Source organism: Sinorhizobium sp. GQ132 (assembly GCF_059758575.1).
Genome location: NZ_JCAXDX010000001.1, coordinates 454,809 through 511,276, shown reverse-complemented (window position 1 = coordinate 511,276; position 56,468 = coordinate 454,809). Strand labels below are relative to the sequence as shown.

The following is a 56,468-nucleotide window of genomic DNA, read 5'->3' as shown; positions in this document are numbered from 1 at the left end:
TCATCCGTTCCGCCCTGCGTCTCGGGCTGATGATCGCCGGGGCGGCGATGATCGTCTGGGTCGCCGTCACCTTTTCCCTGAGGCCGCTCTATCGGCTTGGCGATGCGATCGCCGAGCGCAGCCCCGACGATCTGCATCCGATCCGCGAGCAGGTGCCGAACGAAGTCCAGGGGCTCGTCGATACCGTGAACTCTTTCATGGTCCGCCTGCAATCGGCCCTCGATGCGCTGCGGCACTTCACAGGCAATGCCAGCCATCAGCTCAGAACCCCGCTTGCTATCATCCGCACGCAGCTTGCGCTTGCGCAGCGGGCGACGACGATCGAGGAAACCCGGGCGGCGGCGATGAAGGCGGACGAGGCCGTCGCCAATGCCGAACGCATTCTCGCGCAGCTGCTGCTGATGGCCAAGATCGATGCCGCGGGCCGAGACGAGGCGCGAGGATTGGAGCGGGTCGAACTCGTCGGGCTTGCCCGCGCCGTCACGGGGGACCACGTACCGGCGGCGGGCGAAGCCGGCATCGATCTCGGCTTTGCCGGCGAGGGCGAGCACTGGATCCGCGCCGAGCCCCTGCTTGTCGGCGAACTCCTGAAGAACCTGATCGGCAATGCGTTGCTTTATGCCGGCCGCGGGGCGGAGGTGACCGTGCGCGTCGGGAGCAGGGACCACGCGGTCCTGCTGGAAGTAGAGGACAATGGCCCGGGCATTCCGGCGGAGCTGCGCGAGGCGGCGCTCAAGCGTTTCCGGCGCGGCGGCGAGGAAGCCCCCGGTACCGGACTGGGCCTCCCGATCGTCGAGGAAATCGTCGGGCTTTACGGGGGGACCATGCGGCTGGACGAGGGTGACGCCGGTCGAGGGTTGAAGGTGGTGGCGGCGTTTCCGGCGGGGTGAGGCTGATTAGAGGCGGCCGCGAACGCGCCAACGGACACCCCCACTGCCCGGCAGGGCGGAGGGGGTGTCCGTTGTATAAACGCCAAAGAAAAGACCCGCCCGAGGAAAGCCTCAGGCAGGCCGTGTCTTGATTAGCTCCGACGTCCGGTCAGAACGGCGAATCGGGGAAATAGAAGTCCTTGGCGTTTTCCTTCGTCACCAGCGTCGCGTCGATCGTGTAGGTGCCGCGAACCGGGACCTGGCCGTAGAAGTTGGCAACGGTCATTTCGAGTGCCGTGCCGACCATTGCCGGCGGGTAGAGCACGTCGACCGGGATCATCTTGTCGCCATCCATGACCCTCTTGATCATGTCCTTCGAACCGGCTCCGGCGACCACATACTGGATGTCGGTGCGCTTGGCCTGGTCGATCGCCTGCAGCACCCCGACGGCCATGTCGTCATCCTGGCACCAAACCACGTCGATCTGCGGATACTTGGTCAGATAGTCCTGCATGACCTTGAAGGCGTCGTCGCGATTCCAGTTGCCGTACTGGCGGTCCAGGATTTCGACCTTGGAGCCGGCGATGCCCTTGTCGAAGCCGTCCTGACGCTGCTGGTCGATCGGGATCGGCAGGCCGCGAATGACGACCACCTTGGCTTCCGGCGTGGTGGCCTTGATGTATTCGCCGGCGACCTGGCCGAGTGCCGGGTTGTTGCCGGCGACATAGAGGTCACGCACGCTGTTGTCGTTGGTCGAAGGCGCGCGGTCCACCAGCGCCACGAAGGTGCCCTTGCCCTTGACTTCCTTGATCGCATTGACCAGCGGATCGGGGTCGGTCGGCAGGATCACGAGGGCGTCGATCCCCTGCGTTTCGAGGTCCTGCACGGCATTGGCCTGGCTCGCCGGATCCGGCGAGGTCTTGACGATGACGTTGAGGCCCGGATGCTGTTCCATGAGCAGCTTGGCAACACGCTCGGCGTGGAACACCACGCCGGCGGTCCAGCCATGGTCGGCCGCCGGGATCGACACGCCGATCGTGACGTTCTTGTCTTGTGCATGGGCTGCACCCGTCAGTGCCATCATCGTGACGGCGGCAATGCCCATTAATCCCTTTCGCATGCTTCTTCCTCCCAATGATTCTAAGTCTTGGTTGATGTGGCCGGATCGCGCTCGATCCGGCTTGGTCACGATTTGCGTACCAGCGAGCGCTGGACGAGCATCGCGATGATGATGATCGCACCCTGCATCGCGCCGATCAGGTATTCGCTGATGAAGTTCGACAGGAGCATGATGTTTCCGACCAATTCGAGAATGAAGGCACCGCAGATCGTGCCCCAGACGCGGCCGGCGCCGCCCTTGAGCGCCGTTCCGCCGACGACGACGGCGGTGATGGCCTGCAGTTCCCAGAGGATACCGGTCGTGGCCGAGGTGGATCCGAGCCGCGGCACGTAGAGCAGCACGGCGACGGCGACGCAGAGTCCCTGGATGACGAAGGCGATGGTGCGCACGCGATTGACGGCGATGCCGGAATAGCGAGCCACGTCGCTGTTGGAGCCGACGGCGACCACGTGCCGGCCGTAACGCGTGCGATAGAGGATGAAGGCGGCGACGGCAGTGACCGCGAGGATGATCGCGATCGGCACCGGCACGCCGAGAATGCTGCCGAAATAGGCCGGGCGATAGAGCTCCTGTATTTCCGGCTCGCGCAGGGTGATCGCGCCGCCTTGCGAAAGCCAGGTGGTAAGGCCGCGATAGATGCCCATCGTGCCGAGCGTCGCGATGAAGGGCTCGATCCTGCCGACCGTGGTGATCAGCCCGTTGGCGAGCCCGCAGGCGCTACCGGCGACGACCGCGAAGAGGACCGCGGCCGTGAGCATCAGTGCCGGATCGGCAATCACGCCGGAATTCATGAACAGGATCATCAGGCTCGCCACGAAGGCGACCATCGAGCCGACGGAAAGGTCGAGGTCGCCTGCGGAAATGACGAAGGTGGCGCCAACAGCGATGATGGCGATGAAGGCGCTGCGGGTGGCGACGTTGGCGAGGTTGTTGAGACTGATGAAGTTGGGGTTGACCATGGCACCGACGATCAACAGCAGTGCAAGGGCGGCAAACGGCGCCACGGCCCTGAGATCGACGTCCCGCCACGTCCGGCGGTGCGTTGTGCTTTGGATGCCTTCCTCGTTCACGCTCATGTCCAGATCAACCTCTCCCGCCCCCGAGCCGGGGGAATTCCTTTTCCTGTGCCTGCCTTCGCCGCGCGTCCAAGCGGTCAGGCGGCAGCCATTTTCTTCAGTCCGGCTGCGTAGCGCATGATCTCCTGCTCGGAGATCTCGTCTCCCTCGAGCATGCCGACGATGCGTCCCTCGCGCATCACCGCGACCCTGGTGCAAAGCCCGATGACCTCGGGCATTTCGGAAGAGACGACGATGATCGAGCGGCCGTCGCGCGCGAGCGCCGAGATGAAATGATAGATCTGCTGCTTGGTGCCGACGTCGATGCCGCGTGTCGGCTCGTCGATGATGATGATGTCCGGTTCCGTTTCCATCACCTTGGCGAGCAGCAGCTTCTGCTGATTGCCGCCGGACATGCGCCTGGCGACGACATTGCCGTCGCGCACGCGGATGTCGAAGCGGCGGCGGGCCCTTTCGAGTGCAGCCGCCTCGCTGGCCGGGCTGAGATAGCCGATGCGGGCATGCCGGCCGAGCGACTGCAATGTCAGGTTCGTCGTCATGCCGGAGTTGAGCAGCAGGCCCTTCGCCTTGCGATCCTTGGTCATGTAGGCAAGACCGCGCCGGTTGGCCGCGTGCACGTCGCCTGAAGGCGCGGTCTCTCCACGGATCGTCACCTCGCCCGACAGGCGGGGCCTGAGGCCGGCGACCGCTTCCATGAGTTCGGTGCGGCCGGAGCCGATCATGCCCGAAAAGCCCAGTATTTCGCCTTTGCGCACCTCGAAGCTGGCGTCCTTCACATAGTCGGTCGAGACGGCGTCGACTCGCAGCACGACCTCTTCGTCGACGTTCGGCTCATTCTTGGCGGGATAGAGACTCGACATTTCGCGGCCGACCATGAGCTGCGCAATCGACTCGCCGTCGAGCATCGATGTCGCGGCGGTCTTCACCCACTGCCCGTCGCGCAGCACCGTCACCCGGTCGGTCAGTTCGATGACTTCGTCGAGCTTGTGCGACACGAAGACGAAGCTCGTGCCCCTGTCGCGCAGCTTGCGCACCTGCCGGAAAAGGAAGTTGGTCTCCTCGCGGGAGAGAACGGCAGTCGGCTCGTCCATGAAGACGATCCGCGCGTCACGGCTGATGGCCTTGGCGATCTCGACCATCTGTTTTTCGGCGATTGAAAGACTGCCGATCAGCGCGTTCGCGTCTACGTGGCAGCCGAGCAGATCGAGAACCCGGCGCGCCTCCGCGCGCATATACTTGCGGTCGAGCACCCCGAAACGCGTCACCTCGCGACCGAGAAACAGGCTTTCGGCGACAGTCAGATGTTCGGCGAGATTGAATTCCTGGTGGATGATGACGATGCCCAGCGCTTCGGCCGCGCCGTTTGCAGGAAGCGTTACCGGCTGGCCATCGAGCAGGACCTCGCCCGAGGACGGCTGCTCGAACCCTGAAAGAATCTTGACGAGGGTCGACTTGCCGGCGCCGTTCTCGCCCATCAGGGCATGGATCTCGCCGGCGCGAAGCTCGAAATTGACACTGAAGAGCACCTGCACGCCGCTGAAGGACTTGCTGATCCGCCGCGCCTCCAGCACGACGCGCGCGGCGTCTACCGTCTCCGGATTCATCGATTTCCCCCATTGCGGCTCCCGACCGCCCATGGACGCTATGTAAACCTTTACACTCACTATGTAAAGGTTTACATAACGGCATGCACAGGAATTTGCCGGACCGCCTTTGACGTTGCCCGCGGTGTGTGTAGTGTCCCGCCGTGTACAGCGCCGCGCGTTCTTGTCAGATACGCAAAGGCCGCCGTCGCAGATTGATTAGCTGCTTGTTTTTATCTCTAAATCGGGATTTAGGGAAACACGCAGTAGGGAGACGCAAGGCAGAGCGCAGTGTCGGATTCCACGCCCGCAACCATCGAAGACGTCGCCAGGATCGCTGAAGTTTCGATCGCGACGGTATCGCGGGCAATCCACAACCCGGAGAAGGTCGCTAAATCCACGCGGCTGAAGGTCAACCAGGCGATCGCGATCACCGGCTATACGACCAATGCCATGGCTCGCAGCCTGCGCCTCGGCCGCTCAAACATGATCCTGGTCGTCGCCCCGGATATCGGCGATCCAAACTTTTCGAGCATTCTGGTCGGCCTCGAAAACGAGGCACGGTCGCACGGATACGGCGTGCTGATCGGCCATACCCAGAACGACGCCCAGCGCGCGGTCGAATATCTGAAGTTTCTCAACTCCAACCAGGCGGCGGGTCTGATCCTCTTTACCGGCATCCTGCCCTTCGGTCACGAGACGATAGCAGCGCGGCTGCCGCCGAGCGTCGGCATATTCGAGCCCGTCTTCAACGGCGGCATACCCTATGTGGGTGTCGACGATGTCGAGGGCGCCCGCAAGGTGGTCGACCTCCTCATCGCCGAAGGTCATCGCAAGATCGCTTTCATCGGCGATTCGCGCACCCGCCTTGCCTATAAGCGGCGCCGCGCCGGCTATGATGCGGGCCTCGATGCGGCGGGGGTGCCGGCGGAACTTCGGCTGGTCCAGGAGGGCGATGGCACGCTCGAGAGCGGCAGGGCTGCCGTCGAGCGGCTCTTCGTGCGCGACACGCTGCCGACGGCATTCATGTGCGTCAACGATCAGACGGCACTCGGCGTGATGATCGGGCTGAAGGCACGCGGCTACGACATACCGCGCGACTTCTCGGTCACAGGCTTCGACGACGTGCCGCAGGCGACATTCATGACGCCGGCTTTGACCACGATCCGCCAGCCGCGCACGCTGATCGGCAAACACGCCATGGCGCTTCTCTTGGAGCTTCTCTCCGACCGCAGCCCGGCCGAGACCGAGATCTTCCTCAGGCCCGATCTCGTGGTGCGAAACTCCGTATCCTCGCCGTCCGCACGATGGGCTTGAGAAGGCTTCACTGCTGCCCCGCTTCAGCCTGTTGAAACACGCAGTTCCGCATCAAAGATTCTCGAGGGCTCAGCCGCGCTCAGCCGCGCGAGGTTATCCAGACGCCGACCAGCGTCACCGCCAGCCCCATCAAGACAGCCGGGGTCAGCGGCTCGGAAAACAGCGCCCAGGCCCACAGCATGGTGACAGGCGGACTGAGATAGATCGCAGCGCTGACCTGGGCCACCGGGAAGAGACGCAAGCTCGTGTAGTAGACCGAATAGGCGGCAAAGGTTGCGAACAGAACCAGCCAGACCATCCCCACGCCGAAAGCGGGCGTCAACGGCGGGGCGAGGTTCCCTTGCATCATAGCGCACAGCCCGAACAGCACCGAACCGGTGAGGGTATGGATGCAAAGGCTCTGGTGCACGGGCATGTGCCGGGTGCGCCGTCGCTTGTGCAGAACCGAGGCGAGCGCAAAAACAAGCATGGAGCCTACCGTCAATCCATAAGCCCACAACGGGGCCGTGCCGAAGCTGAGGCTGTCGAACGAGACGATCAGCACACCGAGAACGGCGATTGCCGTTCCGAACCATTGCCGCGCGCTCAGGCGTTCGCCCAAAACGGGTTGCGACAGGGCGGCAATCGCCAACGGCAAGAGGTCCGAGATGAGTGCGACCAGTCCTGTCGGAACCCGCTGTTCGATGGCCAGTGCGAAGCCACCGAGATAAAGGAAGACCGACATGACGCCGAACAGCATCTGTTCCACGACGCCGCGCATCCGCAGCCGCGGACCGATGATCAGCGCGAAGGGCAGCAGGATCACCCCCGACAAAAGCGTGCGCCAGAACAGAACCAGCATTACGCTCGCCTCTTCGCTTGCATAGCGAATGCCGACGAAGCCGGAACTCCAGCCGACGACCAGTAACGTAGCCATGAGGGGCCAGAGGAGACGATGCTGTTTCGCTGCGGGCAGCGAGATGGGCTGGTGGGTCATGGCGCTCTCGGGCGTGTCGTTCGTTCCCCAGCCTTAGGTGGCGGCGATCCCTTTTGCACATGACAAATTTCGATAGGAACATGACATCGCAGCCGGATCGGCAATGTGAAATTGCCAATTGAGCACTTGGTCCGCATAATTCACGCAATATTCATGACGGGGATCGCGATGAAAGAGTTCAACGGCCGACGTTTGGAAATCGATGCGCTGCGCGCCTTGTGGGCGATCCGCCATCACGGGGGGATCACGCGCGCGGCCGAGGCCCTGGGTTTGTCGCAGTCGGCCGTCAGCCACAAGGTCAAACGGCTCGAGACGAGCCTCGATTGCGACCTGCTCGGCCGCAAGCCGGGGGGAGCGATGTTCACCGCGGCCGGGGAGGATTTGCTGGACTATGCCGGGCGAATCCTCGGGCTGCATGACGAGGCGCTTCTGAGTTTGTCGAAAACGTCGCTCAAGGGGCGCATCGCTCTCGGCCTGACCGAAGACACCGCCTGCAGCGATCTTGCGCGCATATTAGCGAGATTTCGCCGCCTGCACCCTCACGTCGCCGTCCGCACCAAGGTCCGCATGAGTCTGGTCCTGCGGGCAATGCTGGATCGGGGCGAATTGGAGGCTGCGATCCTGCAGGTCTTCGCTCATGAGGTCCGACCGACCGACGTCGTCCTGTTCCGCGAGGAGCTTCACTGGGTCAAGCATCCGGAATTATCGCTGCCGCAGCAAGGCCCGATACCCTTCCTGTCCTTCGATGACGAATGCTTCTACCGAAGATGGGCGCTTGATATCGGACAGGACGGAGGGGTGGTTCTTGAAACCGTGTTCGAATGTGCAAGCGCGGCCGGCATCGTGGCCGCGGTAAATTCGGCCATGGGCGTAGCGCTTCTGAGCGGCCGCCACCTGCGCCCCGAGATGCAGATCGTCTCCGAGCACCTGCCGGCGCCGCCGGCCGTGGCCTATGTCGTGCGCCGCGCCAGGAAGGCGAGAAATTCCGCGCTCGAAACGCTCGTCGCCGAAATCGAGAAGGAAATCAGTCGTTACGGAGGGCTCGTCCTGGCGAGCTAGGTGGTGGCCCATTAAACGCTCAGCGAGAGTCGCATGGCTGCGAGCGTGACGGAAGCGAAGTAGGGCCTGTTTCTACCGGCCGGCGGCGTGCTAAGTTCGTTGAATGACGGCGGCCGACCGATACAGTTTTCGCAAAGCGACGGTGAATGATCTCCCTTTGCTCGCAGCATGGCGATCGAACCCGCATGTCCGCGCATGGTGGGGCTCGGATGGGTCGCACGATGCAGCAGACCTGGCTGATCCTCGCGTGGCGCGTTGGATTGTTTCAACCGCCGAACGCCCCTTTGCGTTCATGCAGGACTATACCGTCCACGGCTGGGAAAATCACCATTTCGCCGAGCTTCCCGAGGGATCGCGGGGGATCGATCAATACATAGGAGACCCCGAAATGATCGGGGTTGGACACGGGACAGCGTTTATCGGGGCGAGAATGAGGGCTCTCTTCGATGCGGGGGTACCGGTTATCGGCACCGATCCGCACCCGGCCAATGAACGGGCGATTGCCGTCTACAGGAAACTGGGTTTCGAACCGTTGGGACCACCTCAAGAGACGCAGTGGGGCTTGATCTTGCCAATGACTGCGAGGCAGTGAGCGGCACACCATCAATCGCCCTCGACCGCTGAGACATGGTCGGCAGCGCAGTCCCTATCCGCTCGGTGGCTTCGGGATCTGTCCTAACGTTGGCGGGAGCTGAAGAGGGCCGCCGTTTCGCGGGTCTGGACCCGCATCATCGCGCTCCAGAGCTGGAGGAGGAAGCTGGTGCGGGCTTGTTTCGCAAGCTGGCGCTGCGAGGACATGGTAATTCTCCGATAGTTTTTCGTTTCGGCGATATAGTCTATCGGCGCAGCGGAAGCCATAGGGCAGCCAAAGGGTCTGCCTTGCAAGACGAGCATATGTCGTTCGCGACAATATAGCGGCCCAGTACCATGACGAAACAAGAAAAAGGCCGGGATGAATGTGTTCGTCCCGGCCAGTTCTTTCGAGGAGGAGCAGTATTTTTATGCTTTTTTGCGGCCTTTCTGGCGATAGACGTCGACGACCACCGCAGCGACGATGATGATGCCCTTGACGATCTCCTGGTAGTAGGCGTCGACCCGGAGGAAGGTGAAGCCTGACGTCATCACGCCGAGGATCACCGTGCCGATCACCGTGCCGGTGATGCGGCCGACGCCGCCGGTGAGCGACGTGCCGCCGATGACGGTCGCGGCGATCGCGTCGAGTTCGTACATGACGCCCATGCCGGCCTGTGCCGTCTGGGCGCGGGCGGCGGTGACCACGCCTGCGAGGCCCGCAAGCATGCCGGCGATCGCATAGACTTTCACCAGATGCGCTTCGACATTGATGCCGGAGACGCGCGCGGCCTGGACATTGGCGCCGATCGCGTAGGTGAACTTGCCGTAGCGGGTGTAGCGCAGCGCGATGTGGAATATGAGCGCCACGACGAGGAACACGATCACCGGCCAGATGCCCGTGCCGATGAAGTTGAACTGCTCGGTGAGGCCCGAGACCGGCTGGCCCTTCGTGTACCACTTGGAGACGCCGCGGGCCGAAACCATCATGCCGAGCGTGGCGATGAAGGGCGGGATCTTGGTCCTGGCGATGAGCTGGCCGTTGATGAAGCCGGCGAGAAGACCGATCCCGACGCCAAGGCAGATCGGCACGATGGCCGGCAGGTCGGTCAGGGACGGATAAAGCGCCCGCGGCCAGGTGGAGGCCTGCGCAACGCTCGCCGAGATCATCGCGGTCATGCCGACGACCGAACCTGACGAGAGGTCGATGCCGCCCGTGATGATAACCTGCGTGACGCCGACGGCGATGATGCCGATCACCGATACCTGCAAGATCATGATCGTCAGGCGTTGGGAATTCATCAGGAAGCTCTGGCCGACGAAGAGCCAGCCGAGAACCTCGTAGACGAGCGCGATACCGATCAGCACCAGAAAGATGTTGAGCTCGGGCGGCACGCGCCGTCTCGAGCGGGCGAGGGATGAGCTCGTGCCCTGTGCTGCGACATTGGTATTCATCTTCTTTCCTCCCTGCGGTCGGCAGTTCGCCTTGATCGGTTCCAAAGGTCCGAGCGGAATGCGGGCGGAAGGCCGCACGCACTCATCCCGCTCTATCGCGCCGCAAGCTCCATGACCTTGATTTGGGTAGCTTCCGCCCTGTCGAGAAATCCGGTGACCCGGCCCTCGTGCATCACCATGATCCGGTCGCTCATGCCGAGCACTTCCGGCATTTCCGACGAGATCATGATGACCGCGACGCCGTTGCGGGCGAGTTCGGTCACCAGGCGGTGGATCTCCGCCTTGGCGCCGACATCGATGCCACGCGTCGGCTCGTCGAGGATCAGGATGCGCGGATTGGTGAGCAGCCAGCGGCCGATCAGCACTTTCTGCTGGTTGCCGCCCGAGAGATTCTCGACGCGCTCCTGCAGGTTCGGCGTCTTGACCCGAAGCTTGCGGCTCATCTCCTCGCAGGCGGCGGTGACCTCCCTCTCGCTGACGAAGCCGCCCTTGACGAATTTGTCCTGCAGCACGGCGATCTGCATGTTTTCGAGAATGTCGAGGATGAGCAGACAGCCGGTGTCCTTGCGATCCTCGGTCAGAAACGCCATCCGATGGCGGATCGCCTTATTGGCGCTGTCGATCACGACCTCTTTCCCGTCGATCGCGATCGTGCCCGAGCTGGCCGGCGTGACCCCGAAGAGCGTCTCGGCGACGTTGGAGCGACCGGATCCGACGAGGCCTGCGACGCCGAGGATCTCGCCGGCGCGCACATCGAAGGAGACGTCGTGGAAGACGCCGTCGAGGGTCAGATTCTTCACCGACAGCACCACGTCGCCGATCGGCACCTCCTCCTTCGGGAACATCTGGGTGATTTCACGTCCAACCATCATGCGGATGATGTCGTCGCGGGTGACCTCGTTCGAGAGGTGGGTGCCGATATATTTGCCGTCGCGGAAAACCGAGAACTCGTCGGCGATCTCGAACAGCTCGTTCATCTTGTGGGTGATGTAGACGATGCCGATACCCTGCGAGCGCAGGTCGCGGATGATCTCGAACAGATGGGCCACCTCGCGTTCGGTGAGCGCCGAGGTGGGCTCGTCCATGATCAGCACGTCGGACTCGTAGGAGACCGCCTTGGCGATCTCGACCATCTGGCGGTTGGCGACCGAGAGGTGACGGACCTCGATCTCCGGATCAAGATCGATCTTGAGCCGCTCGAAAAGCTTTGCCGTCATGCGGTGCATCTCGCCATGGTCGACGAAGCCGAAGCGGTTCTTGGGTTCCCGGCGGATCCAGATATTCTCGGCGACGGTCATGAAAGGCATCAGGTTCAGTTCCTGATGGATCATGGCGATGCCGTTCTCGAGCGCGTCGAGCGGCGACTTCAGCCGGATGCCTGCGCCCCTGAGTTTCACCTCGCCCTGGTCGGGATGATAGATCCCGGCGAGGATTTTCATCAAGGTCGACTTGCCGGCTCCGTTCTCGCCCATGAGCGCATGCACGGTGCCGCGCTTCAGCTTAAACTCCACGTCGTCGAGTGCGACGACACCCGGAAATTCCTTGCGAACGCCTTCTGCAGTCAGAAGGTATTCGGATTTGGGAACGGCGCCGCTGGCGCGCACGGCTGCCATTGTCGTGGGACTGAGTGTCATTCTCGTTGCCTCCCATGTTCCGGTTCAACCGGAATGTCCACGCGGTGGCGGAGCATGCCTTCCCCGGTGCGAACCCGAAGCAGGCGTGGCGTTCGGGAGCGCGGCATTGCCGCGCCCCCAGGCAGCGCCGGTCAGTTCTTCGCCTGATATTGCTCCAGGTTCTCCTTCGTGACGAGTTCGAAGGGGATGTAGACCTTTTTCTCCACCGGCTCGCCCTTGGCGAGCTTCAGCGCGGCGTCTACCGAGCCCTTGCCCTGGCCGGCGGCGTTCTGGAAAACGGTCACGTCGAGGTCGCCGGCGGCCATGGCCGCGAGCGCGTCCTGGGTTGCGTCGATCCCGCCGATGACGACGGAATCCATCGAGCGGCCGGCCGCCTTCAGCGCCTGGATCGCGCCGATGGCCATCTCGTCGTTGTTGGAGATGACGGCGTCGAATTCGAGGCCGGCGGAAAGCCAGTTCGTCATGAGGTCCGAACCCTGGGTGCGCGACCAGTTCGCGGTCTGCTCCTCGACGATCTCGATGCCCTTGCATTCGTCGGTCGCGATCACGTCGTGGATGTCCTTGGTGCGCATGCGGGCAGCCTGGTTGGAGAGTTCGCCCATCATGACCACGGCCTTGCCCTTGCCGCCCAGCATCTTGCAGATTTCCTTGGTCTGCAGCGTTCCGGATTCCTGTTCGTTCGACGCGACGAAGGCCTGCTTGTCCGGAAGCGTATCGACGTTCACCGGCTCGCGGTTGACATAGACCAGCGGAATGCCGGCATCCGCGGCGATCTTCGACATGGCGGCGGTCGCATCGGTGTCGACCGGGTTGACGATGATGGCATCGACCCCGGCGGCGATGAAATTCTGGATCTGGCTCTGCTGTTTGGCGACGTCGTTCTGCGCGTCTTCGACCTGCAGCTCGACGCCGTCGAGCGTCTTGGCGTAATCCTGCATGCCGGTGCGCAGCACCGTCAGGAAGTTGTCGTCGAAGAGCGCCATCGACACGCCGATGGTCTCCGCATGCGCGGCCGTCGACATCACGACGGCCATCGCAGTGCCTATGAAAAATTTCTTCATTGTTCTTCTCCTCCACTTGGTGCCGGCCACACCTTCTTCGGCCGGGAACGCGACCTTCTTCCCGAGATCGCGTTCAGACTTCGACCGGAAGCGGCACTCCCGCTACGCTTCCGATCAAAACGGAATAAAAAAACCAGTGTTTTGACATTACGGAATATGTATTCCATTTTATCGCGATGCCGTCAAGAGCGCCTGGGCGCGCCGGTTTGGAATCCAGCTCTTTCCACTGCCGGTGGCGATCAGCTCCGCGACCGGAGGTAGTCCATGCTCTCTCGCAGGGCGTCCGCCGGGTCCGCAAGTCCGTGCACCGAAGGGGCAAAGGGCTCGAAGGAAAAGGGGCCAGCATAGCCCTCGTCCCGCAGCCGGCGAATCTGGCCTTGATTGTCCAGCCTGTCGGCGGCGTCGACGAGAACGCGATGCGGATCGCGCATATCCGAGACGGCCAGGTTTTCGTCGATAACGCCGGAGATGTGTACGAGGCCGGTGATATCCGCAAAAAACTGGTCTTCGCCAGCAAGGTGATGGTGGAACGTGTCGTGCACCAGGCGGAAGCTCGATTGACCGGAGACTGCCCGGATCGCTTCGGCGGCCTCCGCCTTGGAGCGCAGCGAACAGACCTCGAAGCCGAGCGGCTCCACGAGACCGGTGACGCCGGCCGCGTCGAGCATCGGCTTCAGCGCCGCAAGCGCCTGCCGGAGGTTGGTTTGCCGCACGCCGTCCTCCTTGCCGCTGCCGTCATTGACGGGCACCAGCACCAGGGCCTTCGCGCCGCAGTCGCGTGCATAGGAGATGAGTTCGCGCGCTTCGGCTGCCCGTTGCTCGTTCCATTCGTTGAAGCGCTGCAAGGCGTTGATCGAGACGATCGTCAGACCGTGCTTCTCCGCAAGGGCTTTCACCTCCTCCGGAGGCGTCCCGTCGGCAATGGCGTTGGCGGCGAGGTCGTTGCGGATTTCGACCAGGGAAATGCCGAGCGATCTCGCAAGCGAGAAGAACGCGTCGGCCGGGAGGCCGGGAGCGGCCATATGGTTGAGGGCGAAGGGGAGGGCGGTCATGCCGGAAGTCTCCTGGGAGAATAATGATGCGGTGATGCCGGAACGTTTGTTCCATTTGCAGGCGCAGTCACATTCACCGTTCCGCGAGACTCAGTCAAAGGCGCAGAGCAGCGGCAATGTTGCATCCCTGCAAGATTGCATTTCACCGCTGATGGAATTCTGTCATGGCGCCCGGCGAGAGGCGCTCGCCTGCGCTTTCACTCGAGACCGTTCGCCTTGGCGATGAAATCCGACAGCATCGGCACGTAGTCCTCGCCGCGGCCCGCGCCGACCGCCTGAGCAAATGAGTTCCGGACGGCCGCCCCGACCGGATTGGCGGCGCCGGCGGCAATGGCGTAGCCGGCAAGATAGCTCATGTCCTTGAAGCCGTTGCGGATCGCGAATTTATGGGCGTTCGGGTCGCGTTCCAGGACCCAGCGGAAGAAGGTCTGATAGAAGGGGCAATCCATCCGGCCGCCGCGAATGACGCTGTCGAAGACCTCTGGGGTCAGCCCGGCCTTGCGTCCGAGCATCAGCGCCTCGGAATAGAGCGCCGCGTAGCCCATCGACAGGAAGTTGTTGAGCAGCTTCATCGTGTGACCGGAGCCGGTCGGCCCCGTGTGGATGATCCGACCGGCGAAACATTCCAGTACCGGCCACACGCGCTGTACGTCTGATTCCGCGCCGCCGACCATCACATCGAGCGTGCCCGCGGCGGCATCGGCCGGCGTACGGCTGAGCGGCGCGTCGATAAGCGTAAGGCCGCTTGCCGCGAGATCGGCTGCAAGCTTCGTCGTGACGGAGGGATCGGATGTGGAACAATCGACGATGGTGACCGGCCTGCCCGCGCTCGCAATGCCCTCCGGGCCACCGATGACCGAAAGGACCTCAGGCGAGCCGGTAACGCAGAGGACGATGACGTCGCATTGCTCCGCCATCTCGCGCGGCGTCCTGACTTCGCGTGCGCCCTCGGCAACGAGCGTCTCCACCGGCGCCCGATTGCGATGCGCCATCACCTGGAGCGGCCAACCCTTTTTCAGAATATTTGCCGCCATCCCTTGGCCCATCAATCCGAGCCCGATGAAGCCTATGTTCGATTTCGTCATCTAATCGCCTCCTCTACCTTCATGTTCCGGACGTTGAACGACTGTATCCGCGATCTTAGAGAATTCGAGCGGGATGCGGGCGGAAAACTGCGGGCGCCTTTTTCCGGAATTCGTCTAGCGGGACTTTTCCATGCGGCCATAGCGTGCTCATGTTCTGGGACACCGGTAGTTGTCAGCCATTCCGCCTCAGCCTCTGCAGATCGCTGGCAATGCCAAGTGCCGCTTCCGCTCGCTCAAGCGCTTCTTTCGAATGCCGCATGGCTGCATCGCGAAACCGGTCCTGGTTGAACTTCGCGAGCGTGCCGAACGCCTTCTGGAGGCGGACTCCTATTTCGACGATAGCAGCGCCGTCCCGCGCGATCGGCGTGAACAGATCGTCGAACACTTCCTCGAGTTCGATCGCCGGCACGTAGACCTTTGGATACAGCACCTCGTCCTGCAGCGCCTTCTCCACGGGCTCGGTCCAGACGGCAAGCACGCGCAACGCACGGCTGATGACGTCGATCGCCGTCCCGGGGTCGTTGACGGCCGGCGACAGGGCGCGCGACGCTATTTCAGCCAGCACCGGCGCTCCGAACCTCGGATCCTGATCGAACGAACGCGTATCTCCCACCGAGAAGCACCTGGCGATCTCGGCAAGGACATGCTCGTCCTGTGCGCCATCGACGGAAGCGACGGGCCGGTTTGGATCGACAAGCTGGCCAGGTATCAATCGGACGAATATGCAGGTCTTCCTATCGTTCGCGATGGCGGAAAGCCCGCTTACGTCGAGATGCTGGATATAACCGATCCTGTCGATAAAGACCGGCGTGGCGGATGCGGGGATGCGTGCGGCATCGTCCAACCGGTTTCCGCCGAGGTAAGGTCGTAACCGCCGCGATCGCATTGCCTCGATCGTGACCGCCTCGACCTGTTCCGTCGTCTCGGTGACGCGTCCGAGGCGCGAGAGATGATCGATCCAGCGCAGCAGCGTCACGATGATCAGGACGATGACGCCGATCGTCACCACGAACAGAATAAGGCGGCCCTGGTCGCCGTAGGCGCCGGTGCTGAGAGCGATGATGCCGACGAGGCTGAACAGAAACGACCCGATAAAGGTCGCGAGCACGTTCTGTGTCGTGCTGTCTTCCATGAGAAGCTTCGTTGCCCGTGGCGTAACGCTATTGGTTGCCGCCGAGTAGGCCGATACCATCGTGCTTAGCGAAAATGTCGAGACCGTCAGCATGCTGGCAGCGATGATCCCCAGCACGTTGTCGACTGCGTGCGCCCCTATTCGGTTCGGAAGGTCTCGCGGAATGAACGGGCCAAGGAAAATTGCGATGAGTGCGGTTATAATCGCGAGAATGGAGAAAAGCGTGGCTCGAAACCAGATTCGCCGCGTGACCTGCGAAAACAACCATGTCCATCGTGAAGTCATCAAACTCGTCCACTTACGATCAGCTCTGATCGAACCGTCGATAAATTTGTCCTTTAATCTATCCGACCGGAGGACAACGACATGCAGAAGATCAAAGTGCTACAGCGATATTTCGCGTACGATAAGACGCGCCGGGGTGTAGCTTAAGGACAGAAGCGGGTCTCCGTGTCAACTTGAACGGGAACCGGGGAACGGCTTCACCGGATCGGCGAAGCTGTTTCAGAATTTGCGGCTCACGAAGGATGAGCCGGCCAGCCCGAACCGCCAGGGCTGTTCTGCCGCCTTGGTTATGCCGACGCGGATGCCGGTGGCGATCGGCGGCTTCGTGGAGGGCGGGGTGAGGCGGAACGGCTCCTCTCCGAGCGGCAATCCGTCCAGCTCCCGGCTGATCGCCAGCGCCTGTCCGACACGTCCCGGCCCGGAACACAGCAGCCTCTCTTCGCGGACACCACGTCTCGCCCGCATCGTCTCTATGCCCCATTTCGGTTCGATCGCGCGGATCAGGACGGCGCTGCCGGGCAGGCAGACGAAATTCAGGCACCAGTGCAGGCCGTAAGAGAGATAGATGTAGGCATGCGCCGGCGGACCGAACATGGCGCGATTGCGCGCCGTGGTGCCCGCAAAACTGTGCGACGCCGCGTCGTCCGGAAGATAGGCCTCCGTTTCGACGATAACTCCGCCGACACCGGAAACGGTGAAATCGGCGCCGATCAAATCAGCCGCCACCTGGACTGCGCTGCGCGCGAAGAAGTCTACATCTGAGGTCAAGCGATGCACCGGTCGGTTCGAGTTATCCGCATCCTCGCAAGAGATCCGGCGAGCGCCAAGGCATGAATGACGAAAATCAGATGGTCTTTTTTAGCCGCCCCCTAGGGAAAACGGGTTGAATTGAAGGCCCGGGCGCACGATTCTCCATGAAGGAATTCGAAGCGCTACAGCGACCCGGCGTGCCTCGATCGGCCATGCGGTGCTGGAGGAGAGCGAACTCATGAACCACTACCATATTTTCGAAACCGTGCGCGGTTTCTGCGGCATCGCCTGGAGCGATGCGGGCATCACGCGCTTCCAACTGCCGACGCGAAGCGCCGAATCCACCGAGCGACTGCTTCTGCGGCGTTTGCCGGACGGAGCGCCGCAAGAGCCGCCGCCGAGGGTTGCCGAAGCGGTTGCGGCGGTGAAGGCCTATTTCGAGGGAAGGGAGACCGATTTTTCCCGCTTCGATCTCGATCTGCAGGGACAGGACGCCTTCTTCGAGAAGGTCTATCAGGCCGCGCGAAAGATCCCGTGGGGAAGCACGACGACCTACGGCGCGCTTGCAAAGGAGCTCGGAGCAGGCCCGGAGGCGGCCCGGGATGTCGGCCAGGCGATGGCGAAGAATCCCGTGGCATTGATCATCCCCTGCCATCGGGTTCTCGCAGCCGGCGGCAAGATCGGCGGCTTCTCGGCGCCGGGCGGTTCATCCACCAAGCTCGGAATGCTCGAAATGGAAGGCGTCAAGGTCGCTCCGCCGGAGCCCGCGCAGCAATCCCTGGGGTTTTGAAATGGCCATCACGAATCCGAGCGAGGCGAACGTCGCGGTTCAGTCTCCGACGGAGCCACACCCGCCTTTGCCCGGCGAAAGCGAGGGAACATGGCCGGCGCGGCGGCGCCGGATCATCGACTGGCTCGTCATCGAGACGCGCGATGAACGCTTCATCGACAACATCTTCGTGGAGATGTGCGACAGGCTGGTGGAGGCGGGCGTGCCCGTCGCCCGCGCCACCCTTCATTTCAGAATTCACCACCCACAGTGGATCGGTGCACGGATTCTGTGGCGAAAAGGCCTGGCGGAGGCGGAGCTCGATACCTATGCCTATGGCGTCGAGGACACCACCCAATATCTGAGCAGCCCCTTGCGCGATTTCAACGAGGGGGCGGAAGAGGTGCGCAGACGCCTTGACGACCCGACGTCCGCGGGTCCGGATTACCCGCTCTATGACGAACTGCGCGCGGAGGGACTGACCGAGTACATCATCTGGCCCTTGCTCCATACGCTCGGCAAGCGGCACGCGGTGACCTTTGCGAGCGACAGGCCGGGCGGATTTAGCCCCGATGATCTCGCCTTCCTGAAGGACATTCTGCCGGCCCTGGCGCTTGTCAGCGAGATCCGGCTGAAAAACCGCTTCGCCCGCACGCTTCTCGAGACCTATGTCGGGCCGCATGCGAGCGAGCAGATCCTTGCCGGAGCGACCACGCGCGGCAGCGGCGTGACGGTGGGTGCCGCGATCCTCATCTGCGATCTGCGCGACTTCACGAAGCTGTCGGACCTGTGGCCCCGCGACGACGTCATCGAACTCCTCAACGGCTATTTCGATGCCATGTCCGAACCGATCGAACGGCACGGCGGGGAGATCCTGAAATTCATGGGCGACGGGCTTCTGGCGATCTTTCCGCTCAGCAATCCATGTGCCTGCAGTCAGCTTCTCGGAGCCATCGGCGAGGCGCAGGCCGCTCTTGCCGTTCTGAACGAGGAGAACCTGCGCAAAGGCCACGATGCGCTCGGCTACGGCATCGGCGTTCATGTCGGCGATGTGATGTATGGCAATATCGGTTCGCGCAGGCGTCTCGATTTCACGGTGATCGGACCGGCAGTCAACATCGCGTCGCGGCTCGAAACCCTTACGAAGGAGCTGAAGCGTCCGGTGCTGCTCTCAAGAGCCTTCGTCGAAAAGGCAGGTTGTAGAGGCCAGATGGAAAATCTGGGTTCCTATGTCTTGCGGGGGCTCGACGAGCCGGTCGATGTGTTCGCGTTTTCGGGGAGAAAATAGATTGTGCCTCTCATCCGGCCGGCAGGCCGGATGAGACGCATGCGCCGTCACTTCATCGTATAGACGTCGATGGTGAAATACTTGTCGTTGATTTTCTTGTAGGTCCCGTCGGCGCGGATCTCGTCAAGTGCCTTGTTTAGCCTCTCGCGCAGTTCATCGTCCTCCTGACGGACAGCAATGCCGACGCCGTCGCCGACGAATTTTTTGTCGGTGATCGGCTCGCCGATAAGCTCGCAGCAACCCTTGCCGTCGTCATTCTTGGTGACCCAATCGAGCAGCGGCAGCATGTCGCCGACCTGCAGGTCGAGCCTGCCGTTGACCATGTCGAGATTGGCTTCGTCCTGGGTGGGATAGAGCTTGATCTCGGCATCCGGGTAGACGGCGGCGATATAGTCGGCCTGGGTCGTGCCGGCCTGGGCGCCGATCACCTTGCCCTTGAGCGCCTCGTTGCTGAAGTCGTTGATGCCGGCACCCTTAGGTGCGGCATGGGTCATCGCGGCGAGGTAATAGGGATTGCTGAAAGCCACCTGCTTCTTGCGCTCCTCGGTGATGAACATCGAGGCGATGATCATGTCGTACTTCTTGGCAAGCAGGCCCGGAATGATGCCGTCCCAATCCTGGGCGACGACTTCGCACTCGACCTTCATGCGCTCGCAGAGCGCGAGGCCGATCTCCACGTCGAAACCGCCGATCTTGCCGCTGGAATCGACGAAGTTGAAGGGCGGATAGGCGCCCTCGGTTCCGATCTTCAGCTTTTCCGCAGCAATGGCGGAAGAAGACAGTGCAGTGCCGGCGAGTGCCAGTGCCAGAATGAGTTTTCGCATGTTCGTTCCCTCGGTTGCGCCTTTGTTCGGCGCTTCCAAAGAACTTTAGGGACAGATGTTACATAAGCGAAATCGATAGGCGCGATAACCGATATTCTTCGCGTTGATGCAGGCGGGAACGGCGACGGGCACTCAGCCTTTCAGCCGCCCCTGCCTTTTCAGCTGCTGTTCGCGGAAGAAAATGAAGAGGCCCGAAGCGACGATGAGGGCGGCGCCGATCACCATCGACAACCGCGGCGTATCGCCGAAGATCAGCCAGCCGAAGAAGATTGCCCAGAAGAGCAGCGTGTACTGCAGCGGGGCGACCGTTGCGGCGTCGGCGAGCTTCAGCGCCCGGTTGACGAGCACATGGGCGATCATTGCGACGGCGCCCAGCAGGCAGATGAGCGCCGTGTCGACCGGTTTGAGAGGTGTCCAGTCGAAGGGTGCCCAGACGAGGCCGGCGACCGCGGCACCGACGATCTGCCAGAAGGCAAGCGTCGTATCCGGAGTGCCGCGCAGGGACCGCCCGGAAATCATCATGAAGGCGAAGGTCATGCTGCCGAGAATCGAGATGACGGCAGGCAGCGTGAAGGCCTGTGACGACGGTTCGAGCGCGACGACGACGCCGACAAAGCCGATGCCGATCGCCGTCCAGCGCCGCCAGCCGACAGGTTCTTTCAGCACCAGCGGCGAAACGGCCGCGACATAGATCGGCGCCGCCAGCCAATAGGTCATGACGTCGGCCAGCGGCAGGTAGACAACGGCGAAATAGAACGCGACCACCTCGGCCGTCGAGGCGACGACGCGGGCAAACTGAAGGCCGGGCCGCTCGAGGGTGAAGAGCTTTCTCGGGCCGCTCACCCACAGAAAGGGCGCCAGCAGAAGGGCAGCGGCGATGCTGCGGATCAGCACCACCTGCCCGACCGAGTAGGTGGCGACGAGCCACTTGCCCATGACGTCGTTCACCGAGAACATCAACATGCCGAGGAGCATGACGACCACGCCGGCGCGGGCGGCGCCGTTTTCACGGGAAAGGTTGCCGGGGACGCTGTCGACGGCCATGGGTGCGAATTCCTTCAGAGCGGGACCGCGTTTTCCGCGGAACATTTGCGGACAGGAGCTCGGGCTTCAGCGAATCCGGCGTTCCGGCCTGCCGCAGCCATTCGCATATTCGGGCGGCGCAATCCATGCCGCACTGCTTATCAATTCATCACCTTTGCGAATGATAGCATTCCGCGAAATTGCGGAAGGCGGGGCACGCACCCGCTATTGCGCTGGCGCATTTCCGCTTTCCTCCGAGTGCTGAGCCCTTTGCTTTCAAAGCTCCGGACGGAAGACCGCTGCGCCGTTTTCCTGGAATTTCCAGGTCAGGCGCTGCCGACCAGACGCATGTCGGGATTGAGGAGTTCGCTGTAAAGCTCCGCATAGCGGGCCGCACTGCGATGCCACGAGCAGTCGGTTTTCATGCCTTGCCGGCGAAGTCCCTCCCAGACGCGTCGCAGCCGGTAGAGCCGGAAGGTGCGGCGCAGTGCGTGGCGTAGCCCGTCCTCGTCGATGGGCGCAAACTGTATGCCCGTCGCGACATGGGCATGGAGCGCGGCATCGTTGGCATCGATGATGGTCTCAGACAGGCCGCCCGTGCGGGCGACGACCGGTACGCAGCCGTAGCGCAGAGCGTAAAGCTGCGTGAGGCCGCAGGGCTCGAACCGGGACGGAACGAGCATCGCATCCGCGCCGGCATGGATCCTGTGGGCAAGCTGCTCGTCATAACCGATGCTTACGCTTATGTTTTGCGGGTACCGTCGCATGAGATCCATGAATGCGGCCTCCAGCTTCTCCTCGCCTTGCCCATGGATGATCAGGGTGCCGCCATTCTTGACGATCTCGCCGGCGGTCGCAGCGAGCATATCCATGCCCTTCTGCCATGTCAGTCGGTTGACGCTGGCGAAGACCGGACCGCAGGTGTCCGGCAGGCCGAAATGCCGGAGCAGCACCTGCCGGTTGGGCAGGCGGCGAAGCGGCACGCGTGCCGAATAGTGATGCTCGATGCAGGGATCCGAGGTTGGATCCCACACTTCCAGGTCTATGCCGTTGACGATGCCCACGACATCCGCATGCCGCTCGTTCATCACGCCTTCGAGCCCCATGCCGAAGGCCGGAGACATGATTTCCCGCGCATAGGTGGGGCTGACGACCGTGATCGCATCGGCTGCCTGCAGGCCGCCCTTGAGGAACCCGATATCGCCGTAATATTCGACGCCGTCGATCGAATAGGCTTCCGCCGGGAGGCCGAGCTCGGGGAAGTAGTGGGCCGGGAATTGCCCCTGGAACGCAAGGTTGTGCACGGTCAGGACGCGAGGAATGATGTCGTCGCCTGCGTATTTCAGATAGACGAGGCTCATCGCCGCGTGCCAGTCATGTGCGTGAATGATATGCGGCCGCCAGTTGGGAACGAGCCCGCGCGCGATTTGCGATGCGACCAGCGAAAAGGCGGCGAAGCGCTTCCAGTTGTCCGCATATTCCCGGCCATGCCTGTCCACGTAGAGAGCGCCTTCCCGGTCATAGAAGGCCGGCGCATCGAGCACGAAGAGATCCAGCCCCTGAGCCCTGGCCGCGATAAGGGTGGCGCGTTCGCCGAACAGGTTTTCGAACGCGGCGACGGGGGTCGCGTTACTGAGCGCGCGCATGACGCCGGGGTAGCCCGGAACGAAGCTGCGCGTGTGGATGCCGTGAGCCCTGAGTGCTTTGGGGAGCGATCCCGCTACATCTGCCAGGCCGCCGGTCTTGACGAGCGGAAAAATTTCGGCCGTGACAGACAGTATCTGCATCGCTCATGTTCCGGGAAACGTGTTGACTGCAACCGGCCCACTCGCCGCCGATGTGCCCTCCATCAACACAATCACGAGCATCAAAGTTCCGGTCGTCCGGCGAAATTTTATCCGCTTTATCGGGCGCCGTCCGCGCGGCCCGGATTTGCGGCGCCTGCCGCCTTCGGGAACACAAGTCGCGTCTCTTGGTTCTCCTATTCGCGCGAGGAGGCGCCAATGGGCAATGCCCCGCGCTCTCGTTTCCGTAGCAGCCGCGCCGTGCGTCCCGCCGGACCTGCAAAGATTGCTGCGGCATTTGCTTGTACATGGAAGGAGGCAACTGATGACCTTCAGTCTGATCAGTCCCGTATTCGCCGACGGCCAGCCGATACCGCAGAAATACACCCGTTTCGGCGAGAACCTGTTTCCCCCGCTGAAATGGACGGGCACGCCCGAGGGAACTGAGAGTTTCGCGTTGATCGTGGAGGATCCGGATGCGGTGAGCGGTTTGTTCCGCCATTGCGGAATTATCAACATTCCCGGCAATTGGACCGAGCTCCCGCAGGCCGTCGATACCGGCCCCGAACGTGGGATCAAGTTCATGAAGAACGATTTCGGTAACGCCCGTTACGACGGGCCGCAGCCGCTTTCCGGAACAGGCGTGCACCGTTACCGATTTAGGCTCGCCGCCCTCGACGCGGCCAATCTTTCGATCCCCGACGACGTGGGCGCGGCGGAAGCCTGGGAGAGGGCCTGCAAACATCTCGTTGGAGAAGCGGAGATCGTCGGCACATACGAAGGCTAGATCTAAGCACTTCCAGAAATGGTGTGTCCATCGGCTTTCCGCCGCATCCGGTCACTCGGGCAACCCGGCCAGCCGCAGTCCGTCCGCGAAGCGCGCGAGATCCTCCGGGCGATGGATCGGCAGCCAGTCCTGGAGGTCGGAAAGGCGCAGCGACGGGTCGAGCCGGCGCAGGCGCTGCATCGCCCGTTGCGCTTCTTCCGTGCGTCCGGCGAGGGCATGGCTCGCCGCCACCAGGGCGACCGCGACCAGCAGGCTGGGCAGGTTCCCCAGCGCCCTTTCCGCCCAGACGAGGGCGGAATCGAAACGGCCGGCGAAGAAATGCGCGAGTGCCGTTCCGGCCTGCATCCGAAACATTTCCTGGTCCAACGGGCTCAGACGGGCTGCGTGCTCGATATGCTCGATCGCACTCTCCGGTTCACCACGGAAAACGCGCAGGAAGCCGCCTAGAAACCAGGCGGGGGCGAAGTTGGGGTTGAGCAGCCGTGCTCTGTCGATGAGCGCGATGCCGCCGTCCAGGTCTCCGACGAGATGTCCGAGCGCGTGCCCGCTTCTCGTCAGCGCTACGGCATCGTCGCGGCCGAGTTCGACCGCCCGCCGCGCCAGGCGCGCTCCCTCGGCTATTTCTTCGCCCCGATCGACCATCCAGCCGTTCAATTTGCGCCAGAAATAACACCAGGCCGCCCCGGCATAGGCGGACGCAAATTCCTGATCGAGCTCGATCGCCCGATAGAACAAGGGCAGTGCGGCCTCGATTGCTTCATGGGTTCCGCTGTGCAGTTTTGCCATTCCGCGTAGATAATAGTCGTGGGCGTCGAGGCTTTCCGTCGGCTTGCGCTTGGCGCGCTCCATCTCCGCCCGTTCGACCTGCGGTGCGATAGCGCCGACGACGCTTTCCGCCATCCGGTCCTGCAGCTCGAAAATATCGTCCAGGGTGCCCTCGAAGCGCTCCGCCCAGAGGTGCGTCCCGGTCGTCGCGTCGATGAGCTGCCCGGTTATGCGCACCCTGTTTCCGGATTTGCGCACGCTGCCTTCCAGCACGTAGCGCACGCCAAGCTCCCTGCCGACGTCCTTCACCTCCACCGCCCGGCCTTTGTACCTAAAGCTCGAATTGCGCGCGATGACGAACAGCCAGCGGATGCGCGAAAGGGCGGTGATGATGTCCTCCACGATGCCATCGGCGAAATATTCCTGCTCCGGATCGCCGCTGAGATTCTGAAAGGGCAGGACGGTGATGGAGGGTTTGTCCGGAAGGACGAGCGCGGAGGGCGTTTCTCCCGATCCGCCGGAGGCCTCTAAGGCGACGCCTGCACCGACGGGCTGTCGGACTTCTGCGATCCCGCCGACCCTGATGTCGCCGACGAAGCGGAAGCCCTTGCGGGCGACCGTCCGGATCAGGCGCTGCTCCCCGCCGGTGTCGCCCACGGCTTTGCGAACCGCATTGATGTGGCTGGTGATCGTCGATTCCGAGACGATGCGGCCGCCCCACACCGCCTGGAGCAACTCGTCCTTGCTCACGACGCGGTCGCGGGTGCCGACGAGATGCAGCAGGAGGTCGAAGACCTGCGGTCCGACGGACACGACCTCTCCGCGCCGGGTGAGTTCCCGGCGCTCCTGGTCGAGCACGTAGTCTCCAAACATGAATTGCACTTCGGCATCCCCTGGCCGATTGCCTTCGGTTCGCTATCCGGACAACCGGCGAATAATATCTGATAGCACGCCATCGCGTAACTGGCTGCTCCGCCGGCAGCAAGGCATGCCGGTCGAGCAACCGTTCTTTGGACGAAAATTCAAGCTTCCTCGAAGGGCAATTCAAGCCCGCCACAGGGACTTCCCTGACGCGCGCAGGCACTCTTTCTTCAGACCGACGGCAATGGTTGCAGTCGAGAGAAGCGGAGACTAGCGATGAAGATCGTCGTTATCGGAGGCACCGGCCTCATCGGATCGAAATTTGTGAAGAACCTTCGCGAGCGCGGCCACGATGTGCTCGCCGCCTCCCCCAACACGGGCGTGAACACCATCACCCGCGAGGGCCTCGCGGGGGCCCTGGACGGTGCGGATGTCGTCGTCGATGTGGCGAATGCACCGGTGTGGGAGGACAAGGCCGTCCTCGAATTCTTCGAGACGTCGAGCCGCAACCTGCTGGCTGCGGAAGCTGCCGCCGGCGTCCGCCACCACATCGCCCTGTCGATCGTCGGCAGCGAACGTCTTCCCGACAACGGATATTTCCGTGCGAAGGTCGCGCAGGAAAACCTCATCAAGGCTTCCGGCATTCCCTACACCATCCTGCGTGCCACGCAGTTCTTCGAGTTCGTCGGCGGCATTGCCCAGTCGGCCGCCGTCGGCGACGAGATACGCCTGTCGCCGGCGCTGATCCAGCCGATCGCCTCCGACGACGTGGTGGCAGCGCTCGCCGAGGTTGCGGTCGCACCGCCGGTCAACGGCACGCTCGAAGTCGCCGGGCCTGAGGCGATACCGCTCGATGAACTGGTCAGGCGCTTCCTGAGCCAGACCGAGGACCCGCGCAAGGTCCTGCCCGATGTCCACGCGCGCTACTTCGGCGCCGTGCTTGACGATCAATCGCTGACCCCCGGCAAGAACCCGCGCCTCGGCGCGATCCGCTTCGAGGATTGGCTCGGCCGCCAGGCCGCGGGCTGAGGCTCCCGCGAACAGTCGAAAAGCCGACGCGGCACCAGGCCGCGCCGACACCACAAGCGCTCTCAAAGGAGAACTGAAATGTTCACGCGATTTCTCTCGGCCGTTGCTCTTGCAGCGCTCTCGTTCACTGCAGCCTCGGCAGGCGACCGGCCTGCCGGCAAGGTGACCGTCGTATTCGATCACGCCCTTCCGAACGTGCCCGGCAAAAGCATGCGGGGCGTCCTTGTCGAATACGGACCGGGCGGCGGGTCGCCCGCCCACACGCATCCGAAGTCCGCCTTCATCTATGCGACGGTGCTCGAAGGCGCGATCCGCAGCAGCGTCAACGGCTCCCCGGAAAAGGTCTATCAGGTCGGCGAAAACTTCTACGAAGATCCAGGCTCGCGACATCAAGTCAGTGCGAATGCCAGCGATACCGAGCCTGCACGGCTGCTGGCGGTGTTCGTTCTCGACACCGAGGAAACGGAGCTGACGACACCCCTCAAGGAGTGAACGGGAAGAGCGCTCATCAACGCTGCAGCTCTGGCGCAGACCCCTGCGGCAGCGCTGCAGCAACCGGCACCAACAGGAATTGAGAAGATGGAACCGCTTGAGGACAAGGTCGCGATCATCGCCGGCGCGAGGTCCGGGAACGGTGTCGCCGTGCCCCGACCCGACAGGAAAAAGATGATCGGCTTGGCGCTGTGCCTCGGGGCGGCCGTCGTCGTGGTTGCCGGATGGGCCTGGGCCCGCGAGAGCGGAGCGGCGTCGACAGACAACGCCTATGTCCGGGGGGATGTTACCGCGCTTGCCCCAAAGGTCGCGGGCTACGTCACGGCGGTCGAAGTCGAGGACAACCAGGCGGTCCGGGCGGGTGAGGTGCTCTTCCGGATCGACGATCGGGACTACCGCGCAAAGCTCGCGCAAGCGGTGGCCAATGTCGAAGCGGCCAAGGCGCGGCTGGCCAACGTCGATGCGGAGATGGCGCTTCAGCATTCCCTGATCCGCCAGGCCGAAGCGCAGCGACGCTCGGTCGTGGCCGAGTTGAACCTGGCGACCAAGGCCTCCGACCGCCGCCGCGAGCTTATCCGCAGCAACACTATCAGCCAGGCACATGTCGATGAAAGCGACGCGGCGAAATCGAGCGCCGAGGCGAACCTGTTGGCGGCTTCCGCAACGGTGGAGGCTCAGCAGCAGCGGATCGCCGTCCTTGCCGCACAACGTGAAGCCGCGGTTGCTGCGGTGGCGCAGGCGGAGGCCGCGCGCGACCTCGCCGGGATCGATCTCGAAAGCACCGTGGTGCGCGCGCCCGTCGGCGGCGTCATCGGCAACCGGCAGGTCCGCGTCGGCCGGCTCGTTGCGCCGGGCGCTTCGCTGCTCGATATCGTTCCGCTCGACAATGTATGGATCGTCGCGAATTTCAAGGAAACCCAGCTCGAAAATATCCGGCCCGGTCAGCGTGCCAGCATCACCATCGATGGTTACCCGAGCGGAACGCTTGAAGGCGTGGTCGACAGTTTTGCGCCCGGCAGCGGCTCTGCCTTCAGCCTGCTGCCCGCAGACAACGCCACGGGCAACTTCGTCCGCGTCGTCCAACGCGTTCCGGTGAAGATCCGGTTTGCCGGCAATCCGTTGTCGGGCCGCCTCGTGCCGGGCCTGTCGGCGCGCGTCGAGATCGATCTGGAGAGCGGTTCATGACCATCGCCACCGCCACGACGGGCCGCGGCACATCCATGGCAGGGGGCCTTCTCGTCGCCGGCATAGTCCTTGCGACGCTGACCGAGGCGATCGCCAGCACCGTGCTCTCGCTCGGGCGCGGCGATATCATCGGCGACACATATGCGACGCCCGACGAGTTCGCCTGGTTGGATGTCGGCTACACGGCTTTCAAGCTTATCGGGTTCATGGCCGCCTCGTGGCTGATGAACCGCTTCGATCCGCGCAGTCTTATCGTCGGCTCGACCCTGGCAATGGGCATGGCGTGCGGCATCGCCGCCATGACGGCCCGGCTGGACCTTCTCGTCGCCCTGCGAATGATTCAGGGCTTTTCCGGCGGCACCCTGCTCGTTGGCGGCCAGGCGATCATCTTTCTCGCTTTTCCGCGGTCCCGCCAGCCGGTCCTCCAGGCCCTGTTCGCGATGGGGTCCGTCGTCGCTCCCGCGACGATCGCCCCGGCGCTCCAGGGCTGGCTGCTCGATAGCCAGTCCTGGACATGGATCTTCTTCAGCATCGTTCCGCTGGCGCTGGCGGCTGCCGGGCTTCTGCTGATCGCGCAAGCCCCGATGCCCGCACGAGGCGGGCGGCGGCCGTTCGACTGGATCGGCTTCTGCCTGATTTCCATTGCGCTCTTCTGCTTCACCTACGTGTTCAGCCAGGGCAGCCGGTGGGACTGGTTGGAAGAGCCCCGGATCCTGTGGCTGGCCGTGATCGGTACAGCCACGCTTCTGGCCTTTCTCGGTCAGCAGGTGCTCGCCGAGGGACAGGGCCTGTTGGACTTTACCCTGTTCGAAACGGAGGATTTCTGCTTCGCCTTCATCGTCAGTTTCGTCGCCGGCGCCGCATTGTTCGGGAGCGCGTTCCTGATCCCGTCCTTTGCCGTGGCCGTCCTTGCCTTCACGCCGACAGACGCCGGGCAGCTCCTGTTGCCGAGCGGTGCGCTCTTCATCGGTGCGCTCCTCATCGCCGCCTTTCTCATGCAGCTCCGCCGTGTTCCTCCTGTCGCCACCGTGCCCTTCGGCATCCTGATGATCATGGCGGCGATGTGGATGCTGTCCGGGTCGACCAGCGAAAGCGGCGCGGGCGACATGATGGCTGCCCTCCTTTTGCGCGGTGCCGGCCTTGGCTTCCTTTTCCTGTCCATCACCCTGATCGCTTTCAGCAATCTCAACAGCCGCAATCTCGCCTCCGGCATCGGCCTCTTCAATACGGGCCGCCAGCTCGGCGGCCTCGCAGGGGTCGGCGCACTCCAGACGCTGATCGAGCACAACGTCTCCCACAACCTCGCAGTCCTCGGCGCCAGCGTCACCGCAGGAGCCCCCAGGGTCGCCGAGCGGCTGACGACCACCGCTGGCATGCTGACGGCAAAAGGAATGGACGCGGCTGCCGCAAGCCGCGGGGCGGCGAGCCTCCTCGGCCGGGCTGTGGCAAGTCAGTCCACCGTAATCGCCTTCGACACCGCCTTCAACGCGATCGCCCTCCTCTTCGTCATCGCCGCCCCCGTGCTGGTCGGCATCAAGATCGGCCTCTCGCGCTATGCGAAAGCGCGTGCTGAAAAAGGCCGCGCCGGTGTGGCGGCCAAACCATCGGGTCACCGGACCTTTCCGACCAAGCGCGTCCCAGCATCATAAAGGTCTCGCTTTTCGAGACACCGTCAGTTACCCGTACCGTCGAGATTAGCTCGTTCAGTTCCAACGCAATCATGTCCCCCGCACCGTTGGTGAAGACCGAATGCGTGGGCTCTTTCGAAGGTACCTGTCGAACTGAAGACGGAGAATTGCGATGACGAGTGCACAAGAAAAGACTGCCTCTCGGGCTGGAAGTCGGATCGACAGCAAGCGCGTCCGGCAATTCGCTCTGCGCATGACGTCCTGGCCGAGCGAAACCGGCACGCCGGGTGAAGCATCCTTCGCGGATCGCCTCCATGGTCTTCTTGGCGAACTCCCCTATTTTCGGGAGCATCCGCAGGACCTGCGCCTCGTCGCAAGTCACGGCGAACCGCTGACCCGCAATGTCGTTGCGCTCGTTCGCGGCACGGGTAAGCGAACGCTGGTCATGGCCGGCCATTTCGACACGGTTTCGACCGACAACTATCACGAGCTCAAGGGCCTCGCATGCGACAGCCTGGCACTCAAGGATGCACTCATCGAAAGCCTGTCGGCGCGCACCGACCGATCCGAACAGGAAGAGCGGGCCTTGGCGGATCTGGCGAGTGGCGACTTCCTCCCCGGCCGCGGTCTGCTCGACATGAAGAGCGGACTCGCCGTGGCCATCGCCTGTCTCGAACAATTCGCGGCCGACACGGACCGACAAGGCAATCTCATGCTGGTCGCCACCCCCGACGAGGAACGCGAAAGCCGGGGAATGCGATCGCTCCGGGACGCGTTGCCCGGTCTGGTCACGGATTTCGATATCGAAATCGCCGGCGGCATCAACCTCGACGTGACCTCGGATCAGGGCGACGGCAGCGAAGGACGGGCCGTCTACGCCGGCACGATCGGCAAGCTTCTACCTTTTGCCCTGGTGATCGGCTGCAGCTCTCATGCGAGCTATCCGTTCGAAGGGGTGAGCGCACAGGCCATCGCGGCTGGGATCCTGGCACGCCTGGAAGGGAACGCCTCTCTGGCGGATCGAGACGACAACGACATCTCGCCGCCGCCGATCTGCCTCGAGGCGAAGGATCTGCGCGACGGTTACGAAGTGACGACGCCAGAGCGTTTCTGGATAGCTTTCAACTGGCTCTACCATTCGATGACGGCGGACGCACTCTTTGAGCGCTTCCGAGAGGAAGTGCTGACCGGGGCGAACGAGGCCGTCGAGAAGTTTGCGGCACAGTCGGCGGAATACGGCAAGCTCGTCGGCGGAAGTGCGGGCGCCATACCGGCCAGGCCGCGCCTCCTGTCGTTCAAGGAATTGCGGGCGGCGGCAGCACGCGTCTTCGGAGACGGCTTTGAAGCCCTCTATGCCGAGAAGGAACGAGAATTCTCTCAGAGCGACAATCCGCTCGTCGCTACGCGGCAACTGACGGAGTGGCTCGTCGGACTCGCGCGCCTTTCCGGCCCCGCGATCGTCATCGGCTTCTCCGGCCTGCAGTATCCGCCGAGCCATCTGCGCCTGACCGAAGGGAACGACCGCTCCATTCATCAGGCGATCGAGAAAGCCCGTGCCGGTCTTGGCAACGATCCCGCGCGAAGCCTCGTCTGGAAGCCGCATTTCTACGGAATCTCGGACATGAGTTTCCTCGGGCTTGCCGCAAGCGGCAGCCAGGTCGTTTCGGACAACACCCCGATCGCGCGTCTGGTCGATCGGCCACCCGAGAACGCGCTGCGGTTCCCGACAGTCAATCTCGGGCCTTGGGGACGGGAGTTCCACCAGAAGTTCGAGCGCGTCCATGAACCCTATGCCTTCGGGGTTCTCCCGGATATCGTCTCCGAAATCGCCAGGACCTTCCTCGACGACCACGGTCACCGAGACTGACGCTGCACGCAGATCGGCAGGAAATCGTCAGCCAACCCTCGCGAGGATTCCCGCCGCGCGACAGCAAGCCTTTGGGAATGTTCTGCTTTCTCGCGCGGATCTCCACCGCCTCTGGGGCCGACCCGAGGACTTTGCCGGCCCGCCGGTCAGGAACTGTACCGCCGCCCTGTTTGCTCCTATGTTCCGGGTGGCAGCGGAGCCAAGCTGCGCCATGCCCCCCGTGCCGAGAGTGGCACGCCCGCCCAAGGAGCCCGACACATGATAGATGGTGCCTCAAACGCCGCGCCGCGGATAAACGGCCTTCCCGCGCTTTTCGATCTGAGCGGCCGGATCGCCCTTATTACCGGATCGAGCGGCGGGCTCGGCCTCACCATGGCGCGCGCTCTTTGCGAGGCGGGGGCGTCAGTCATCCTCAACGGTCGCGACGAGGCGCGCCTTGCCGGTGCACGGGCGGAACTCGAAGAGCGCGGCTTCACCGTGGGAGCCTCGGCCTTCGACGTCACCAAGTCGGCCGAGATCGGCCAAGCGGTGGCCGATATTCTCGCCGAGCGAGGCCGTATCGACATTCTGGTCAACAATGCCGGAATACAGCACCGCACGCCGCTTCACGAATTCCCGGAAGACGCCTTCAGGCGCGTCATCGAAACCAATTTGACGAGTGCTTTTCTGGTCGGCCAGGCGGTCGTTCAGGGGATGATCGAACGCCGCGAGGGGACGATAATCAATATCTGTTCGGTGCAGAGCGAACTCGCGCGTCCCTCGATCGCGCCCTATGCTGCGTCTAAAGGCGGGCTGAAAATGCTGACCAAAGGCATGGCGCTCGACTGGGGCCGCTACGGCATCCGCGTCAACGGGCTTGCCCCGGGCTACTTCAAGACGGAACTGAACAGTGCGCTGGTTTCGGACGAGAAGTTCTCGACATGGCTCGAGCAGAGAACGCCGCTTGGCCGCTGGGGCGATACCGGCGAGCTGGCAGGGGCCGCCGTGTTCCTGGCATCGACCGCATCGAGCTTCGTCACCGGTCACATCCTCTACGTCGACGGTGGCATCACCAGCTGCCTTTAAAACGGGCGTTTTTGCATTGCAACCGAAAGAAGGCTGTCCTGCGGCAAGCTGCAGTGCAATCACGGTTCAGAGCATTTCCGGAAAATGTGCCTGGCGTCGGGGAGTTACAGCGCGTCGGTGTTCCATAAAAACATGAGACGCTCTAATCCCGCAGCGACACCCATACCGGCGCGTGGTCGCTCGCTCCTTCGAGCGCACGGATCTCCCGGTCGATGCCGGCGCCGGTCAGGCGGCGCCGGAGCTTGCGGCTCAAAAGAATGTGGTCGAGGCGAAGGCCGGCGTCGCGCTGCCAGCGGTTGCGGCGGTAGTCCCAGAAAGTGAAGAGCTGATCTCTCGGGTGGATCTTGCGCAGCGCGTCGAGCCAGCCCTGGTCGATGAGGCTCCGGAAGGCTGCGCGGCTTTCCGGCTGGACGAGGGCGTTGTCGTCGTAGGAGCGGGTCGGATAGATGTCGCGCGGTTCCGGAACAATGTTGTAGTCGCCGGCGAACACCACCGGCACCCCCGTCTCGAGCAGCGCGGCGGCATGCTGGTTGAAGCGCAAGTGCCAGGCGAGCTTGTAGTCGAATTTCGGCCCGGGCTGCGGATTTCCGTTGGGCGCATAGAGCGACGCGATCAGGATGCCGTTCACCGCCGCCTCGATGTAGCGGCTCTGCGTATCCGAGGGGTCCCCGGGCAATCCGGTTCGCGTGAGCACCGGCTCGCAACCGCGGGCGAGAATGGCAACACCGTTCCAGGCGGCTTGGCCCCGCCAGACGGCGCCGTAGCCGGCTTCCTCGATCGCGGCCATCGGAAACTGTCCGTCCGTTGCCTTGAGCTCCTGCAGGCAGACCACGTCCGGCTCGGCCGCAGCGAGCCAGGTCAAGAGGATGTCGAGCCGCTTGTTCACACCGTTGATGTTGAAGGTCGCGATCTTCATGAGGAGCTCAAGGGGCGAGGCGATCCGCCCATCGCGCGACCGCTTCGGCCAGCGTCTTCAGGTGATCTGCGGTCGAGAAGCCCGAGACCTTCTTGCGCGGCTTCAGGTCGTGGTCGCCGTCCTCCAGCCAGAGAAGTTCGATCCTGTCGGAGAGCGCGTATCGCGAAACCTCGTCGCGGGTGCCGAATTCGTCGCGGGTCCCTTGGCAGATCAGTGCAGGCGTCTTGAGATCGGCGAGATGCCGGGTGCGCAACTGCTCCGGTTTTCCGGGGGGATGGAAGGGATAGCCGAGGCAAAGGAGCCCGGCGATCTTCCCTTCGGCATGAAGGTCGTCGGCGACCATGCTGGCGACGCGACCGCCCATGGACTTGCCGCCGATCACGAGAATGCCCTGGGCGCCGAGTTCGGCAATGGCCGCCCGATACTCCGGATTGAGCGTTTCCGCACGGGGCGGGGGCTTGCGTCCGTCGGCAGTGCGCCGCGCTGCCATATAGCCGAACTCGAAGCGGGCGACGCGAAAACCCACCCCTGCAAGCGCCAGGGCGGCCGCGGTCATCGAGGTCGAATCCATCGGCGCGCCGGCTCCATGCGCGAGGAGGATGGTGACGGGCGCATCGCCCGGCCCGTCGAACAGGAATTTTCCGTGCATGTCAGCCAGCCGTTCTGGAGAGGAGATGAAGGTTCACGAACTGTACGCCGCGTTCTGCGGCGCGTGCCCATTCGGAATGCTGATCGAGCTCGAGGTAACGCGTCCACCAGCGGCGGGCTTCGGTGAGATTGCCGGCATCGAACTCCAGCTTCGCCAGATTGAAGATGGCATCGGCGTAATCGCCATCGATTTCGATCGCTCTCCTCAGATGCCGCCTGGCCGTGTCCGTGCGGCCACGTTCGCCCATCAGGCCGGCCAGGTTGAACCAGGCCTCGACGAAGCAAGGATCGAGCTTGATGGCGCGGACATAGTCCTGGGCCGCTTCGGCCTCCCGCCCCGCGGCCCTGAGGCAGTTGGCGCGGTTGAAGGCTGCAACCTCGTCGGTGCGGTCGATGCCAAGGTAGCGCTGGTAGAACGCGGCCGCGTGGTCGTATTCCCCCGCTTCTTCGGCCGCTTCGGCCTGAGCGAACAGATCTTCGAGAGCCTCCTCGTCGGGAGAGCCGATGTCGAGCAGCAATTGACCGTCGAGCTCGCTCAAGCCTTCGGCGCGTCGCGCATAGATCGCATCCTTGCGTTCATGGTGCAGCGAGAGCGCCGTGAGGGAGGCAACGTTTCCGGAGCGGTGGACCGAGCGCGCGATCGCGCTCCAGCCCGCGCCGCTGGCCATCAGTCCGGCATATTTTCTGGCGAGGATCAGATCGCGGAAAGAATAGGGCTCGCCGTCATGCTCGAAAGCGTCGAACAACGACAGAAGATCGAGGTGGCGCGGGGAGATGCCGGACTGGTCGACGAGAGATTGCCGCGTCAGCGCCGATGTTTCCGGGGCGCTCGCCAGTCCGAGCAGGCGGAGGAAGCCGTTCTCGCTGAGCACACACCGACGCTGGCCGCTTTCGCTGTCGAAGCGGGCCTCGATCTCCGCTTCCGGCGCCTTTGCGAGCAGCCCGCGCCCGAAGACCACGAACTTCGTCTGCCTGTTGACACCGCGCCTGAGGTGTCCGCCCTGGCGCTCGACCTCGCGCGCCGCCAGCCGCCGCGGAAAGGCGGCGAGCGCACCCACGATACCGAATGTCCGACCGGCAACCGCCATCAGGCTTTCTTCTTGGCCGCGGGTTTTGCCGTCACGCGTTTCGCCGCCGCGGCTTTGGCAGCGGGCTCCTTTGCCGCGGGCTCCGCCTTGGGCTTGCTCCTGGCCGGCGGTTTGGCCTGCGAAAGGCTCGCCTTGAGGGCATCCATGAGATTGACGACGTTGCCGCGTTCGGGCGCCTGCGCGATGATCGGCTTGTGACCCTTGAGCTTCTCGCGGATCATCTGCATCAGCGCGACCTCGTAGCGGTCTTCGTACTGCTTCGGATCGAAGGTCGTCGTCTTCTGCTCGATGAGCGCTTCGGCAAGCTGCAGCATCTCGGGATCCGGTTTGCCCACCGGAATGTTGCCGAAATAATCCGCCGTGCCGCGCACCTCGTTGGGATTGCGCAAGGTGCAGACGAACATTCCGGTCTCGCGCGGACCGATGGTCACTACCCTTTCGCGGCTGGACAGCACGAGGCGGGCGATCGCGAGCTTCCCGCTTCGGCGCAGAGCTTCACGCAGGACGACGAAGGTTTCCTCGGCCATGGCCCCGTCCGGCGCCAGATAATAGGGGGCGTCCTGGTAGATCACGTCGACGGAATCGGCATCGACGAAAGCCTCGATGTTCATGGTGTGATTGGATTCGATCCGAACGCTTTCCAGATCCGAGTCTTCGATGATGATGTATTTCTTGTCTTCGTATTCATAGCCCTTCACGAGGTCCGAACGCTCGACGAGGCCGAGCTCCGGATCGACGGGCTTCATGTTGATCCGGTTATGGGTGTCCTTGTGAAGCTGATTGAAGGAAATGCGCTCGCTTGCGCTGGTGGCGGGGTAAAGCCTCACCGGACAGCTCACGAGACTCAGTCTGATATAGCCCTTCCAACTTGCCCTGGGTGCCATGGTTGTCTCCTACGCGGCACTACGATCACATCTGCCAGAGCGGGATGAGGAAAATGCATGCGGTCTCCGCCTGCATCCCGCGCTCAACGACTACAGTATAGACAGATCCCTCGCGAAGTCGTCGATATCGGCCCAGGGATCGCCGGACGTGGCCAGAAGGCCCGGCAGCGAAGAATAGTTCAAATCCGCCGGAGCGTCGATAGTCTCCAGATCCGCCCAGCTGAGCGGGGTCGAAGCGGGGAGATTGGTGCGGGCGCGCAGCGAATAGGGGGCCGCCCAGGTATGGCTGCGGGCGTTGCGATGGAAGTCGATGAAAATGCGCCTTACGCGGTTGTCCTTGCCCATGGTGGTGGTGAAGGTGTCCGGAGCGGTGGCCGCGAGACGGGTCGCGAGCGCGCTCGCCGCCCGATGGAATTTTTTCCAGTCGAGCTTCGGCACGACCGGTACGACGACGTGCACTCCCCTGCCGCCCGATGTCTTTACGAAGGGCACGAGGGTAAGCGCCTCGAGTTCGGCCTTGATGTGGATCGCGGCCTCGACCACCTCGCGCCAGGCGATGCCCTCGCCGGGATCGAGATCGAAGACGATGCGATCCGGCTTGCCGAGCAGCTTGCGTGTCGTGCCCCAGTTGTGGAATTCGACGACGCCGAACTGCGCCAGCGCCAGGTATCCTCTCGCGTCCTCGACCGATAGGTATGTTTTCGCCTCGCCTTCCGAGTTGGTTGCCTGGAACGTCGCGACCGAAGGCGGCATGCCGGTAAAGGGATGCCGCTGGAAGAAGCAATCCTGCGTCCGGCCGGTAGGGCAGCGTACCAGCGAAACGGGACGGCCGAGAATATGCGGCAGCATGAAATCCCCGATCATCGCGTAGTAGACGGCGAGGTCGAGCTTGGTCGGGCCGGACTTGCCGAAGAGCCGACGGGTCGGGTTGGTGATCGATATGCCTGCGAGGTCCGCGTCCGAGATCAGGCGCTTTCTCGACATGGAAACCGGCGTCGACAGCTCGACGTCGCGCAGCCCCTTGAAGACGGCGTGACGCAGGACGTTGTCGGTTGTCCGGTTGCCGTAGTGGACATGCGCCCGGAGCAAGGGCCGCACCCAGATGATCTCCCGGGGCGCTCCTTCGAGCGTTGCGGCGCCGGCCCGCAAGGGCTCGAGCCGCACAAGCAACTCCTTGAGCATCTGCGCGTCGAAGCCGGTTCCGACCTTGCCGCGATATTCCAGCTCGCCGTCGGCCCACTCTCCGAGGGCAAGCGACGCAATGCCCTCGGCCGCCTCCGAAACGGTGTAGCCGACGATCACGAAATCCTCCGCCTTCAGCGCCTTCGTCTTGGTCCAGGTCTTCGACCGGCCGCTTCGGTAGGGGGCGGAGACGCGTTTGGAGACGATCCCTTCCAGGCCCATCTCGGAGGCCCGGTCGTAAAGCGCGCGTCCTTCGCCCACCACATGATCGCTGAACTGGATCGCCGAGCGGCTTGGGATCTGCCCTGCAAGCAATTTCTTCAGCAGTGCCTTGCGCTTTTCGAGCGGGACGTCGAAAAGATTCCAGCCGTTGAGATGCAGGAGGTCGAAGGCGTAGAAGACGAGGCTGTTGCCGGCGCCGGTGGAAAGCGCATCCTGCAACAGCGCGAAGCGGCTGACCCCCGTCTCGTCCAGCACGACGATCTCGCCGTCGATGACGGCATCGCGGCACGGCAGCCGCCGGAACGCCTCCGGCAGGTCTCCGTAGCGCTTCGTCCAGTCGAGCCCGCCGCGAGTGACGAGGCGCACCTTTCCTTCCGCAACGTGGGCCATGGTGCGATAGCCGTCGAACTTGATCTCGTGCAGCCAGAGCTCGGGCTTTTTCGCGTTCTTTTCGGCTTCCGGGGGGAGAATCGTCTGTGTTGCGAGTTGAGGTTCGATGCGTTCGGGTGGTGCGCCCTTGGCCGCACCGGCCAGCGCGCCGGGATTGAGCTTGACCGCCTTTGGAGGTTCCTTCGGCTTCTCCACCAGTTCCTCGATCCGCCGGCCGGATTTGACGCTTTCCGGCCGGGCGGCAAGGATGTCGATCGATGTGTCGGCGGCCGGATCGCGCTCCTTGAAAAGGAGCCAGTTGCGCTGATCCTCTTCTCCCGGGCGAGGCTTCAGACGGGCCAGCATCCATCCGCCGTTAAGCTTCTCCCCTGCCAGGCGGAACTTGAAGGCGCCCTTGCGCAGGTCGTCTTCGACATCGCCCATCGGCGCCCAGACGCCTTTGTCCCAGACGATCATCGGACCGCCGCCATATTCGCCTTCGGGGATCACGCCCTCGAAGTCGATATAGTCGAGGGGATGGTCCTCCGTCTCCACCGCCAGCCGCTTGTCGGCCGGGTTGAGCGACGGACCCTTCGGCACCGCCCAGCTTTTCAGGACGCCGTCGACCTCGAGCCGCAAATCGTAGTGGTCGGCGGTCGCATGGTGCTTGTGCACGACAAATCGGTTGCCGCCGCCGGTCAGATTTCCGACCGGCTCCGGCGTCTTCGAAAAATTCCGCTTCTTGCGGTAGTCCTCCAGCTTCGGCGTCGCCATGCACCCAAGCTATGGCGGATCACGGCAGGCTGCAATATCAGGCGAGCCTGCCCGGATTGCCGAGCGTCATATGGCGGTTCACGTCCTTGTAGAGCAGATAGCGGAATTTGCCCGGTCCGCCGGCATAGCAGGCCTGCGGGCAGAAGGCCCTGAGCCACATATAGTCGCCGGCTTCCACCTCCACCCAGTCGTTGTTGAGGCGGTAGACGGCCTTGCCTTCGAGCACGTAGAGTCCGTGTTCCATCACATGGGTTTCCATGAACGGGATGACGCCGCCGGGCTCGAAGGTCACGATCGTGACATGCATGTCGTGGCGCATGTCGGAAGGATCGACGAAGCGGGTGGTGGCCCAGCGCCCGTCCGTTTCCGGCATGGGCGAGGGGGGGATGTCGCGCTCGTTGGTGACGATCGGTTCGGGAAGGGGAACCCCGTCGACTTCCTCATAGGCCTTGCGGATCCAGTGGAATCGCGCCGGCGCATCGGATTCGTTTCTGAGGCTCCATTCGGTGCCGGGCGGAATGAAGGCATAGCCGCCGGACTGCATCAGATGCGTCTCATCGCCGAGCGTGAGATGGAACTCGCCGTCCACCACGAACAGCACGGCTTCGGCGCGGGGATCCGTCTCCGGCCGGTTGCTGCCGCCGGAAGGGCCGACTTCCATGATATATTGCGAGAAGGTCTCGGCGAAGCCGGAAAGCGGGCGCGACAGCACCCAGAGCCGTGTATTCGTCCAGAAGGGCAGATAGCTCGTCACGATGTCGCGCATGACGCCCTTGGGAATGACCGCATAGGCCTCGGTGAAGATGGCGCGGTCGGAAAGCAGGCTGGTCTGAGGCGGGTGGCCGCCTTCCGGAAAATAGTAGTTCTTCTGCATGTGAATCCCATCGAATGCCAGGTGAAACGGGTTCTTCCGCCTCTCCACCAGAACTTTACAGGCTTGATCCGCGATACGTCCAATATATTGTTCCACTCGATCCAGAGGAATGATGTATAGATAGGACTTCGTGATGGAGCTACGTCACCTGCGCTATTTCGTTGCTGTCGCCGAGGCCGCCAGTTTCACGGCGGCAGCGAGGAGTCTCAACATCTCCCAGCCGCCATTGAGCCAGCAGATCAGAGATCTGGAGGCGGAAGTCGGCACGCGGCTGTTCGAGCGTTCCAGCCGCAATGTCGAACTGACCGAGGCGGGCGCCGACTTTCTCGAACACGCCCGGATGATTCTCGGCCAGGTGGAGCATGCGACCCGCCAGGCGCGCGCCATCGGTTCCGGGCAGGTAGGAGCGCTGAACATTGCGACGACCGGCTCGGTGCTGCTGGGGCCGTTGTCCAACCTGATCGCGCGGTTCCGGGATGCGTGGCCCGGCGTGTTCGTCCGTATCCATGAAATGGACCCCGAGGCGCAGGAGGCGGCCTTGCTGTCCCATCGCACCGACCTCAGTTTCGTGCGCAGGCCTCGAAACCATCCGGATCTCGTCGCGAATGTCGCCTGGCATGAGAAGGTGGGTATCGCCTTGCCTGAGCACCATCGCCTGGCGGATTTCGGGAAAATCGCGCTCGGCGACCTGCGGCAGGAAAGTTTCGTCTTCCTGAGGCTCGCGGACTCCCGCTTTGCCCGCTACCTGCATGATTGCTGCGTGGCGGCGGGATTCGTACCTGATATCACGAACGAGGTCGTGGAATCCTATTCCCTCACCAGCCTCGTTGCCGCGGGGCTCGGCGTCGCACTCGTCCCGGAATGCATAAGGACTCTTTCGCGACCGGGGGTCGTCTACCGGCCGCTCGCCGACCCCGCGCCGGAAGCCGACGTGTACGTCATCAGCCGGCCGAACCCCGGACCCGTCATCGCAGCCTTTCTGGAGGCAGCGCAAGGCTCGCCGGGCAAAAGGACCGATTCCGGGTGAGATAGGTCGAGGCGGAGCCGCTCGCCCTCGCTTCCGCTTCCGCGTTCTGCCTGTGGCATCCGCCGCGGATACGGACTTCGAAGCATGACACACCAGACCAGATGGATGCGGAGCGCCTTCAGCCTTCCTCCGGCCTATGCCCGCCGATCGCGCGCGTCAATTCGTCCGCCGTGCGGCGCACGGCGGGGCCGAGGATGCCGAGTCTCTCGTCGTCGATACGGACGGTGGGGCCGGAGATCGAGATGCCGCCGATCGCCTCGCCGTACTCGTTGAAGAGCGGGGCTGCGATGCAGCGCATGCCGAGCGTGTGCTCTTCGTCATCGACCGACCAGCCGCGGAAGCGGATCTCCTGAACATTGCGTATCAGGTCCTGCAGCGTGGCGAGCGTCCGACCGGTAAAGCAGGGGAGCGTTCTGCCACTCAAAGTCTTGGCGATCTCCGTATCGGACCAAGTCGACAGAATGGCCTTGCCGATGCCGGAAGCGTGGATCGGGCCCCGCCGCCCGGGACGGAAGAAGGCGCGCATCGGCGCGTGGCTTTCGACCTGGGAAATGAAAACGACGTCGCCGTCTTCCTCAATGCCGATATTCGCCGTCTCGCCGCTTTCGTCCATGAGCCGCTTCAGGAAAGGACGGCTGATCGTGCCGAGCTTGCGGAAGCGCAGGAAGGCGTTGCCTATCTCGAAAGCCTTGACGCCGACGGTCCACGTGCCGGCCTCGGCGTCGTTCGCCACCATCCCGTGCTGGGCGAGCGACGTCAGCAGCCGGTGCACGGTCGAAGGCGCCATGCCTGAGCGCTCCGAAAGCGCGGTCAAGGTCGAGCCGTCCCCTTCGGCGATGATCGCCAGCAGGGACAGGCTCCTGTCCAGCACCTGAACGGAAGCCGGGGCGGCGTTCTCTCCCGCCTTGCGCCCTCTCTTTCCCCTGCCGTTCGCCTCCATGCCAGTCTCCAAATCAGTTGCCGCCTGAGATCATGCTCTACAGCCATTGCATCCGATTTTCTCCTATTTGTTGAAAATCTTTATTTCCATATGATGGGAATGATTTCCATAAACTCGTTGAAACGGGGGCGGCATGGATTTACCTTCCAATCAAACAGGAGGAGTTCCCATGGCCAAGATGCGCGCAGTCGACGCAGCGGTTTATGTTCTGGAAAAAGAAGGGATTGATTGCGCCTTCGGCGTACCCGGCGCGGCGATCAATCCATTCTACTCGGCCCTCAGGGCGCGCGGATCGATCCGTCACATCCTCGCTCGCCACGTCGAGGGGGCTTCGCACATGGCGGAGGGCTATACCCGCGCCAAGCACGGCAATATCGGTGTCTGCATAGGCACCTCGGGCCCGGCCGGCACGGACATGATCACCGGCCTCTACTCGGCATCCGCGGATTCGATCCCGATCCTCTGCATCACCGGGCAGGCGCCGCGTGCGCGTCTCGACAAGGAGGATTTCCAGGCGGTCGACATCGCAAAAATCGCGGCGCCGGTCACCAAATGGGCGGTCACCGTCATGGAGCCGGCGCTGGTCCCCTTCGTCTTCCAGAAGGCCTTCCATCTGATGCGCTCGGGTCGGCCGGGGCCGGTCCTCATCGACCTGCCGGTCGACGTACAGCTTGCCGAGATCGAATTCGATCCGGAAACCTACGAGCCGCTTTCCGCCTACAAGCCTTCCGCCACCCGTGCGCAGGCCGAAAAGGCGCTTGCCATGCTCAATGAGGCAGAGCGGCCGCTGATCGTCGCCGGCGGCGGCATCATCAATGCGGACGCTTCGGATCTTCTCACCGAATTCGCCGAGATCACCGGCGTTCCGGTCGTTCCGACACTGATGGGCTGGGGCGTCATCCCGGACGACCATCCGCTGATGGCCGGCATGTGCGGCCTGCAGACCTCGCACCGTTACGGCAATGCGACGCTGCTCGCCTCCGATTTCGTCTTCGGCATCGGCAATCGCTGGGCAAACCGCCACACCGGTAACGTCCCGACCTATACGGAGAGCCGCAAGTTCATCCATGTCGATATCGAGCCGACGCAGATCGGCCGCGTCTTCGCGCCCGATTTCGGCATCGTCTCCGACGCAGGCGCCGCGCTCAAGCTCTTCCTCGACGTCGCGACCGAATGGAAGACTGCCGGCAAGCTGCGCGACTGGTCGGCCTGGGCCGAGGAGTGCCGCGAGCGCAAGCGGACGATGCTGCGCAAGACCCATTTCGATCAGACCCCGCTGAAACCCCAGCGTGTCTACGAGGAGATGAACAAGACTTTCGGCCGCGACACCTGCTACGTCTCGACCATCGGCTTGAGCCAGATTGCCGGCGCGCAATTCCTGCACGTCTACAAGCCGCGCAACTGGATCAATTGCGGCCAGGCCGGTCCGCTCGGTTGGACGTTGCCGGCAGCTCTCGGCGTGCGGGCCGCCGATCCGAACCGGAAAATCGTTGCGCTTTCCGGCGATTACGATTTTCAGTTCCTGATCGAGGAGCTCGCGGTCGGCGCCCAGCACAAGCTGCCTTACCTGCATGTGGTCGTGAACAATTCCTATCTCGGGCTGATCCGTCAGGCCCAACGCGGCTTCAACATGGATTTCGAGGTCAGTCTGGCCTTCGACAACATCAATGCCGACGGTGACGCGGAGAAGGGTTACGGAGTCGACCATGTGGCGGTTGCCGAGGGGCTCGGCTGCAAGGCAATCCGCGTCAGGAGCCCGAATGAATTCGCCGATGCCTTCGATCGGGCGCAGGCGCTGATGGAAGAGCACCAGGTGCCCGTCGTCATAGAATTCATCCTGGAGCGCGTCACCAACATCGCCATGGGGGCGGACATCAACGCGGTCGTCGAGTTCGAGGAACTCGCCGAGCGCGGCGAGGATGCCCCGACCGCGATTGCCGCCCTTCTCGATTGAAGAACGTCCTGCGCGGTTCCGCCCGCATCCCGCTTACCACAGAGGAGTGATCGCATGCCGAGATTTGCTGCGAACCTGACGATGCTGTTCAACGAGGCGCCGTTCCTCGACCGTTTCGCACTGGCCGCCAATGCGGGGTTCGAAGGCGTGGAATATCTCTTCCCCTACGAATTCGAGAAGGTGGCGCTGCGCGGCGAACTCGACCGCCACGGCCTAACGCAAGTGCTGCACAACCTGCCGGCCGGCGACTGGGCCGGTGGCGAGCGGGGCATCGCGATCCTGCCGGATCGGATCGACGAATTCCGCAAGGGGGTCGCAACGGCCATCGACTATGCGACCGCGCTCGGCTGCCGTCAGGTCAATTGCCTCGTGGGGATTGTCCCGGACGGTGTGCCCGACAGCGTGCTGCGCACGACCCTCGTCGCCAATCTGAAGCTTGCGGCGGCCGAACTCGGCAAGTGCGGCATCCGCCTCCTGATCGAACCGATCAACCGCTTCGATATTCCCGGCTTTTATCTCAACACGGTCGGGCAGGCGGCGTCGATCATCGAGGAGGTGGGGAGCGACAACCTCTTCGTCCAGTACGACCTGTACCACCAGCAGCGCACCGAAGGCGAACTCGTCGGCACCTACAGGCGCTACCGAGAAAAGATCGCGCACATACAGCTTGCGGACAATCCCGGACGCAACGAGCCGGGGACCGGCGAGATCAACTACCCCTTCGCCTTCGACGCGCTGGAAGCCGCCGGCTACGACGGCTGGATCGGGTGCGAATACAAGCCGCTGACGACCACCGCGGAAGGACTTGGGTGGCTCGGCATCGAGCGCCGGCGCAAACAATCCGCAGACATTATCCAAATCAGGAGCTAAGCACGATGGCATCTATCGGTTTCATTGGACTGGGTATCATGGGCACGCCGATGGCGCGCCACCTTCAGGATGCCGGTCACAAGATCATCACGTCCAAATTCGCCATCCCGCCGCGTCAGGAGCTCGTCGACAACGGACTGGAAATCGTCGAAACGCCGAAGGCGCTCGCGGAAACGGTCGACACGATCATCCTGATGCTGCCGGATACGCCGGAAGTGAAGGATGTCCTGTTCGGTGAGAATGGCGTCTATTACGGCCTGGGCGAGGGCAAGCTCGTCATCGACATGAGCTCCATCTCGCCGATCGAAACGAAGGAGTTCGCCAAGAAGATACGCGAAACCGGTGCCGAATATATCGACGCGCCGGTTTCCGGAGGCGAGGTCGGCGCCAAGAACGCCTCTCTCAGCATCATGGCCGGCGGCAAGCCGAGCTCCTTCGAACGCGCCCTGCCGCTCTTCAAGCTGATGGGCAAGAACATCACGCTCGTCGGCGATTGCGGCGACGGTCAGGTCACCAAGGTCGCAAACCAGATCATCGTGGCACTGACCATCGAGGCAGTCTCCGAGGCGCTGGTCTTCGCGTCCAAGGCAGGAGCCGATCCGGCCCGCGTCCGCGAGGCACTGATGGGCGGATTCGCATCGTCGCGCATTCTCGAGGTCCATGGCGATCGGATGATCAAGCGTACCTTCGAGCCGGGCTTCCGCATCTCGCTGCACCAGAAGGACCTGAACCTCGCGCTGCAGGGAGCGAAAAGCCTCGGCATCTCGCTGCCGAACACGGCGGCAACCCAGGAGCTCTTCAACAATTGCGCCGCCAATGGCGACAGCGGGCTTGACCACTCCGGGCTCGTGCGGGCGCTCGAACGGATGGCAAACCACGAGGTCGCATAAGTCGCGATCGAGGACGCGCATGATCGGCCGACGGCCTCATCCGTCGGGGAGATCATGCATCCGGGCGGCGGAAGGAGGAGCCGCCGCCCGCGTATTTCTAAACGGGAGGAACAATGGCCGCCATCGCCAACCCGCGTCAATTCCTGGAAAGCCTGTTCGCCTCTGCGGTGTCCGCCGCTGATCCGGAACGCGTCATCGCCGCAAATCTGCCGGAGCGGCCGAAGGGGCGCACGGTCGTCATCGGAGCCGGCAAAGGCGCCGCTCAGATGGCCCGGGCGTTCGAATGCGCCTGGGAGGGGCCGCTCAGCGGCGTGGTCGTCACGCGCTACGGTTTCGGCGCGCACTGCAGGCAGATCGAGGTGCTCGAAGCCTCCCATCCCTTGCCGGACGAGGGCGGGCTGAAGGCATCGAAGCGGCTCCTCGCGGCGGTCAGCGGCCTGACCGGGGATGACCTGGTCGTGGCGCTGATCTGCGGCGGCGGTTCGGCGCTCCTACCGGCACCACCACCGGGGCTTTCGCTCGAGGATGAAATCGCCGTCAATCGAGCGCTACTTGCGTCGGGCGCGCCGATCAGAGCGATGAACGCGGTACGCAAGCATGTTTCCTTGATCAAGGGCGGCCGCCTTGCCGCCGCGGCCCATCCGGCCAGGGTCGTCTCTCTCGTCGTCTCCGATATTCCCGGCGACGACGCGGCGCTGGTCGCATCCGGCCCGACGGTCGCCGACGCAGCCAGCCGTGACGACGCCCTGAAGATCGTCGAGCGCTATCGCCTCGCTTTGCCGGAAAAGGTCATGCGCTGGCTGGCGAGCGCTGCGGCGGATGCGCCGAGACCTTCCGATCCGCGCTTTGCCCGCGACGAGGTGCGACTGATCGCTTCGGCAGGCGTCTCACTGGAGGCCGCGGCATCCAAGGCCCGGTCCGCGGGCGTAGAGGCCGTCATTCTTTCCGATGCGATCGAAGGGGAGGCACGCGATGTCGGGCTCGTTCATGCGGCCATCGCGCGCGAGACGGCGCTGCGCGGCCGCCCCTTTCCGAAGCCCGCCCTCATCCTTTCCGGCGGCGAAACGACGGTGACGGTCCGGGGCGAAGGTCGCGGCGGGCGCAACAGCGAGTTTCTGCTGTCGCTGGCGCTCGGCATCGACGGTATCGGCGGGATCTCGGCGCTCGCCGCGGATACCGACGGCATCGACGGATCCGAGGACAATGCCGGCGCCTTCGCCGATCATACGACGATCGCGCGCCTGCTGGCGCGGCGCCTGGACGCCGCAGCGCTGATTCAGAAGAACGACAGCTGGGCGGCCTTCGATGCGCTTGGAGACCTTTTCAAGCCGGGGCCCACGGGCACGAACGTCAATGATTTCAGGGCGGTGCTGATCCAGTGATCGGTGCCGGCGCCGAAAGGCAATTGGTCAACCAGGGAGGAAAGACCATGATACCTCTACCGATCCGCCCGCTTTCACACGGCGAGTTCGCGCCCTTCGGCGACGTCATCGAGCCTGACGATGCGAAGAGCTTTCCGATCAACGCCGGCAAATGCATCCGCTATCACGACCTTGCGAAGGTGGAGACGAGCGGCCCGGAAGCCCGAACGCTGGTCAGCCTCTTGAAGGGCGAGCCCTACGACATCCCCCTGACGCTGAAGATGGTGGAACGGCATCCGCTCGGAAGCCAGGCCTTCATCCCGCTGACGGGAAATCCCTTTCTCGTGGTCGTCGCGCCCGACGAAGGCGGGGAACCCGGAGAGCCGATCGCCTTCGAGACCGCGCCGGGGCAGGGGGTCAACATCGCGCAAAATGTCTGGCACGGAATTCTGACGCCGCTCCGTTCGACCTCTGAATTCGTCGTCATCGACCGCGGCGGCAGCGGGTGCAATCTCGAGGAGCATTTCTTCGAAAAGCCTTATCAGGTCGAATACGCTTGACCGACGCGCGTCCCGCACTTGTTGCGGGGCGCTCGAACTCTTAGGTTCGGTGCTTCCGAGTCCGTGATCTTTGAGCAATGCAGCACTTCGCCAGGAAAATGTGGGGGGAAACCGGTTGGGGCATGCCGACCTCGCTCGCCCTGCACCTGGCGCTCGCCTTCTTGCTGCTGGTTCGGCTGCCGGAATTGTCTGCGCCGGCAAAGGAGCAAAGCGTCAGCGTCGAGCTTGTTGCGCAGCCGAAGAGTGCGGAAAAGCCCGAGCAAAAGCCGAACGTGGCCAAGAGCGAGCAAACGCGTCCTCAGCCTGAGGCATTCGAGTCGGCCGCAGCGCCGGTCGAAACGGAAAAGCCGCCTCGGCCCGAATTGCCTCCGGCCGCGCCGAAGAAGTCCGAAACGCCGAGCGAGACGCCGGAGGCCTCGCGGCCCGCCCCGGCAAAAACGGAAAACACCGCCAGCGAAAAGCCGGCGGAACGCAGGACCGCGCTTGCGCAATTGCGCGTCGATGCCCGGAGCGCAGCGAACGAGGCGGCCGATGCCGCAGCCACGCCGCCGGCTGCAGCTGTTCCCCAGGAGAAACCGGTTCTGGAGGAAGCAAGGGCGGACCCGGCGCAAAAGCCGGCCGAGGCCATGGCCGAACGCCAGTCGAACCAGCTCGTCCAGGCGAAGGAACTCTATTCTGAAAACGCCCTGTCGGACCCCCGCGTGAAACAGGCGATCGGCAGGCTGCCGCCGAAAAAGCGGATCGTGCAGCTCTGCAGCATCGAAGCGCTCGAGCAGGTGCGGCGCGAAATGCCCGGCGCCTTTCCGGACATGCTCGTTCCCTTCGGCCCTTCGGGGGGCTTCATCTCGCCGACGGGCCTGAACGCAGATGGCGGCGCCTTCCGCAGCCGGTCGACATGGTACGCCATCGACTTCGAATGCGAAGTGAGCCCCGAGACGACATCGGTCACTTCCTTCAGCTTCGCAATCGGCAACGCGATCCCGAAGAGCGAGTGGGGTGCGCGACAACTGCCGAGCAATTAAAACACTGGGACGGATGGAGGGACAGAATGGCAAGCGCCTATCGCTGGCTGAACGAGCCGGCAAGCTGGGAGGGCGACGAACGCTATCTGTCGCTCAAGACCGACGCCAAGACGGATTTCTGGCGCGAAACCTTTTACGGCTTCGTGCGCGACAGCGGACATGCCTATCTTCGTCCGGTTTCAGGCGATTTCACCGCCTCGGCGACGATCGTCGGCCAGTATGAGCAGCTTTACGACCAGGCCGGTCTGATGCTGCGGCTCGACGAACAGAACTGGATCAAATGCGGTATCGAATATACCGACGGACTGATGCATTTCAGCGTGGTCGTGACACGCGGCGTATCGGACTGGTCGGTCATTCCGTTGCACGCAAGGGCGCCTTCGGACCCACTGGAGGTGCGGCTGACGCGGCATGACGATGCGGTGCGGGTGCAATTCCGCTTTGGCGAGGAACGCTGGCAGATGGCACGGCTCTGTCCCTTTTCCGCCGCCGAGGCCGAGGCCGGCGTCACGGCCTGTTCGCCGGAGCGCGCCGGGTTTGCGGCAAGGTTCCGCGACTTGAATTTCGGCCCGCCGATCGCTCGCGCCTTGCACGACGACTGACGCCCGATAGCGCGATCCTTTTGCGAAAATGGGTCAGGCGATCGCGCGCGGCGCCAGGCTGCCGGCCGGCCGGCAGGAGTCGCGAATCACCAGTCTTCCCTGAAGCACGAGCCGGCGCGGCGCTTCCGGGCTAGCGCCGGAAAGGCGGTCGAGCACGAGCTGCGCGGCCTGTTCGCCGATCGCCTGGACTGGCTGGGCGATCGTCGTCAGATGCGGCTGGAAGACGTCGGCCCAGGGAAAATCGTCGAAGCTTGCGACCGAAACGTCGTCCGGGCAGCGAAGGCCGATGTCCCGGATCGCCTTCATCACCCCGATGACCATCAGGTTGTTGGCTGAGAAAACCGCCGTTGGCCGCTCGGGACTCGTCAGCAGCTGGATCGCCGCAGTGTAGGCGTCCTTCTCCCGAAAATTGCCGATCCGGATCAGGTCCTCCTCGCAGGGGAGGCCCGCCGCTTCCAACGCTGCCCGATAGCCGGCAAGACGCTCCCGCCCGGTCGAAGTGTCGAGCGAGCCCGAAATATAGCCGATGCGCCGATGGCCGAGGCCGAGCATATAGACCGTTGCGTCCTGAACCGCGCGACGATTGTCGAGCACGACCGCATCGGTGTCGATGCCGTCGCAAAGCCTGTCGATCAGCACGGTTGGAAGATTGGCGCTCGCGATCATGCGCTTCAGCGTCTCGTCGTCTCCGGCCGGCGCGATGATCAGGCCGTCCACGCTCCGGTCGATCAACAGGGCGATCTGCTCGTCCTGCAAGGCAACGTCCTCGTCGTTGCAGCAGAGCATCACGGCGTAGCCGGCCCGATGCAGCACGTCCTGGATCACCGCCACGACATCGGTGAAGAAGGGATTGGTGATATCAGCAACCATCAGGCCTACGGTGCGGGTCGTGCCGAGCTTGAGACTGCGGGCGATCGCGTTGCGCTTGTAGCCTATGAGGCCGATCGCCTGCTCTATGCGGCTGCGCAATTCCGGACTGACCGGGGCCGAGCCGTTGATCACGGCCGAGACCGTCGCCACAGAGACATGCGCCGCCTTGGCGACGTCGAGCATGGTCGGTGCACCGGATTTCCGTGAATTTCGTCGCTGCTGCATTTCTTCTGAAACGTTTCGATGGTTCGCTTGCGAAACTCTATTTGAAATGCAGGAATTAGGCAATCGAGCCCGGAACGGCCTGCTTGACATCATCGAAACGTTTAGAATAGGCTGCGGGAAATAGGTGAATAGAGCGTCAGATGTCGGCGGTAGGGAGGCTGCCAATATCATGCGCGATGCTATCCCCCGTGATTCGGTCACCAAAGAATCCGGCCGGCCAGTTCTGGCGGCTGAAGCGGTTTCGAAATCGTTCGGCGGCATCGCGGCGCTCAAGGATGTGCGCTTCGAACTGCGCGCGGGCGAAATCCATGCGCTCATGGGCGAGAATGGCGCCGGCAAGTCGACGCTGATGAAGGTCCTGTCCGGCGTCTACCCGGACTACGAGGGCACCTTCCGCGTCGATGGAGAAACCGCCCGCTTCTCCAATGTGCGCGATGCCGAGGCGGCCGGAATCGCCATCATCCATCAGGAACTCAACCTCGTCCCCGAACTCGGCGTCGCCGACAACATCTTTCTCGGCCGCGAACGGGTGATCGCCGGTCTTTTCGTGGATCGCAAGGCGAGCCTGGAGGCCGCACGAGGGCTGTTGAACCGTCTCGGCATCGAACTCGACCCGGAGGCGCGCGTCGGGCAGTTGCGGGTGGGCGAACAACAGCTCGTCGAGATCGCGAAGGCCCTCTCCGTTGAAGCGCGCATTCTGATCATGGACGAACCGACCTCGGCGCTTTCGCCCGGCGAGTGTCGGCGCCTCTTCAAGATCATGCGGCAACTCGCGGCCGACGGCGTCGGCATCATCTATATTTCGCACCGGATCGACGAGGTGATGCAGCTCAGCGACCGGGTCACCGTCTTCCGCGACGGCCGGCATGTCTGGACCCGGCCGATGGCCGGACTGGACGAGAATACGATCATCGCCGCAATGGTGGGTCGCAACCTCCTCGACGCGCACCCGGCCGACCGGGGCAAAGGCGGCGGCGAGCCCGTCCTTTCGGTCAGGGACCTGTCGCTTGCCGTTCCCGGACGTCATGGCTGGCGCGACGTGCTGAAGGGCGTGTGCTTCGACGTTCGCGCCGGCGAGATCCTCGGCATCGGCGGCTTGCTCGGCGCGGGACGCACGGAAATCCTGGAGACGATCTTTGCATCGAATGAAGGCCTTCGCGGCGGTGAAATCCGGCTGGACGGCATCGCCGTCGATATCCGCTCGCCACGCGATGCTCGCCGCCTCGGTTTTGCTCTGGTGACGGAGGACCGCAAGGCGAAGGGGCTGCATCTTCACGAATCGATCCGAGACAATGTGGCCCTGCCGCTTGTTGGAAGGCTCGCCCGATTCGGGCTGCGCTCCTTCGGAGGCGAGCGTGCGCTCGCGAAAGGGGCGGTCGATGCGCTCGGCGTGCGCTGTGCGAGCACCGATCAGGCGGCCGGAACCCTGTCCGGCGGCAACCAGCAGAAGGTCGTCATCGGCAAGTGGCTGGCGACCGGTCCGCGTGTCCTTCTGCTCGACGAGCCGACGCGCGGCATCGACGTCGGTGCGAAGCGCGAGATCTACGATCTCATTTTCAAGCTCGCCGGCGACGGGCTGGCGATCGTGGTGGTCAGTTCCGAACTGCCGGAACTCCTGCTCCTCGCCGACCGCATTCTGGTGATGGCCGAGGGACGGCAGACCGGGCTCATCTCGCGGGAGGAGGCGAGCGAGGAGCGCATCATGCAGCTCGCCGCCCCGCGGAGCGCACGCGGAAGGGCGGTTGCATGAATTTCCTGAAGGCTCTCTCCCGTACGAAACTCTATTGGGGGCTGATCGCCATCTTCCTGATCGGAGTCCTGTCCTCGCCGGCGACGTCGTCGGGCAGGAACATCTTTCTCTCCTCCGGCAATCTCCTCGACGTGTTGCGGCAGGTATCGACCACCGGGCTGATCGCCACCGGCATGACGGCCGTCATTCTGACCGGCGGCATAGACCTTTCGGTCGGCTCGCTGATGGCGATCTGCACCGTCGTCTGCGCGATGCTCCTGACCGTTCCGGGGGACACGGCCGCCCTCTATCTGGGGCTGCCGTCCGTCGGGCTTGCCGTTCTGGTCGGCGGTGCGGCGGCAGTACGCTTCGTCTTCCTGAATATCGAGAAATCACGTGCGGGCGTTACACATGTCCGCGACATCCGGCTTGACCGGACCCGCGGTACCGTTCTGCCCGCCGCAGCCGGCATCGTTCTCTGTGCCCTGGTTCTAAGTTTCCTCTTGCCTCAGATGCAGACGAAATTCGGCGTGCTCGGCGTTCTGCTCGTGGCGCCGGCGGTCGGACTCATGTTCGGCGCGGTCAACGGCGCGATCATCGTGGTCGGACGATTGCAGCCCTTCATCGTCACGCTTGCCATGATGGTCACGGCGCTCGGCATCGCCCGGCTCACCGCCGGGCAGAACAATGCCGTTCTGCCGGTCTATACCGGCAGCAATGCTACCGCCGATTTCGATATGCTGCGGCAGCTCGTCTTCGGCGTCGTGCCCATGCCCGGCATATTCTTCATCGTCGCGATTCTTCTCTATGGCGCCGTGCTGCGGTTCACCCCATTCGGCCGCTATGTCTATGCGATCGGCGGAAACGAGGAGGCGGCGCGCCTTTCCGGCATCAATGCGGGCCGGGTGAAGATCGTCACCTATGCGGTATCGGGTCTTCTCGCGGGCATCGCCGCGGTCCTCTATGTGGCCCAGTACCGCCAGGGCAAGCCGGACGCCGGCGCGGGCCTCGAACTGGATGCGATCGCGGCGGTGGTCATCGGCGGGACGAGCCTGATGGGAGGGCGCGGGAGCCTTGCCGGGACGTTCTGCGGGGTCCTGATCTTCGGCCTGCTCTCCAACATCCTGCAGCTCCACAACATCAATTCCAATCTTCAGCTGGTACTGAAGGGCGTGATCATCATCGGCACGGTGCTCGTTCAGGAGCGCAATGCCTACGACCTTCTCGCGCAATTGCGGCTGCCGGGCGCAAGCCGGCGTCCGGCTCAAGGAGATACGTCCGCCGAGGAGCGGACGTCGGGAGAGACGTTATCCATGACAATGGGAGGAAAGAAGAAATGAAACGCCGTGACATCATCAAACTGACGGCGGTCGCCGCCGTTCTCGCCGCGACGACCGTGCTCATGCCGGCGCACGACGCCCTGGCTCAGGACAAGAAGTTTCGCATCGGCTTCAGCCAGGCGACGACGATCGAACCGTGGCGTGCGCAGTTCAACAAGGACATCATCGCCGAGGCGGCAAAGCATCCGGACGTCGAGCTGATCATAACCGACGGTGAGGACAGGACGGAAAAGCAGGTGGCAGACGTCGAGAACCTCATTCGCCAGGAGGTGGATGCCTTGCTCGTGTCGCCGAAAGAGTCCGCAGGGCTCACCGGCGTGGTGCAGCAGGCGATCGATGCCAAGATCCCGGTCTTCGTTCTCGACCGCAACGTCGAGACCGACCAGTACACCCAGTTCGTCGGCGGCGACAACAAACTGATCGGCCGCGCGGCCGGCGAATATGCGGTCGAGCTTCTCGGCGGAAAGGGCAAGGCTCAGGGCAATATCGTCGAGATATGGGGCGGCATGGGCACCCAGCCGGCGCACGACCGCCACGACGGCTTCCACGAGTTCACCGACAAGGAGCCCGGCATCAAGAACCTTCTCGATCAGCAATCCGGCGACTGGAAGCAGGACCAGGCCTACAACATCATGGCGACGACGCTGCGCAACAACGAGAAGATCGATCTCGTATACGGCCACAACGATCCGATGGCCTATGGCGCCTATCTGGCGGCGAAGGACGCAGGTCGTGAGAAGGAAATGAAGTTCATCGGCATCGACGCGCTCCCGAACGAAGGCGTGACCTGGGTCAACAACGGCGAACTCACCGCGACCTTCCTCTATGCGACGCCGGGAGCAGAGGGTTTCCGCCAGGCGGTGAAGTTCCTGAAGGGGGAAAAGGTCGAAAAGACCGTCACGCTCGACACGATGAAGGTGACCAAGGAAAACGCCGCGCAGATCCTGAAGGACAACGGCCTGTAAGAGCCGTCGCGCGGACGCGCTGCGGCAAACGCAAAGTCTGCATGCTCTACTCGGTCCGATTTGAGGAAGCGTGCAGCGGGGGGCGGCGGACGAGGGGGACCGCCCTCCCTCTCACCGCATCATCGACAGTGCCGTGGCGAAGAAATCCTCGCCGCCGAAATTGCCCGATTTCAGCGCCAGCAACATGTCGTTTCCGGCAGTGCCGATCGTCCTCAGCACGGGGACGCCGGGCGCGATTTCCGGACCGATCAGGAAAGCCGGAATGCCGAGCCTGTCGACGGTCGCGCCGGAGGTCTCTCCGCCGGCGACGACGAGGCGTCTCACGCCGCGCTCTACCAGTTCGCCGGCGATCGCGGCGGTTGCCGTTTCGATCGCGTGCCCGGATGCCTCTCGCCCGTAGCGCGCCTGCAGACGCGAAACGACCTCCGGCGCGGCACTCGCGGCGATGGCGACGGGGCCTTGGGCAATCCGTTCCCCGGCCCAGGCGACGGCTGCGGAAATCTCGTCCGATCCGGCGAGGAGCTTTTCCGTGTCGAGCCGCAGCACCGGCATATGGCGTTCCGCCGCGTCGAGTTGCTTCAGCGTTGCCGCCGAACAACTGCCTGCGACCACCGCGGCAAGACCGCCGACGGAGCGGATGGCGTCGCTTTCCCCGTCGCTTGCCGAAGCCCGGCCGGAGCGCAGAATCGCGCGGGCGAGGCCGAGACCCAGGCCGGACGCGCCGGTGGAGACGGGCATTTCGAGCGCCGCTTCGCCGAGCGTTTCGAGATCGCGTTCGAAGACCGCATCCGCGATAGCCGCGGCGGCGCCTTCGGCGCGTAACCGATCGAGCCTCGCCTTTATCGCATCGGCTCCGCGCGTGACGGTCGGCAGGTCGATGAGGCCGGCCTTGCCGCGCGACTGGCGGGTGAGCACCCGCACCAGATTGGCATCGCGCATCGGGTTGAGCGGGTGGTCTTTCAACGGGCTTTCGTCGAGCGGCTGGCCGTTGACGAAAAGATGGCCGAGATAGACGGTTCGCCCCGTTTCCGGAAAGGCCGGCGTAACGAGGGCGATGTCGCCGCCCGAGACGCTCAGAAGCGCTTCGGTCACCGGCCCGATATTGCCGAGATCCGTCGAATCGAAGGTGGAGCAGATCTTGTAGAGCACATGGGCGGCGCCTCGGCCGCGCAGCCAGCTTTCGGCCGCGAGGGCGGCGGCCACGGCCTCCTCCGCTGCGACCGACCGGATCTTCAGGGAAACGACCACTGCATCGACGTCGGGCAGGGCGAGCGATGGATCGGGAATGCCGACCGTCTGCACGGTGCGAAGCCCGTTCTTCGTCAGCGTATTCGCAAGATCGGAGGCGCCCGTGTAGTCGTCGGCGATCGATCCGAGCAGGATTGTCATGGGTCAGCTCCGTCGAAAGGGTTTGAACCAGCCGAGGCCGTCCAGCGTCCGGCCGCGCGGGTTATATTCGCAACCGACGAAGCCGCCATAGCCGAGCCGGTCGATTTCATCAAAGAGGTAGCGATAGTTCAACTCCTCGCCATCGGGCTCGTGCCGCGAGGGCACGCTGGCGATCTGGATGTGGCCGGTGACCGGCATCAGTTGGCGGAGAGCCATTGCGACGTCGCCGTGCAGGATCTGCCGGTGATAGATGTCGAATTGCAGCTTCAGGTTGGGGAGCGCCAGTTCGGCGATGAGCCGCTCGGCGGTCCCGAAATCGTTGAGGAAATATCCCGGCATGTTGCGCCCGTTGATCGGCTCGACGAGGAGATCGATGCCCTCGTCGGCCAGGCGCCCGGCGGTATAGGCGACCGAGCGGCGGTAACGGGATGCGGCCTCCGGGTCGCGCGGATCAGCAAGACCAGCCATCAGGTGCAGGCGCTTGGCGCCGGTCGCCGCCGCGTAGTCGAGCGCCTTGTCGACATCCGATTTCAACCCGTCGAAGCGGCTGGGCAGGGCGGCGATTCCGCGCTCGCCGGCTGCCCAATCGCCCGGCGGCAGGTTGAACAGCGCCTGCTCGAGCCTGTTGCGGGCAAGCCGTTCGGCGATCGCTTCCGGAGGCACCTCGTAGGGAAAAAGGTACTCGACGGCGGCGAACCCGGCGTCGGCGGCCGCGTCGAAGCGGTCGAGGAACGGCCACTCGGTGAACATCATCGTCAGATTGGCGGCAAATACGGGCATGCGCGTTTTCCTTAGGGGTTATTCGTGCCGGGCAACGTGGCCCCGGAGAGCTGGGCGTAGAGCCGCGCGAGGGAGGAATCGTCGTCGCGCCCCATGCCTGTGCCCGAGGCTGCAAGATACATCTGCAGTGCGGCCGCCACGAGCGGCACCGGATAGCGCTCCGCGCGCGCCATATCCTGGACGATGCCGAGGTCCTTCACAAAAATCTCGATGGCGCTCAGCGGGGCGTAATCTCCCGCCAGCACATGCGGGATGCGGTTCTCGAACATCCAGGAATTGCCGGCCGAGGCGGTGATCACCTCGTATACTTTGTCGAGGTCCAGCCCTTGTTTCGCCGCAAAGGCGATCGCTTCGCAGGCGGCTGCGATGTGCACGCCGGCCAGAAGCTGGTTGATCATCTTGAAGGCGGCGCCGGTCCCGGCGGTCTCGCCGAGTTCGTAGACCTTGGCGGCCATGGCGTCGAGGGCCGGTCGGGCGGCGGCGAAGGCCTGCGGCGATCCCGAGGCCATGATCGTCAGTTCGCCCTTCGATGCCTTTGCCGCGCCGCCTGAGATCGGCGCGTCGAGATAGTGAAACCCCAGTCCTTCGAGCCGCTG

51 protein-coding genes (2 of these 51 cut by a window edge) are annotated in these 56,468 nt (G+C 63.6%); 25 read left to right on the top strand and 26 right to left on the bottom strand.

Annotation, left to right across the window (positions count from 1 at the left end):
* On the top strand, positions 1–890 hold the 3' portion of the coding sequence (locus AC6CIG_RS02345) for a sensor histidine kinase (RefSeq protein ID WP_018096196.1). The gene continues 502 nt to the left of window position 1, outside the view; the window shows 890 of its 1,392 coding nt (coding positions 503–1,392); the start codon falls outside the window, past its left edge; its stop codon occupies positions 888–890.
* 148 nt (positions 891–1,038) lie between these two features.
* Here AC6CIG_RS02345 and AC6CIG_RS02340 read toward each other — a convergent pair whose 3' ends face one another.
* From AC6CIG_RS02340 to AC6CIG_RS02330, 3 genes are all read right to left on the bottom strand, one after another.
* On the bottom strand, positions 1,039–1,989 hold the full coding sequence (locus AC6CIG_RS02340; protein WP_100671300.1) for a substrate-binding domain-containing protein: 951 nt from the start codon (positions 1,987–1,989) through the stop codon (positions 1,039–1,041).
* Positions 1,990–2,054: 65 nt separating this feature from the next.
* Positions 2,055–3,065, bottom strand: coding sequence for an ABC transporter permease (locus AC6CIG_RS02335; protein ID WP_498322157.1), 1,011 nt, complete (start codon positions 3,063–3,065; stop codon positions 2,055–2,057).
* 77 nt (positions 3,066–3,142) lie between these two features.
* On the bottom strand, positions 3,143–4,669 hold the full coding sequence (locus AC6CIG_RS02330) for a sugar ABC transporter ATP-binding protein (RefSeq protein ID WP_026168724.1): 1,527 nt from the start codon (positions 4,667–4,669) through the stop codon (positions 3,143–3,145).
* A gap of 270 nt (positions 4,670–4,939) precedes the next feature.
* Here AC6CIG_RS02330 and AC6CIG_RS02325 point away from each other — a divergent pair, with 270 nt between their 5' ends.
* A complete protein-coding gene (locus AC6CIG_RS02325; RefSeq protein WP_018096200.1) occupies positions 4,940–5,965 on the top strand; it encodes a LacI family DNA-binding transcriptional regulator in 1,026 nt (341 codons plus the stop codon).
* Between the two features lie 79 nt (positions 5,966–6,044).
* On the opposite strand, the gene AC6CIG_RS02320 is transcribed toward AC6CIG_RS02325, so the two are convergent.
* A complete protein-coding gene (locus tag AC6CIG_RS02320; RefSeq protein WP_498322156.1) occupies positions 6,045–6,941 on the bottom strand; it encodes a DMT family transporter in 897 nt (298 codons plus the stop codon).
* A gap of 168 nt (positions 6,942–7,109) precedes the next feature.
* On the opposite strand from AC6CIG_RS02320, the gene AC6CIG_RS02315 reads away from it, so the two are divergent.
* Together AC6CIG_RS02315 and AC6CIG_RS02310 are read left to right on the top strand one after the other, a co-directional pair.
* The gene (locus AC6CIG_RS02315) at positions 7,110–8,000 is read left to right on the top strand and encodes a LysR family transcriptional regulator (RefSeq protein WP_498322155.1); all 891 of its coding nucleotides are present in this window, start codon (positions 7,110–7,112) and stop codon (positions 7,998–8,000) included.
* A gap of 103 nt (positions 8,001–8,103) precedes the next feature.
* A complete protein-coding gene (locus AC6CIG_RS02310; protein WP_102761611.1) occupies positions 8,104–8,592 on the top strand; it encodes a GNAT family N-acetyltransferase in 489 nt (162 codons plus the stop codon).
* 407 nt (positions 8,593–8,999) lie between these two features.
* On the opposite strand, the gene AC6CIG_RS02305 is transcribed toward AC6CIG_RS02310, so the two are convergent.
* From AC6CIG_RS02305 to AC6CIG_RS02290, 4 genes are all read right to left on the bottom strand, one after another.
* Positions 9,000–10,025, bottom strand: a complete 1,026-nt coding sequence (locus tag AC6CIG_RS02305; protein ID WP_018096205.1) for an ABC transporter permease — start codon at positions 10,023–10,025, stop codon at positions 9,000–9,002.
* 92 nt (positions 10,026–10,117) lie between these two features.
* The gene (locus AC6CIG_RS02300; protein ID WP_498322154.1) at positions 10,118–11,659 is read right to left on the bottom strand and encodes a sugar ABC transporter ATP-binding protein; all 1,542 of its coding nucleotides are present in this window, start codon (positions 11,657–11,659) and stop codon (positions 10,118–10,120) included.
* A 131-nt stretch (positions 11,660–11,790) separates the two neighbouring features.
* Positions 11,791–12,720 carry a sugar ABC transporter substrate-binding protein gene (locus AC6CIG_RS02295; protein WP_100671316.1) on the bottom strand — a complete coding sequence of 310 codons (930 nt, stop codon included), beginning with the start codon at positions 12,718–12,720 and terminating at the stop codon, positions 11,791–11,793.
* 239 nt (positions 12,721–12,959) lie between these two features.
* Positions 12,960–13,772 (bottom strand): TIM barrel protein, encoded by an 813-nt coding sequence (locus tag AC6CIG_RS02290; protein WP_437407568.1) that lies wholly within the window; start codon positions 13,770–13,772, stop codon positions 12,960–12,962.
* Here AC6CIG_RS02290 and AC6CIG_RS02285 point away from each other — a divergent pair.
* Positions 13,771–13,998: a hypothetical protein gene (locus tag AC6CIG_RS02285; protein WP_146033155.1), complete on the top strand. Its 228-nt coding sequence runs from the start codon at positions 13,771–13,773 to the stop codon at positions 13,996–13,998. The genes AC6CIG_RS02290 and AC6CIG_RS02285 overlap by 2 nt on opposite strands.
* Here AC6CIG_RS02285 and AC6CIG_RS02280 read toward each other — a convergent pair.
* The 3 genes from AC6CIG_RS02280 to AC6CIG_RS02270 form a co-directional block, all read right to left on the bottom strand.
* Positions 13,970–14,857 (bottom strand): NAD(P)-dependent oxidoreductase, encoded by an 888-nt coding sequence (locus AC6CIG_RS02280; RefSeq protein WP_102763656.1) that lies wholly within the window; start codon positions 14,855–14,857, stop codon positions 13,970–13,972. The two genes, AC6CIG_RS02285 and AC6CIG_RS02280, sit on opposite strands and share 29 nt — an antisense overlap.
* 172 nt (positions 14,858–15,029) lie before the next feature.
* Positions 15,030–16,274 (bottom strand): DUF2254 domain-containing protein, encoded by a 1,245-nt coding sequence (locus AC6CIG_RS02275; RefSeq protein WP_102763655.1) that lies wholly within the window; start codon positions 16,272–16,274, stop codon positions 15,030–15,032.
* Positions 16,275–16,493: 219 nt separating this feature from the next.
* Complete coding sequence (locus AC6CIG_RS02270) at positions 16,494–17,051, bottom strand: DNA-3-methyladenine glycosylase (protein ID WP_102763654.1); 558 nt, start codon at positions 17,049–17,051, stop codon at positions 16,494–16,496.
* 211 nt (positions 17,052–17,262) lie between these two features.
* Here AC6CIG_RS02270 and AC6CIG_RS02265 point away from each other — a divergent pair, with 211 nt between their 5' ends.
* On the top strand, positions 17,263–17,814 hold the full coding sequence (locus AC6CIG_RS02265) for a methylated-DNA--[protein]-cysteine S-methyltransferase (RefSeq protein ID WP_102763653.1): 552 nt from the start codon (positions 17,263–17,265) through the stop codon (positions 17,812–17,814).
* A 1-nt stretch (position 17,815) separates the two neighbouring features.
* A complete protein-coding gene (locus AC6CIG_RS02260; protein ID WP_498322150.1) occupies positions 17,816–19,081 on the top strand; it encodes an adenylate/guanylate cyclase domain-containing protein in 1,266 nt (421 codons plus the stop codon).
* 47 nt (positions 19,082–19,128) lie between these two features.
* On the opposite strand, the gene AC6CIG_RS02255 is transcribed toward AC6CIG_RS02260, so the two are convergent.
* The 3 genes from AC6CIG_RS02255 to glgA all read right to left on the bottom strand — a co-directional run bounded on the left by AC6CIG_RS02255 (position 19,129) and on the right by glgA (position 22,715).
* Positions 19,129–19,905: an ABC transporter substrate-binding protein gene (locus AC6CIG_RS02255; protein ID WP_437405683.1), complete on the bottom strand. Its 777-nt coding sequence runs from the start codon at positions 19,903–19,905 to the stop codon at positions 19,129–19,131.
* A gap of 132 nt (positions 19,906–20,037) precedes the next feature.
* Complete coding sequence (locus tag AC6CIG_RS02250; protein WP_026168730.1) at positions 20,038–20,949, bottom strand: DMT family transporter; 912 nt, start codon at positions 20,947–20,949, stop codon at positions 20,038–20,040.
* 305 nt (positions 20,950–21,254) lie between these two features.
* The gene (gene glgA, locus AC6CIG_RS02245) at positions 21,255–22,715 is read right to left on the bottom strand and encodes a glycogen synthase GlgA (protein WP_498322149.1); all 1,461 of its coding nucleotides are present in this window, start codon (positions 22,713–22,715) and stop codon (positions 21,255–21,257) included.
* Positions 22,716–23,037: 322 nt separating this feature from the next.
* On the opposite strand from glgA, the gene AC6CIG_RS02240 reads away from it, so the two are divergent.
* Positions 23,038–23,499 (top strand): YbhB/YbcL family Raf kinase inhibitor-like protein, encoded by a 462-nt coding sequence (locus AC6CIG_RS02240; protein ID WP_498322148.1) that lies wholly within the window; start codon positions 23,038–23,040, stop codon positions 23,497–23,499.
* Positions 23,500–23,550: 51 nt separating this feature from the next.
* Here AC6CIG_RS02240 and AC6CIG_RS02235 read toward each other — a convergent pair whose 3' ends face one another.
* The gene (locus AC6CIG_RS02235; RefSeq protein WP_102761619.1) at positions 23,551–25,146 is read right to left on the bottom strand and encodes a winged helix-turn-helix domain-containing tetratricopeptide repeat protein; all 1,596 of its coding nucleotides are present in this window, start codon (positions 25,144–25,146) and stop codon (positions 23,551–23,553) included.
* Between the two features lie 255 nt (positions 25,147–25,401).
* Between AC6CIG_RS02235 and AC6CIG_RS02230 the strand changes: the two genes are divergently transcribed.
* From AC6CIG_RS02230 to AC6CIG_RS02205, 6 genes are all read left to right on the top strand, one after another.
* Positions 25,402–26,154, top strand: a complete 753-nt coding sequence (locus AC6CIG_RS02230; protein WP_102763649.1) for an SDR family oxidoreductase — start codon at positions 25,402–25,404, stop codon at positions 26,152–26,154.
* 78 nt (positions 26,155–26,232) lie between these two features.
* Positions 26,233–26,646 (top strand): cupin domain-containing protein, encoded by a 414-nt coding sequence (locus AC6CIG_RS02225; protein WP_102761621.1) that lies wholly within the window; start codon positions 26,233–26,235, stop codon positions 26,644–26,646.
* A gap of 87 nt (positions 26,647–26,733) precedes the next feature.
* Complete coding sequence (locus AC6CIG_RS02220; protein ID WP_102763648.1) at positions 26,734–27,831, top strand: HlyD family secretion protein; 1,098 nt, start codon at positions 26,734–26,736, stop codon at positions 27,829–27,831.
* Positions 27,828–29,480, top strand: coding sequence for an MFS transporter (locus AC6CIG_RS02215; protein WP_498322146.1), 1,653 nt, complete (start codon positions 27,828–27,830; stop codon positions 29,478–29,480). The genes AC6CIG_RS02220 and AC6CIG_RS02215 overlap by 4 nt, the downstream gene beginning before the upstream one ends.
* A gap of 151 nt (positions 29,481–29,631) precedes the next feature.
* A complete protein-coding gene (locus tag AC6CIG_RS02210; RefSeq protein ID WP_498322144.1) occupies positions 29,632–31,326 on the top strand; it encodes a M20/M25/M40 family metallo-hydrolase in 1,695 nt (564 codons plus the stop codon).
* A 258-nt stretch (positions 31,327–31,584) separates the two neighbouring features.
* Positions 31,585–32,391: a glucose 1-dehydrogenase gene (locus tag AC6CIG_RS02205; RefSeq protein ID WP_102763645.1), complete on the top strand. Its 807-nt coding sequence runs from the start codon at positions 31,585–31,587 to the stop codon at positions 32,389–32,391.
* A gap of 142 nt (positions 32,392–32,533) precedes the next feature.
* Here AC6CIG_RS02205 and xth read toward each other — a convergent pair whose 3' ends face one another.
* The 6 genes from xth to AC6CIG_RS02175 form a co-directional block, all read right to left on the bottom strand.
* Entirely contained in the window at positions 32,534–33,307 is a 774-nt protein-coding gene (gene xth, locus AC6CIG_RS02200; protein ID WP_102763644.1) for an exodeoxyribonuclease III, read from the bottom strand.
* Between the two features lie 7 nt (positions 33,308–33,314).
* Positions 33,315–33,956: an alpha/beta hydrolase family protein gene (locus AC6CIG_RS02195; RefSeq protein ID WP_102763643.1), complete on the bottom strand. Its 642-nt coding sequence runs from the start codon at positions 33,954–33,956 to the stop codon at positions 33,315–33,317.
* 1 nt (position 33,957) lies between these two features.
* Positions 33,958–35,043, bottom strand: coding sequence for a tetratricopeptide repeat protein (locus tag AC6CIG_RS02190; protein ID WP_102763642.1), 1,086 nt, complete (start codon positions 35,041–35,043; stop codon positions 33,958–33,960).
* Complete coding sequence (ku, locus tag AC6CIG_RS02185) at positions 35,043–35,927, bottom strand: non-homologous end joining protein Ku (protein ID WP_018096241.1); 885 nt, start codon at positions 35,925–35,927, stop codon at positions 35,043–35,045. Before ku ends, AC6CIG_RS02190 begins: the two co-directional genes overlap by 1 nt.
* Before the next feature lie 90 nt (positions 35,928–36,017).
* Positions 36,018–38,474, bottom strand: a complete 2,457-nt coding sequence (ligD, locus tag AC6CIG_RS02180; RefSeq protein ID WP_498322142.1) for a DNA ligase D — start codon at positions 38,472–38,474, stop codon at positions 36,018–36,020.
* Between the two features lie 37 nt (positions 38,475–38,511).
* Entirely contained in the window at positions 38,512–39,348 is an 837-nt protein-coding gene (locus tag AC6CIG_RS02175) for a bifunctional allantoicase/(S)-ureidoglycine aminohydrolase (RefSeq protein ID WP_102761643.1), read from the bottom strand.
* Positions 39,349–39,481: 133 nt separating this feature from the next.
* Here AC6CIG_RS02175 and AC6CIG_RS02170 point away from each other — a divergent pair, with 133 nt between their 5' ends.
* Complete coding sequence (locus AC6CIG_RS02170; protein ID WP_102761644.1) at positions 39,482–40,375, top strand: LysR family transcriptional regulator; 894 nt, start codon at positions 39,482–39,484, stop codon at positions 40,373–40,375.
* Between the two features lie 118 nt (positions 40,376–40,493).
* Here the strand turns inward: AC6CIG_RS02170 and AC6CIG_RS02165 are convergent, their stop codons facing one another.
* Positions 40,494–41,315, bottom strand: coding sequence for an IclR family transcriptional regulator (locus tag AC6CIG_RS02165; protein ID WP_018096245.1), 822 nt, complete (start codon positions 41,313–41,315; stop codon positions 40,494–40,496).
* Between the two features lie 169 nt (positions 41,316–41,484).
* Between AC6CIG_RS02165 and gcl the strand changes: the two genes are divergently transcribed.
* The 7 genes from gcl to AC6CIG_RS02130 all read left to right on the top strand — a co-directional run bounded on the left by gcl (position 41,485) and on the right by AC6CIG_RS02130 (position 48,574).
* A complete protein-coding gene (gene gcl / locus AC6CIG_RS02160) occupies positions 41,485–43,269 on the top strand; it encodes a glyoxylate carboligase (protein ID WP_102761645.1) in 1,785 nt (594 codons plus the stop codon).
* A gap of 54 nt (positions 43,270–43,323) precedes the next feature.
* Positions 43,324–44,139: a hydroxypyruvate isomerase gene (gene hyi / locus AC6CIG_RS02155; RefSeq protein ID WP_102763640.1), complete on the top strand. Its 816-nt coding sequence runs from the start codon at positions 43,324–43,326 to the stop codon at positions 44,137–44,139.
* 5 nt (positions 44,140–44,144) lie between these two features.
* Positions 44,145–45,029, top strand: coding sequence for a 2-hydroxy-3-oxopropionate reductase (locus tag AC6CIG_RS02150; protein ID WP_018096248.1), 885 nt, complete (start codon positions 44,145–44,147; stop codon positions 45,027–45,029).
* A gap of 113 nt (positions 45,030–45,142) precedes the next feature.
* Entirely contained in the window at positions 45,143–46,411 is a 1,269-nt protein-coding gene (locus AC6CIG_RS02145; protein ID WP_102763639.1) for a glycerate kinase type-2 family protein, read from the top strand.
* Between the two features lie 47 nt (positions 46,412–46,458).
* The gene (locus AC6CIG_RS02140; protein WP_018096250.1) at positions 46,459–46,950 is read left to right on the top strand and encodes an ureidoglycolate lyase; all 492 of its coding nucleotides are present in this window, start codon (positions 46,459–46,461) and stop codon (positions 46,948–46,950) included.
* Between the two features lie 98 nt (positions 46,951–47,048).
* The gene (locus AC6CIG_RS02135) at positions 47,049–47,972 is read left to right on the top strand and encodes a DUF930 domain-containing protein (protein ID WP_102763638.1); all 924 of its coding nucleotides are present in this window, start codon (positions 47,049–47,051) and stop codon (positions 47,970–47,972) included.
* A gap of 26 nt (positions 47,973–47,998) precedes the next feature.
* A complete protein-coding gene (locus tag AC6CIG_RS02130) occupies positions 47,999–48,574 on the top strand; it encodes a DUF1349 domain-containing protein (protein WP_102763637.1) in 576 nt (191 codons plus the stop codon).
* 33 nt (positions 48,575–48,607) lie between these two features.
* On the opposite strand, the gene AC6CIG_RS02125 is transcribed toward AC6CIG_RS02130, so the two are convergent.
* On the bottom strand, positions 48,608–49,627 hold the full coding sequence (locus AC6CIG_RS02125; protein ID WP_127708098.1) for a LacI family DNA-binding transcriptional regulator: 1,020 nt from the start codon (positions 49,625–49,627) through the stop codon (positions 48,608–48,610).
* A gap of 211 nt (positions 49,628–49,838) precedes the next feature.
* Here AC6CIG_RS02125 and AC6CIG_RS02120 point away from each other — a divergent pair, with 211 nt between their 5' ends.
* Genes AC6CIG_RS02120 through AC6CIG_RS02110 form a run of 3 tightly spaced genes read left to right on the top strand, consistent with a single transcriptional unit; the run spans position 49,839 to position 53,703 of the window.
* The gene (locus AC6CIG_RS02120; RefSeq protein WP_127708094.1) at positions 49,839–51,419 is read left to right on the top strand and encodes a sugar ABC transporter ATP-binding protein; all 1,581 of its coding nucleotides are present in this window, start codon (positions 49,839–49,841) and stop codon (positions 51,417–51,419) included.
* Positions 51,416–52,738: an ABC transporter permease gene (locus AC6CIG_RS02115; RefSeq protein ID WP_102763635.1), complete on the top strand. Its 1,323-nt coding sequence runs from the start codon at positions 51,416–51,418 to the stop codon at positions 52,736–52,738. Before AC6CIG_RS02120 ends, AC6CIG_RS02115 begins: the two co-directional genes overlap by 4 nt.
* The gene (locus tag AC6CIG_RS02110; RefSeq protein ID WP_102763634.1) at positions 52,735–53,703 is read left to right on the top strand and encodes a substrate-binding domain-containing protein; all 969 of its coding nucleotides are present in this window, start codon (positions 52,735–52,737) and stop codon (positions 53,701–53,703) included. The genes AC6CIG_RS02115 and AC6CIG_RS02110 overlap by 4 nt, the downstream gene beginning before the upstream one ends.
* A gap of 111 nt (positions 53,704–53,814) precedes the next feature.
* Here the strand turns inward: AC6CIG_RS02110 and otnK are convergent, their stop codons facing one another.
* The 3 genes in view from otnK to ltnD are tightly spaced (at most 11 nt apart) and all read right to left on the bottom strand, a layout consistent with a single transcriptional unit that may run on beyond the window.
* Positions 53,815–55,092 (bottom strand): 3-oxo-tetronate kinase, encoded by a 1,278-nt coding sequence (gene otnK / locus AC6CIG_RS02105; protein WP_018096257.1) that lies wholly within the window; start codon positions 55,090–55,092, stop codon positions 53,815–53,817.
* Positions 55,093–55,095: 3 nt separating this feature from the next.
* Positions 55,096–55,872: a 2-oxo-tetronate isomerase gene (otnI, locus tag AC6CIG_RS02100; RefSeq protein ID WP_127708091.1), complete on the bottom strand. Its 777-nt coding sequence runs from the start codon at positions 55,870–55,872 to the stop codon at positions 55,096–55,098.
* A gap of 11 nt (positions 55,873–55,883) precedes the next feature.
* Positions 55,884–56,468, bottom strand: the 3' portion of a protein-coding gene (ltnD, locus tag AC6CIG_RS02095; RefSeq protein WP_127708088.1) for an L-threonate dehydrogenase. Its footprint extends 321 nt past the window's final position; 585 of the gene's 906 nt are visible here — the last part of the coding sequence; its start codon lies off the right edge, out of view; the stop codon is at positions 55,884–55,886.

Coding starts and splice junctions, on each gene's coding strand:
- AC6CIG_RS02135 (WP_102763638.1), top strand. CDS start 47,049: ATGTGGGGGGAAACCGGTTGGGGCATGCCGACCTCGCTCGCCCTGCAC.
- AC6CIG_RS02260 (WP_498322150.1), top strand. CDS start 17,816: ATGGCCATCACGAATCCGAGCGAGGCGAACGTCGCGGTTCAGTCTCCG.
- AC6CIG_RS02275 (WP_102763655.1), bottom strand. CDS start 16,274: ATGACTTCACGATGGACATGGTTGTTTTCGCAGGTCACGCGGCGAATC.
- AC6CIG_RS02125 (WP_127708098.1), bottom strand. CDS start 49,627: ATGCTCGACGTCGCCAAGGCGGCGCATGTCTCTGTGGCGACGGTCTCG.
- AC6CIG_RS02310 (WP_102761611.1), top strand. CDS start 8,104: ATGACGGCGGCCGACCGATACAGTTTTCGCAAAGCGACGGTGAATGAT.
- AC6CIG_RS02335 (WP_498322157.1), bottom strand. CDS start 3,065: ATGAGCGTGAACGAGGAAGGCATCCAAAGCACAACGCACCGCCGGACG.
- AC6CIG_RS02210 (WP_498322144.1), top strand. CDS start 29,632: ATGACGAGTGCACAAGAAAAGACTGCCTCTCGGGCTGGAAGTCGGATC.
- AC6CIG_RS02215 (WP_498322146.1), top strand. CDS start 27,828: ATGACCATCGCCACCGCCACGACGGGCCGCGGCACATCCATGGCAGGG.
- AC6CIG_RS02220 (WP_102763648.1), top strand. CDS start 26,734: ATGGAACCGCTTGAGGACAAGGTCGCGATCATCGCCGGCGCGAGGTCC.
- AC6CIG_RS02265 (WP_102763653.1), top strand. CDS start 17,263: ATGAACCACTACCATATTTTCGAAACCGTGCGCGGTTTCTGCGGCATC.
- AC6CIG_RS02300 (WP_498322154.1), bottom strand. CDS start 11,659: ATGACACTCAGTCCCACGACAATGGCAGCCGTGCGCGCCAGCGGCGCC.
- AC6CIG_RS02145 (WP_102763639.1), top strand. CDS start 45,143: ATGGCCGCCATCGCCAACCCGCGTCAATTCCTGGAAAGCCTGTTCGCC.
- AC6CIG_RS02340 (WP_100671300.1), bottom strand. CDS start 1,989: ATGCGAAAGGGATTAATGGGCATTGCCGCCGTCACGATGATGGCACTG.
- AC6CIG_RS02165 (WP_018096245.1), bottom strand. CDS start 41,315: ATGGAGGCGAACGGCAGGGGAAAGAGAGGGCGCAAGGCGGGAGAGAAC.
- otnI (WP_127708091.1), bottom strand. CDS start 55,872: ATGCCCGTATTTGCCGCCAATCTGACGATGATGTTCACCGAGTGGCCG.
- ku (WP_018096241.1), bottom strand. CDS start 35,927: ATGGCACCCAGGGCAAGTTGGAAGGGCTATATCAGACTGAGTCTCGTG.
- xth (WP_102763644.1), bottom strand. CDS start 33,307: ATGAAGATCGCGACCTTCAACATCAACGGTGTGAACAAGCGGCTCGAC.
- AC6CIG_RS02150 (WP_018096248.1), top strand. CDS start 44,145: ATGGCATCTATCGGTTTCATTGGACTGGGTATCATGGGCACGCCGATG.
- AC6CIG_RS02195 (WP_102763643.1), bottom strand. CDS start 33,956: ATGCACGGAAAATTCCTGTTCGACGGGCCGGGCGATGCGCCCGTCACC.
- AC6CIG_RS02305 (WP_018096205.1), bottom strand. CDS start 10,025: ATGAATACCAATGTCGCAGCACAGGGCACGAGCTCATCCCTCGCCCGC.
- AC6CIG_RS02285 (WP_146033155.1), top strand. CDS start 13,771: ATGCCGGAAGTCTCCTGGGAGAATAATGATGCGGTGATGCCGGAACGT.
- AC6CIG_RS02330 (WP_026168724.1), bottom strand. CDS start 4,669: ATGAATCCGGAGACGGTAGACGCCGCGCGCGTCGTGCTGGAGGCGCGG.
- AC6CIG_RS02110 (WP_102763634.1), top strand. CDS start 52,735: ATGAAACGCCGTGACATCATCAAACTGACGGCGGTCGCCGCCGTTCTC.
- AC6CIG_RS02205 (WP_102763645.1), top strand. CDS start 31,585: ATGATAGATGGTGCCTCAAACGCCGCGCCGCGGATAAACGGCCTTCCC.
- glgA (WP_498322149.1), bottom strand. CDS start 22,715: ATGCAGATACTGTCTGTCACGGCCGAAATTTTTCCGCTCGTCAAGACC.
- AC6CIG_RS02250 (WP_026168730.1), bottom strand. CDS start 20,949: ATGGCCGTCGACAGCGTCCCCGGCAACCTTTCCCGTGAAAACGGCGCC.
- AC6CIG_RS02240 (WP_498322148.1), top strand. CDS start 23,038: ATGACCTTCAGTCTGATCAGTCCCGTATTCGCCGACGGCCAGCCGATA.
- otnK (WP_018096257.1), bottom strand. CDS start 55,092: ATGACAATCCTGCTCGGATCGATCGCCGACGACTACACGGGCGCCTCC.
- ligD (WP_498322142.1), bottom strand. CDS start 38,474: ATGGCGACGCCGAAGCTGGAGGACTACCGCAAGAAGCGGAATTTTTCG.
- gcl (WP_102761645.1), top strand. CDS start 41,485: ATGGCCAAGATGCGCGCAGTCGACGCAGCGGTTTATGTTCTGGAAAAA.
- AC6CIG_RS02225 (WP_102761621.1), top strand. CDS start 26,233: ATGTTCACGCGATTTCTCTCGGCCGTTGCTCTTGCAGCGCTCTCGTTC.
- AC6CIG_RS02255 (WP_437405683.1), bottom strand. CDS start 19,905: ATGCGAAAACTCATTCTGGCACTGGCACTCGCCGGCACTGCACTGTCT.
- AC6CIG_RS02190 (WP_102763642.1), bottom strand. CDS start 35,043: ATGGCGGTTGCCGGTCGGACATTCGGTATCGTGGGTGCGCTCGCCGCC.
- hyi (WP_102763640.1), top strand. CDS start 43,324: ATGCCGAGATTTGCTGCGAACCTGACGATGCTGTTCAACGAGGCGCCG.
- AC6CIG_RS02320 (WP_498322156.1), bottom strand. CDS start 6,941: ATGACCCACCAGCCCATCTCGCTGCCCGCAGCGAAACAGCATCGTCTC.
- AC6CIG_RS02295 (WP_100671316.1), bottom strand. CDS start 12,720: ATGAAGAAATTTTTCATAGGCACTGCGATGGCCGTCGTGATGTCGACG.
- AC6CIG_RS02290 (WP_437407568.1), bottom strand. CDS start 13,772: ATGACCGCCCTCCCCTTCGCCCTCAACCATATGGCCGCTCCCGGCCTC.
- AC6CIG_RS02115 (WP_102763635.1), top strand. CDS start 51,416: ATGAATTTCCTGAAGGCTCTCTCCCGTACGAAACTCTATTGGGGGCTG.
- AC6CIG_RS02280 (WP_102763656.1), bottom strand. CDS start 14,857: ATGACGAAATCGAACATAGGCTTCATCGGGCTCGGATTGATGGGCCAA.
- AC6CIG_RS02120 (WP_127708094.1), top strand. CDS start 49,839: ATGCGCGATGCTATCCCCCGTGATTCGGTCACCAAAGAATCCGGCCGG.
- AC6CIG_RS02230 (WP_102763649.1), top strand. CDS start 25,402: ATGAAGATCGTCGTTATCGGAGGCACCGGCCTCATCGGATCGAAATTT.
- AC6CIG_RS02130 (WP_102763637.1), top strand. CDS start 47,999: ATGGCAAGCGCCTATCGCTGGCTGAACGAGCCGGCAAGCTGGGAGGGC.
- AC6CIG_RS02170 (WP_102761644.1), top strand. CDS start 39,482: ATGGAGCTACGTCACCTGCGCTATTTCGTTGCTGTCGCCGAGGCCGCC.
- AC6CIG_RS02140 (WP_018096250.1), top strand. CDS start 46,459: ATGATACCTCTACCGATCCGCCCGCTTTCACACGGCGAGTTCGCGCCC.
- AC6CIG_RS02175 (WP_102761643.1), bottom strand. CDS start 39,348: ATGCAGAAGAACTACTATTTTCCGGAAGGCGGCCACCCGCCTCAGACC.
- AC6CIG_RS02315 (WP_498322155.1), top strand. CDS start 7,110: ATGAAAGAGTTCAACGGCCGACGTTTGGAAATCGATGCGCTGCGCGCC.